Consider the following 57,671-nt stretch of genomic DNA (forward strand, 5'->3'; position numbering starts at 1 on the left):
GCAAGATTCTTTAACGACAGCGCAGCATAATAAAGTGAATCATATTTTGAAAAAGTTGAACCTTCAAAAAGGTGATACGCTATTAGATATCGGTTGCGGGTGGGGTGAACTCATTACAGCTGCCGCTAAACAGTACGGTGTGAAAGCGATGGGAGTAACGTTAAGTGAGGAACAATATGCTAAGACTTCTGAGCGAATTAAACAAGAGGGACTTACGGATTTAGTTGAAGTATCTTTACTTGATTACCGCGATATTAAGAATCATAAATTTGATAAAATTGTTAGTGTAGGTATGATCGAACATGTTGGAAAAGACAACATTACGCAATACTTTGAAACAGTTAACAAACTACTAAATGATGGCGGGATTTCTCTGCTGCATTGCATTACTTCTCCGGCTAATGGTGGTGCTACGAATGGTTGGATTGAAAAATATATATTCCCTGGTGGGTATGTTCCTGCTGTGAACGAATTAATCACGAACATGACAAACGAACAATTTTTCATTGTGGATGTAGAAAGCTTACGTAGACATTACGGAAAAACATTACAACATTGGGCTCGAAATTTTGAAAACGTACTAGAGGAAGTTCGTAAAACGAAAGATGAGCGATTTATCCGCATGTGGCGTTTATATTTAAATGCATGTGCAGCTTCGTTCTTTACAGGCAATATTGATTTACATCAATTTGTATTTACAAAAGGGATTAATGATACAATTCCGATGACACGTTCTTATATGTATGAATAAGAGCATGTAACCAAGTAGCTCTCAAGTCATTGAGTATAAATAAAATGATGATAGGATATAAGTCTATAACGTAAAGTCGAGATGGGAATCAGAAAATGATTTCTATCTCGACTTTTTGATATATAATTTTAAAATTAAAACTATATACTTTTAAAGATAAAAATATATAATAAATGTAGAAACGAAAATTTATGAGCAAGGAAGTTGAAGAACATGACATTAACAATGGGCTTTATTGGATTTGGAAAATCAGCTAACCGCTATCACCTACCTTATCTAAAGACACGTAATAATATAAAAGTAAAAACAATTTTTGTACGTCAAATAAATGAAAAATTAGCGGCTCCATATGAGGAAAAAGGTGTTTACTTCACTACTGATTTAGACGAATTGTTGAATGACAAAGAAATTCAAGTTGTGACGATTTGTACGCCAGCACATACGCATTATGAATTAGCAAAAAAAGTTATATTAGCCGGAAAATCAGTTATCGTTGAGAAACCATTTTGCGATACAGTAGAACATGCGAAAGAATTATTAGCTTTAGGACGAGAGAAAGGTGTAGTCGTTATGCCTTATCAAAACCGTCGTTTTGATGGTGATTTTTTAGCTGTAAAGCAAGTAGTTGAACAAGGATTCCTTGGCGATATTATTGAGATTGAATCACATATTGATTATTTCCGTCCTGGTTCAATCACTCATGAAGCTCCAAAAGAAGAAGGTTCATTTTATAGTTTAGGTATTCATACGATGGACCGCATGATTTCACTATTCGGCCGTCCAGATACGGTGACATACGATATTCGTAATAATGAAATGGACGGTGCGGTTGATAACTATTTCGATGTTGGTTTACATTACGGAAATCAGTTGAAGATTAAGTTGAAAACGAACCATGTCGTAGCGAAAGATTATCCACGCTTTATCGTTCATGGAACAAATGGATCATTTATTAAATATGGTGAAGATCAGCAGGAAAATGATTTGAAAGCGGGTATTATGCCTGAGAGTGCAGGATTTGGTGAAGATTCACCGATGTATTATGGAATTGCTAAATATCGTAATGCAAATGGTGACTGGATTGAAAAACAAATTAAAACGCCGCTTGGTGATTACGGTCGTTTCTATGATGCAGCGTATAACACAATTGTAAATGGTGCACCAAAACTTGTGAAAGATGAAGAAGCAGTAACGAATATTGAAATCTTGGAAAACGGATTTGCTGCCCCATCACCTTCAGTTTACAAACTTGAGGCTTTACATTTGAATGAATAGAAGAGGGTTTGCAGTATAAAGGAGGTATGGAAATGGCAAGCGGATCAACACAAGTAAAATACCTCGGCATTTATCAAAAGATTAAACAGCAAATTTTAGACGGTGAATATAAAATCAACGAAAAAATTCCGAGTAGCTCCGTCCTTGCTGAAGAATTCGATGTTTCAGCACTTACGATTAAAAAAGCGCTGGATCTATTAGTAAGAGACGGCTACATTATCCGCCGGCGCGGAAGTGGAACCGTGGTACAAGATTGGCATCAGCAGGAAAAGGCACGAATGATTCAAACTTTAACAGGTACGAAAGCTGTTTACGGTAGTGAGGTAGAAAGTAAAATTATCGAGTTTGCGATTGTAGGTGCTGATGAAGTAGTTGCTGAGAAATTGGGAGTTTCAATTGGTGATTTCGTCTATAAAATCATTCGCCTTCGCATCATTCACAGCATTCCGACGATTATGGAGCATACATGGATGCCAATTTCGGTTATCCCAGGTGTTGAGGCTTCTGTTTTAGAGGAGTCGATATACTCACATATTCAAAATAAACTTGGTCTTGAAGTAGGGACATCTGTTGTCAGGGTTAAAGGAATTCGCCCAGATGATAGGGAAAAGCAGTTTATGAACTTAACAAATCAGGATTTCCTAATGCGAGTTGAGCAAGTAGCTTACTTAACGGATGGACGAACTTTTGAATATTCTTACGCAGATCATTTACCGGAAACCTTTGAGTTTGAAACAGTCATTACGGCAAAAAATTATAAAGAGACATAAAAAACGGTTGAGGCAAGTATTGTCTCAACCTATTTTATGTCTTCTACAGTTATGATTCATCAGCAGTAATCAGCATGGATGTGTTCCCGGTTTTTTCAAGGTGAACTTCTCCCCAGGAACAGAGGGAATCAAGTATAGCTCCTAAAGACGAACCGTAATCCGTTAAAGAGTACTCTACTTTCGGTGGTACTTGGTCATATACTTTCCTTTGGATTACACCATCTTCTTCTAGTTCCCGTAATTGTTGCGTTAACATTTTTTGCGTAATACCAGGCATTAAACGTTTTAATTCACTCGTTCTTTTTGTTCCTTTTTTTAAATGACAAAGGATAACAACCTTCCACTTCCCACCAATAACTTCTAAAGTCGCTTCTACAGGAATATTATATGTCTTCATAAAAAAACTCCTTTGATGAATTTAGAATACAGTTGTGAGCCTATATCCGTTGTAATACTAAAATTATTTCTTTTTAGTACCTATACCACTTTAAAGTGCGTACTATTTATTGTGCTAAATATCGGTCATAATAACCGATGTAAGAGAGAAATAAGCAGAATGGCACTTGAAAATGCATATGTTACTTTTTAGTACCTATAACACTTTAAAGTACGTACTTTTTATTAGGATGAATATAATCCATAATAGCACTTGTAAGCAAGAAATGCGTGAAATGTGCTTTGAAGGAGCCATCATGCTATGGAGAATTTTACATGAGAATAATTTGTTGTGTTATTAAAATTAATCCAAGACTTAACAGTTGATTAATTGAACTGTAAAGTTTAAAATTACAGTAAGATTTTTAAAAGTGAGATGTTAACGTCTGTAAAATGTAGCATGAATAATAGAGATAAATGAAACATTGCTGAATAACTAACATTATGTGAATTTGATTCTAAACTGTAATTTTTTTTAATACATTTCAATAAGCGATCTTTAAAATGTACGTTTAATAACATTAAAGGAGTGAGTTAAATATGGTAATTCTATATACAACAGCAAGCTGTGCTTCATGCCGAAAAGCGAAAGCATGGCTTGAAGAGCATCAAATTGATTATATTGAAAAAAACATCGTATCAAATTCTATGACAGTTGATGAGCTTAAATCGATTCTTCGTTTAACTGAAGAGGGGGCTACTGAAATTATTTCAACTAGATCCAAAACTTTTCAGGACTTAAATATAAATATTGATGAGCTCTCGCTAAATGAATTTTATACATTAATAATTGAGCATCCACTAATGTTGCGTCGCCCGATTATGCTGGATGAAAAAAGATTGCAAATTGGTTTTAACGAAGAAGAAATTCGCAAATTTTTACCACGTAGCGTCCGAACATTTTTAAACATTGAACTGCAAAAGTTGGCTAATTAATAAGTAATATTTTTTAGGGAAAGTGGTATGAAAGGAGGAAGCAGAAAATGATAGAAGTATGTGTTACAGTCAATTATAACGATAGAAATTATCAAACAAATGTTATTGTAAGTAAAGATACGATATGGACAAAAATTAAACAATTGGCAGAAGAACAAGTCAAAAAACAGTGGGGCTTTTAAATTGGATGATTTAAAAAGTGAAGTTACACTTTAGAGGCTTTAACTAAATCTAAGACTTTTCAGGACTTAAATATAGATAAGAAATTTGTATGAAAGGAGGAAGAAGGAAATGATAGAAGTATGCGTTACAGTTAATTATAACGATAGAAATTATCAAACAAATGTTATTGTGAATAAAGATACGATATGGAAAAAAATTAAACAGTTGGCAGAAGAACAAGTGAAGAAACAGTGGAGTGTTTAAATGTATTTTTAACTTAAAAAGCTAAATGAAGTTATGGAATCTATTTCTTTATGCTAAGAGTGGTTCTTATATATTTTAACGTTCAACTAACCTATCTGTAATGTTTATGGCTACAGTATGTTAATATAGGAGAAACAATATTTTTGATTGTAGGAGGAAAACAATGAACAGCGACTTTACCTTGGCCATACACAGTTTAACTTATTTAGCTTTACAGCCAGACCGGATGTCAACAAGTAATGCTATTTCAGAAAGTGCAGGTGTTCACCCAGTACGCATTCGCAAAGTACTAAGTTTGTTAAAAAAACATAAGTTTATACAATCGAAAGAGGGAACTGGTGGAGGTTTTATTTTCGCTCGCGATTTAGATGAAATTAATCTTTGGCATATTTATCAGATAACCTCTGAAGGTGCTTTGCAGCCGAAGTGTCCAGAATCAAACAATCAGTGTGTTGTAGGTTCGAACATGCGAAAAGTTCTTTTCGCTATTTTCTTAGGTGCTGAAGAGCATCTAGGTGAATACTTAAAGAATTATACAATGAAAGAAGTTGTTGACCTTATCAATCAAGAGCGTTAAGCGGCTTAATTATTATATAGCCGTGAGTTCTTAACACTTAAATGTAATGAAAAATATTACAGTATAATTTGTTTTTATATCTTTTTTATCGTCACAAAAAATATTTATAGGAAGGTGAAACGGTATGATGTCAAATAATAATCATGTTTTAAAAGTAGGAGATTGGGTTCGTGGAATATCAAATGAAGGTGAATTAATAGTTGGTTATATTGTATCACTTGATGATGTAGAGGATATAGTTACAGTTAGTATTGTGAAACGTGACGGCCAGTACACAATAAACGAAGCGATTTTACTCTTTAGTAAACACGTTAACAAACTCCCTGAATCAAAGGTAATAAATAAGGAACAAATCCTTTATCTTATAGATCTTGCATTATTAACGGGGGATGAAGAATGGTTTATCGAGCTTTCTTCAAAATTAAACTCGATAAAAGAGCTAGTTAATGAGGGATTTTAAAATTTAAACTTTTGAGGGTGCACACAATCCGCCTTATGGAGAGGACACAATTACTTTTCGCATAAAAGGAAATGATGTAAAAACGATTCATTACAAACATAGAGATATCCCTGAAGAAGAGCCGAACAAACTACAATTAAGATGATATTGAAGTGATTTGTTTGTGTAGTCCTGATAACGATAATTATGTAAATGAGCTGTCCATATGGGGCAGCTTTTTTGTTTTTTGCTCAGTGTAGCTTTTTAAATTGTATATGAATTCAATATTAATAATATATATCCTAAAATTTGGTTTTTTGTATTTTGGGATTTTTTTCTTTTTACCTACATTAATTATTTATTAGAATATCTTTTATGTTTAAAATAAAATTTTTTGATAAAAGGGGATATAAGTATCTTTATAATAAGTCACCTAGAAAAACAATGTATTATTGTATTTTTTTACTAACTAATTCAGCTTTAAGCGATAAAAACAATGGCTACATGCTAACTGTAAAATATTATCCATATAAAATTATTCCCCTTTAATATTTCTGAAAATATAAAAATATTAATTTTATAAATATACACGTTATAATGAGGGCGTCGAGAGAAATTTTATTATCTCTGGAGTAAATATAAAAAATGCGATTATTAGTAAGAAAGGTGTGTGATTAGAGGCGAAATGTATGTAATGTGCTTCAGTGGCTTGTGTAAGCAATATCATCAGTGCTACCGAAGTTATGAAAGTAATGTATAGAATTGAGAAAGAAACGCCTCGCAAATGAAGAGAGGCCGGTTTAGCTAAAATTACTTTTAAAAGTAAAAAAGAGAAACCATTAAAGTAATACACTGTTATTAGAAATGTTGCAACGTATTTATGAAGTCTATTCTATATTGTTCTCTTAAGGGGTCTTTATATAAAGAGCGGATATTACGAGTAAACTTTTTTGTGAACGCTAACAATTATATTAGGACGCTAATTAGCGAATGTTTCAATTTGGATTCATTATGATGAAGGACATACAATGTGGGGCAACTTGTAAGGAATTCATTTTCCGAAAAGGGAATATTTGTTAGGTGCAAAGAGAGATGCAGGAATAGATACAAGGGGGAGTTATTATATGAACGGGAATACTGCAAAGAAAATAGAAGTTCAAGCTGAAAATACCGCACTAAAAAATGAGCAATATGCAGATCCGAAAAAGTGGCATAAGCAGGATACTACATGGGCACTCAGTCTATTTGGAACTGCAATTGGAGCAGGGGTGCTCTTTTTACCGATTAATGCAGGTTCAGGTGGTTTATTATCTTTACTACTAATTACATTGCTTGCATATCCAGTTATGTACTACTCACATAGGGCACTTGCTAAAATGATATACGCTTCTAATTCTGCTGATGAGGGGATCACAGGTACAATTAGAGAGTATTTCGGAAATAAAGCGAGTATCATTTTTAACATCGTATATTTCGGTTCAATTTATACAATCGTACTAATGTATTCGGTTGCGCTTACAAACACTGCAAGTAGTTTTATCGTGCATCAATTGCACATGCCAGAACCTCCAAGAGCTATTTTATCACTTGTATTAGTTCTTGGTCTTATCGCTATACTGAATTTTGGTCAAGATATTACTGTAAAGGTAATGAGTATGTTAGTGTATCCTTTCATAGTTTCTCTACTGTTTATCGCAATATCTTTAATTCCACAGTGGAATACGTCAATGCTTAGTTTTTCAGCTGTTTCAACTGCTTCAACAGGAACAGGCTATTTTGGGACGATATTGATGATTCTACCAATCATCGTATTCTCATTTAATCATTCACCTATGATTTCATCATTTGTTGTGAAACAGAGAGCTACGTATGGAATCGAAGCCACTGATGCTAAATGTGCGCAAATACAAAAGGTTTGTTATATCATGACATTCGCTGTTGTTATGTTCTTCGTTTGGAGTAGCGCATTGAGCTTGACTCCAGATGATATAAAAATGGCAAAAGAACAAAACTTATCAATTCTTTCATATCTTGCTAATGAGCTTAATTCGCCTGTAATCACTATTGCAGCTCCAATTATTGCTTTTGTGGCTATTACAAAGTCTTTCCTTGGCCATTATATAGGAGCATTTGAAGTAATGCGTGACATGATTATTAAGCTTGGTAAATCACGTGGAAAAGATATTGAAGAAAAAACAATTAAGACAATAATTCTTACTTTTGTTGTATTATCATGCTGGTTTGTTGCTTATACAAATCCAAGTATTCTTGGACTTATTGATTCTCTAAGCGGTCCTTTAGTTGCTGCTATCTTATGTCTATTACCGATGTATGCGATTCAAAAAGTGCCAGTATTAGCTAAATACAAAGGGAAAATGAGCAACGTATTTGTTATTATTGTAGGTGTACTTACTGTCTTAGCAAGTATTAAGTCATTATTCTAATTCACTATTATTCGTATTAGTGTAAAAATAGTTAACATAAAAAACTTTTTGGACAAACTTCTCACATTGGAGAGTTTGTCCTTTTTTAGTCATTCTATCAACTTGCCGACAAACAGCCACCTTCCAGGCAGAAGGTGGCTTGTTTCGGTATTAATTTATTTTAACTATTCACGTCTAAATGGACCTTTTGGAGCAATTAGCTCTAAATTAGTACCATCTGGATCGGGGAAGTAGGCAACTCCTGTACCAAATCCAGATTTCTAGCCGTCTTCTTGAAAGATAATTGGTTCGTCATATGGGTGCTATCCTATGCCCATCAAGCTAACAAAATGGATTGCCTCTGAAACAAAAAAATTTTTATTACTATAAAAAACGTAAAGTATCTGTTTTTAGAAAAAAATAATTTTTATAAATTGATGGAGATATAACTCAATTCTTTTATATATTTAGTTAAATAGGATTGTCAGAATGAACTTAAAGTAATTATGATTTCTAGAAATGCGAACTGATGTTTTGAATTGGTTTAAAGTTGCTGGAACAAAATAAAACCAATTGAGCAAAAAAACTTGCAAAAATAAAAAGAGAGATGTATATTAATTGATGTATCAATAATTGATATATCAATTAATATTTTGACAAGAAAGAAAAGGAACATTTTATGAAGGAAATGTTCGTAAATATCAGTGGAGAAGAACGCAAAATACTTATTCATGTTCTATTACAGATGCAAAAAAATGTAGAGAATATGAAAGAATAGAGAGTGTAGGGGGCAGAATAGTGTGGAAATAATCGCAGCTATTTTAGTCGGGATCGTAGCATTAGAACATTTGTTTATCATGATCCTTGAAATGTTTTTTATTGATTCAAAAGTAGCGAAACGTGCTTTCAAATTACCGAAGCATTTAGAAGGAGATCGAAACGTAGCCATTATGTTTGCAAATCAAGGTTTATATAATGGATTTTTAGCGGCTGGTCTCATTTGGGGACTTGTACTTGGGCTCAATCCAATTGGTTATATGGTGCAATTATTTTTCGTGATTTGTGTGGTGATAGCAGCTATTTTTGGAGGTTTCACATCTAATAAATCAATTATTGTGAAACAAGGTCTTCCAGCTGTTTTAGCACTGGTTGCCCTTTTATGTATGATATAGAATCAAAGTTTCTCAATAAAAGAACTCATTTTTGAAAAGAATACGCTATTCTTTCTTTAGAATTATAGGAAAGGATGGCGTTTTTGTATGTCTATTTCTATAAGTAGTGAATTATAACTATTTCCTCAAGGGACTCAACTGCTTTTCAGCTTTTGGATATATTTTCATCCATCTTTGTTTCCTCCTATTGTTGGATAGTGTAATAATTGATAAAAATTTTGATGAAATTGAATTATAACGACTGATCAAAAAGTTAGTGATTAAAAATATTATTCTTTAGTACATACATTTTTAAGATGTTAAATATATTTCATAATAGTCTCTGTAAGATAGGGATAAATAGAATAGTACTTTAAAGTACCTATAGCACTTTAAAGTGCGTACTTTTTATAACTTTGAATATCATTCATAATAGCACCAGTAAGAAGAAAACAAGCTTTACGGTACTACTAGTTACCAACGATGTTACAGCAGTTTATTTAGAATCAGATTGATTGAAGGGTTGTACTATATGGCCTAATAATTTCGAAAAAAATGCCGGTGTGGCATAAAACAATTATGGAGGTTAAAGATATGAGCACTTCAAATTTGAATGAAATAAGTAAACAAATTTTAACAGAGGAGGAAACACTTCAATTTTCCTCTTTTACAAATGAAGATGCCTTGCAACTAGGTTTATTTATCGTTGAAACAGCAAAGCGAGAGGGGAAATTGATTGCTGTTGATATAACGAAAAATGGTGTGCAATTATTTCATTTCAAGATGACAGGGACAAATGAGGAAAATACGAAATGGATTGAGCGTAAAAAACGAGTCGTTTCCCTGCATGATCGTAGCTCGTATTATATGCAGATACAAAGTGAAATAACTGGAATTTCATATAATGAAAAATATCTTTTAGATACTTCAGAATATGCTGCGTTTGGTGGATGCTTTCCTATCAGAATAAAAAACGTAGGGGTTATTGGAATGATAACAGTTTCAGGATTACCACCAGAAGAAGATCATGAATTGGTAGTAAGAGCAGTTAAAAATCATTTGAACCAATAGTTGTAACGAGTCAATAGATAATTAATTTTAGGGGGCAATACTATGCCATTAATTGAGCTAAATACTTGGCCAACCATGTCAACAGAAGAAAAGAAGGAATTTATTTATCATGTAACGGAACTTACAATAAAACTATTAAAAATTGTCCCTGACAAAATTCAAGTGTTGATAACGGAACTTGAGAAAGAAAATTTTGGGAAAGCTGGGGCTGTAGCAAGTGATGCTACCTTTGCTGTGAAAAGTAGGGTGTCCGATTGGGAGACAAAAGAGTCTTACGATACACCAGGTCGTAACGTTAATGGAATGGCTATTATTAAGATTGATATATGGAATACATTTGATCAAGAGACAAAGGATAAGTGGGTAAACGAACTTACACAAGTAACATCTAAATATACTCATGCCCCTTTGGATAAAGTGCTAATTCTTATTCGTGAAATGATTCCAGGGAACTGGGGACAAAGTGGTGTAACAGGAGCTAATGCAGATTTCCTTTCCAAAAGTCGTACATTTTAATCATTAAATAAAAAAGGCAAAAATGAACACATTTCTGTTCGTTTTTGCCTTTTTATTATTTGTCTGTGGTAATGAACATGATCCTTTATATGTTTAAGTAATATTCTCTAAAGTTGCCTCTACGGGAAAGTGTATTTCTTCATTTGAAAGTCTTTTTCATGGAATGTAGATTTCAATTTTTGAGCAAAATAAGCTAGGTTATATAAATGTTACTTTTTAGTACCTATAGTACTTTAAAGTACGTACTTTTTATTAGGGTGATTATCATTCATAATAGCACATGTAAGAGAGAAATAAGCTTTATGGTACTGGTAACTAACTATGTTACTTTTTAGTACCTACAGCACTTTAAAGTACGTACTATTCATTGTATTGAATATATTTCATAATAGTACATGTAAGAGAGAGACAAGCTTTACGGTACTAAAAAGTACCTATAGTACTTTAAAGTGCGTTCTTTAAAAAAAGAATGAAACCATTCATAATAGCGTTTGTAGAGATTAAATATGTTTTTTAGAAGATAAAAGGGCCTTTTTATCGCACTATTATGATAGGAATTATAGGGAAGAGGGGAAACTCAATTGAATTCATATACAGCATCGTCTTCAGAAGTTCAGACGAATCGAAGAAGTATATTTGCGTTATTAGCGTTAGCAATTAGTGCGTTCGGGATTGGGACAACTGAATTTGTTAGTGTCGGTTTATTACCATCTATTTCGGAAGATTTACATGTGTCGGTTACAACGGCTGGTTTAACAGTTTCTTTATATGCGTTAGGCGTAGCGTTTGGGGCTCCAGTATTAACGTCATTAACAGCTAATATGTCACGAAAAACGTTATTAATGTGGATTATGATTATTTTCATTATTGGTAACGGAATCGCAGCGGTAGCAACAAGCTTCACTGTATTACTTATTGCGCGAATTGTTTCTGCACTTTCGCATGGTGTGTTTATGTCAATTGGTTCAACAATTGCTGCGGCACTTGTCCCAGAAAATAAACGGGCTAGCGCGATTGCGATTATGTTTACTGGTGTAACAGTTGCAACTATTACAGGTGCACCAATTGGAACATTTATTGGTCAACAATTTGGCTGGAGAACATCATTTTTAGCAATTGTAGTAATTGGAATTATCGCCTTAATTGCAAATAGTATTCTCATTCCATCTAATATGAAAAAAGGTGCGTCTGTATCATTCCGCGATCAATTTAAACTGATTACAAACGGAAGACTGTTACTAGTTTTCATTATTACTGCATTAGGATATGGGGGAACATTCGTAACTTTTACGTATTTATCTCCGTTATTACAAGAGGTAACAGGATTTAAAGCAAATACGGTTACTATCATTTTATTAGTGTATGGAATCGCCATTGCGATAGGGAATGTGATTGGCGGAAAATTATCGAATCATAATCCAATTCGAGCGCTATTCTACATGTTCTTTATTCAAGCGATTATACTATTTGTTTTAACATTTACGGCACCATTTAAGGTAGCTGGGTTAATCACAATTATTTTAATGGGGCTATTCGCATTTATGAATGTTCCAGGGTTACAAGTATATGTCGTAATGTTAGCTGAACGATTTGTACCGAGTGCTGTCGATGTTGCATCGGCAATTAATATTGCGGCGTTTAATGCTGGGATTGCTCTTGGTGCTTATTTAGGCGGTATTGTAACGAACTCGTTAGGGTTAATTCATACAGCTTGGGTAGGCGGCATTATGGTAGTAGGTGCTGTTATTTTAACAGCATGGAGCATGACATTAGAAAAAAGAGATCAAGTAAAATAAAAGGAGAGAAAATAAAATGAAAAATTTACAAAGTAAAACAGTATTAAGTAATGGTGTGGAAATGCCTTGGTTTGGTTTAGGTGTATTTAAAGTAGAAGAAGGACCAGAACTTGTAGAAGCGATTAAATCAGCAATTAAAGCAGGATACCGCAGCATCGATACAGCTGCAATTTACGGAAATGAAGCAGCTGTAGGTGAGGGGATTCGTGCCGGTATTGAAGCAACTGGTATTTCAAGAGAAGAATTATTTATTACTTCAAAAGTATGGAACGCAGATCAAGGATATGAAGAAACGATTGCTGCATACGAAGAGAGCTTAAAAAAATTAAAGCTAGATTATTTAGATTTATATCTTGTTCACTGGCCTGTAGAAGGGAAATATAAAGATACATGGAGAGCGTTAGAAACACTTTATAAAGAAAAGCGTGTACGTGCAATTGGCGTAAGTAATTTCCAAATTCACCATCTGCAAGATGTAATAAAAGATGCAGAAATTAAGCCGATGATCAACCAAGTAGAATACCATCCTCGTTTAACACAAAAAGAATTACAAGCTTTCTGTAAAGAACAAGGCATTCAAATGGAAGCATGGTCACCACTTATGCAAGGTCAATTATTAGATAATGAAACATTACAGGCAATTGCTGAGAAACATGGTAAAACAACAGCACAAGTGATTTTACGTTGGGACCTTCAAAATGAAGTGATCACAATTCCAAAATCAACGAAAGAGCACCGCATTATTGCAAATGCAGATGTATTTAACTTTGAATTAACGAAAGAAGATATGGAAAAAATCGATGCATTAAATCAAAATCACCGCGTTGGTCCAGATCCTGATAACTTTGATTTCTAATAGAAATGAGTAAAAAGAGTGCAAAAATCGCACTCTTTTTTATTGAATAGACAATAAAATGTTTCTGTTTATATTATGACTTTTAAATTACTTTAGGCGAGCTAAAGAACTGATTAACAGTATTAAAGTTTGACATAAAATAATGGATTCTATATTATATATGCTATAGCATGTAAATTGCGATTTATTTAGAGGTGGCATATGGACTTATATGAGTTAACAGGACATCTTGTTCATTATACTGATGTGAAGTTAACAAATTATATAATGTAAGTTTTTAATCACATATTGCTTATAAGATTTATATTTTATATGCTATAGCATATAAAATGAACCTCTTAACTTGTAATGTTCAAAATTTAAATAACATAGTAGAAAATTCATGAAGCGAGGAGATTTTAGTAATGGAAAAATTCATATTAGCGTTTGATAGAGAACTTGTAATCGCAGAAAAAAAAGACACAACATGGAGCGTCCAATCGCAGTTTGTAGGTGCGAATCCAGTTGCTTTAGCTTCTGATCCATACGACCAAGAAAGAATGTATTGTGGTACTTTTGATAGAGGATTATGGAGAAGTAAAGATGGAGGAAGTTCATGGGAAGCAATTGGTACGTTGCCTTCATTTGGTGAAGTGTTCCCAGCTAATGCTATTCATATGAGAGCTATTACAGCAGTTTCTGTATCTCTAGCGAAGGGGGATGACGGTAACGGGATTGTATATGTAGGAACTGAACCGAGCGCAATGTTCGTATCAAAAAATGGAGGAGACAGCTTTGAATTGCTAACGGATTATCGCCAAATGCCATCTTATGCATCATGGTTCTTTCCTCAAAGAACATATACACACCATGTAAAACATATTGAAATTGATGCTAATAATCCAGAAACTATTTATACGACTATTGAGGTAGGCGGATTAATTAAAAGTGTAGATGGAGGTAAGACATGGACTGAGGAAAAAGAGGGGAACTATCCTCAAGATATTCACATTCTTACATCACATCGCAATGCCCCAAATCGTTTATACGGGGTGTTAGGTGATTCATTCTTGAAAGAACCAGGTCAAGAGTATGCGGAGAGTAATGATGGAGGTAAGACTTGGAACTATATGTGTAGCGGGCTAAAGCATCATTACGCATATCAAATGGCAGTTAACCCAAATGATCCAGAAAATATTATTATCGCGACATCTTCAAATCCACACGTAGCGCATGATTACAATAATGGAAATTGTGAATCATTTATTTATAAGAAAGAAAAAAATCAGTCTTGGGCAGAAATGAATGTAGGTTTACCAACTCCTAAAGGCACAATCATACCAGTATTAAAGGCAACAAGTGATGGAACGTTTTATCTGTTTAGCAATAAAGGAGTGTATCAGTCAGTAGACGGTGGTTCAAATTGGACATCATTAGAGATTCCTTGGGAGAGTAGATTTATGGAACAACATCCTTATGAGATGTTAATTATTAAATAAGTGACAGGTATAGTTTTTACTACTATTCATTGGTAATGTTTAGTTGAATTTAAATTAAAAATGTAAAAAGCCAGGTAATGTGTTATTCATGCTACCTGGCTTTTTTGACCAGCAATTTAAGGTTATTTTCATATTTGTGTAAATATGAAACAAGCAGGATACATGAATAGAGAATGGGTAAAATAATACCGAATGATCACTAGATTGTATCAATGATGCTATAAGTGTTTTTTTAGGGAAACTGAAGCAAGAAGCAGTGGTTTAGATTCAGAATGACTAGCAATTGGTGTTATGGTGTTCAATGGTTCAAAAATGAACTCATTTCAACTCATATTATCTTCGCAATGTATCATTTTGAAGAATATTAAAACTTAGGAGGAAATGAATTATGACAAAAGATTTCTATACTGCACTGAAAGAAAGACGTACTTACTACGGAATTAACAAAGAGGTACAAGTATCGGATGAAAAAATTAAAGAAATCGTAGAGTTTGCTGTGAAATATACTCCATCCGCTTTCAATTCTCAAACTGCGCGATTAGTTGTATTATTTGGTGAAGCTCATGATAAATTATGGGATATTACAACTGAAACATTAAGAAAAGTAGTTGGAGATGGAGATTTCTCAGGAACGCAACAAAAAATGGATTCTTTTAAAGCTGGTTATGGAACAGTACTATTCTTTGAAGATGAGTCTATCGTTAAATCGCTTCAAGAAAAATTTGCTGCATATGCTGAAAACTTCCCGATTTGGTCACACCAAGCATCAGGTATGCACCAATTAGTCGTGTGGACAGGTTTAGAAGCAGAGGGATTAGGGGCATCTTTACAACATTATAATCCATTAATCGACGATGAGGTAAAACAAGAATGGAATGTTCCTGCTAATTGGAAACTAATTGCACAAATGCCATTTGGTAATCCAACAGCTGCACCAGGTGAAAAAGAATTCCAACCACTTGAAGAGCGTGTGAAATTTCATAAGTAATATTCAAATGCAATAAAATGGAAATTTAATCAGTGGTGGTCTTACTGTCCGCAAATAGCGGGATAAGCTAACTGTATTGCGAAAATAAAACTGTTTAGTTACAAAAATTCTATTTATTATTTCTGTTAATCGAGTATGTATTAATAAAAGTTGTTAAAATCACTATTTTAATCTTTAAAGGAACAAGGTGATCGGTTTGATCATCTTGTTTCATTTCTTAAATTTTATTTTATTTATTAAAAAACGCTAGGTTTTCATAAATGCTTGAAAAACTAGCGTTTTAATAATAGGTATCTGTAATTTGATTACTTAAAACTATATACGAAAAAGCTTTTATGTTATTCCTCAAGTTCTATCCATTCCTGTGACCATTCTTCTATTCCGCGAATAATAGCTTCTAAAGCAAATCCTTTTTGAGTTAAAGAATATTCTATACGAACTGGTGTCTCAGGAAAGACTTTACGTTCGACAATTCCTTCTAGTTCTAATTCTTTCAATCTTTCTGAAAGTAATCTTCCGCTAACAGGAAGAGAAGATTCAAGCGTACAAAAGCGCTGAGGTCCAGAGAAAAGTTGGTAAATAATGAGTGCTGTCCATCGTTGACTAAAAAATTTCATTCCTTTTTCAAAGCGAGGGCATAATGTAGAATCATTCATTTTCCTTCACCTCCTAAAACAAATTATATAACATCTTACTATTAGTAACAAATATTTTTATAATTAATTACTTGACGTAAAGTAATTACGAATGTATACTCACTTACATAAAGTAACTAAGTTGTTTTATGTAACTGAAACGCTTTTCTTTAAATGGCCAAAGTTGTAATGATACATATTGCATATAAGCTGAGAGAAAAAAGAATAGCATCTGTAAAAACACTTACGTTGTGTAAGTTAAACAATAAAAAATATAACAATGGAAGAGAATTTTTAGAGATTCTCAATACTAGGAGGTACCTAATGGTTACAACAGATACAATTCATATGTTAGAAGATAAAATTCAATTTATACATCAAGATGGAAAGGATATTTCTTTAGTAGGCCCTATCAAATTACCACTTAATTTATATGGGGAGACTAAAGTTTTCCAATGGTATTCTTGGTTACAATGTAGTGAGGTTACAAATAGTGTAGAAGGAATTATCGAAAAACTCTCATCTATTAATTTAGCTGATATGCAGCAATCTAGTGTGCTTGTATATGGTGATTTTGAGAATTCTGAAGATGCCCTAATTCGTATGCATAGTATTTGTCACACCGGTGATATCTTTGGTAGTAAACGTTGTGACTGTGGATTTCAATTAAAGCAGTCTTTACAAATGATTACAGAACATGGTTCAGGTGCTTTATTTTACTTAGCGAATCATGAAGGAAGAGGAATTGGTTTGTTTAGTAAAGCTATGACGTACCTCTTGCAAGAAAATGGGTTAGATACAGTAGAAGCTAATCTGAACCTAGGTTTTGAAGATGATGTTCGAAACTATGATGATACAATTGAAGTATTAAAAGCGCTACGCTCAAAACCTGTAAAACTTATTACAAATAATCCAAAAAAATTAGAAGCGTTACAAAAAGCTGGATTAAATGTTACGAGTCGTGAACCGTTATGGGGTGATGTCTCAGAGTTTAATGAGAAATATTTGCAAACGAAGATTCAGCGTTCTGGACATTTTGAAGGGGGACACTTACATGCTTGAGCATGAATTGTATATGAAGCTAGCACTAGAAAATGCCAAGGCTATGAAGGGACAAACGACTCCAAATCCATTGGTTGGATCTGTAATTGTAAATGATAATCGAATTGTAGGGGTCGGAGCACATATGAAGGCCGGAGAACCACATGCCGAAATACATGCGATACGTATGGCTGGAGAACAGGCACGTGGTGGTACAATCTATGTAACTCTTGAACCTTGTTCTCATCATGGTAGAACAGGGCCTTGTGCTGAAGCAATTGTACAAGCAGGAATTAAGAAGGTAGTAGTTGCTACACTTGATCCAAACCCGCTTGTTTCTGGACGTGGAATTAAAATTCTACAAGATGCAGGTATTGAAGTACTTGTAGGAGTGTGTGAAGAAGAATCTAAAAAAATGAATGAAGTCTTTAATAAATATATTTTGATAAAGCGTCCATTTGTAACGATTAAATCAGGAGTTACATTAGATGGGAAAATCGCTACGTCTTCATCGGATAGTAAGTGGATTACATCTACAGAAGCAAGACAAGAAGTACACCAAATACGAAACGAAAATGCGGCTATTTTAGTAGGAGCGAATACTGTTCAAAAGGATAATCCATCATTGACAACGCGTATTCCAAATGGACGAAATCCAATTCGAATAATATTGGACTCGACATTACGCATACCGATGGAAGCTAACGTTGTTACAGATGGAGAAGCTCCTACCTGGATATTTACAACAAGTAATCATGCAGCGAAAAAAAAGAAAGCATTAGAAAATGCAGGAGTTAAAGTATTTGTTACTAGCGGAGAAAAGCATATAAACTTACATGAAATGCTTGATGTTTTAGGGCAAAAAGGAGTTTCCTCCCTGCTTATTGAAGGTGGTGGAGAGGTAAATGCTTCGTTTATTGAAAATAAATTGATGGATAAACTTATATTATATGTCGCACCAAAAATTATTGGGGGCAGATTGGCGCCTAGCTTTGTAGGGGGGACTGGTATTACTAAAATGCAAGATGCAATTGAATTTAAGGATATATCATTTACCCAGGTTGGAAAAGATTATAGATTTATTGGCTATCCAGAATATCGGAAAATATAAAGAGAATAAAAGCTACTTATATTTTCCGATAAATGGATTGCAGAAAGGAGCGATGAAGAGTGAAGTTTGGATTTGATATCGATGATACGTTAATTGATTTAAGGCAGCCTGCTTTTCATTTATATAATAAAAAATTAAACAAAAAAGTAGGATTGGATATATTTCATTCTTTAAAAACAATTGAAATTCATGAAGCATTTGGCATGAATTCGGAGGAAGGCAGTCATATGTGGAATAGTTTGCTGGATGAGATTTATTATACTTCTTGTTCACCGTTTCCATATGCAGTAGAGACATTACAAGAATTAGAAAGACAGGGACATGAAATATACTATATAACAGCTCGGCCTAAAGAGCATGGAGAGCAAACAAAAAAATGGTTAATAGAAAAAGGTTTTCCGGTACATGAAGATCGCTTTTTCTATGGAATGAAAGATGAAGAAAAAATACACTTCATACAAGAAATGAAATTAAACTATTTCTTTGATGATAAGCCAGCTGTCTTAGAAACGTTAATAGGAAAGCCAATAAAAGTGTATGCAAAAACTACTTCTTACAATCAACATCTCAATATCCCGCGTATTACAAGTTGGACAGAGTTAGGAGATATTATAAAGAAAGAAATGTGAGGATTTAACTGGAAAATCAAATAGAGCTAAGAGTATATTGAGTGTTACAATTTTAGAGGAAAGACATAGGTGTTATGTCTTTCCTTATTTTTTAATACTATCGTTTTTATTAGTGCGATGTGCTAGGAGTACTTCTAATAGAGAGGAAATAGAAAAATGAGCAATAAGAAAAATATTTTTAAGCTAGTCTTGTATAGCAGTGTAATTTATATATCAATGATGGGTTCCCCTGGTGCCACAATATTTTTGGATATTTTGGATGAGAAGTTTAAGAATTAATAGGGTGTGTTCATAATCATGAATTTTTGGAAAACCAAAATTACAATGTTAGGTTATTTTGAATCAGTAGTGGATGATATGCAAAATTGCATATCACAAAATAAACATCGTAATTTTTGGATTCTTGGTATAAAATACATTACTTAAACTATATATTAGAATGGAGAAAGTGAATTGGAATTATTAAGAAACAGTAAGGTTGGTACAAAACTAAACATATTAATAACTATATCAAGTATTGCATGTATAGTATTATCCCTAATAGGGTTTTGGGGATTAGAAAGAGGGAAAAGTACTTCCTCTAATATGTATGAGGATAATTTACTACCAATTGAGTGGATTGGTATTGTAGAATCTAATTTTTATCATGTTAATATGAACTTTATGGAAATTATGGTATCAAAAGATGAAAAAAGAATGAATGAATTAATAAGAGAAATGGACGGAATTCGTCAGGAAAATGATCATCTTTTAAAGCAGTTTGAGGCTAAAGTTATTTCTACTAAAGAAAAAGAATTATATAACACGTTTTATGAAACATTTAATGAATTAAGAACTCAAATGAAGAAAGCGCAAGAATTAGGGAAATCTAATAATGAGGAAGCATATGCATATTATCTAAAAGAGATTGAACCTAATATGCAAAAATCAATAAAATCAATTCGGGAATTGATTTTATATAATAGTAATAATGCAGAGCTTTTACAGAAGGAAAATAATAATAGTGCTCAAAATACAATGATAATGTTTATAAGTATTTCGCTTTTAGCAATTTTGATAATTATATTAATTGGATATATTATTAAATTAACTATCCGAAAACCACTTGTGTTACTACAAAATGATATGGAAAAAGTAGCAGCTGGAGATTTAACAACACGTACTCCTTATAAAGCAAATAATGAATTAGGGCATATTGTTCAGTCTTTTAATAGTATGTTAGATAACCTTCAACAATTAATTGCGAATGTTAAGATGACAACACAAGAGGTTATTTCTACTACGGAGGGCGTATTACAAGATACAAATCGAGCGTCTAGTATTTCAAATGAGGTTGTACAGACTGTTTTAGAAGTAAAAACAAAAATAGAAGGACAGGTAACTAGTATTCAGGAGAGCTCATCCTCAATGGAAGAAATTACAACAGGGGTGCAAACTGTAGCTGAATCTTCAGCAGTAGTCGCTGAGGTAGCAGTAACAACTACAGAACGAATAAATATCGGTAGTGAAGTGATAAATCACTCTATTCTTCAAATGAATAGTGTGCATGATGTTGTCGAGGAAACATCAAAAGTAATAAATAAACTTGTTACACGTACACAACAGATTGATACAGCTCTCGCTGCAATTACTAATATTGCCGAACAAACGAATCTTCTTGCCTTAAATGCCGCTATTGAAGCGGCACGTGCTGGAGAGAATGGGAAAGGATTTGCAGTGGTTGCCGCAGAAGTTCGAGACTTGGCTGAGCAATCTAAAGAATCTGCAAAAGAAGTTAATCATTTAATAAAATCCATTCAAAAAGATACCCAAGATACAGTTAATGTCATGCAAAAAGGACAACAAAAGGCAGTAGAAGGAAAAGAAGCTGCTTACAAAGCGAATCAAACCTTCTTGTCTATTATGAGAGATATTGATAAGATTACAAGTCAAATTCAAGAAGTATCCGCAGCGACAGAAGAGATGTCTGCTGGTACAGAAGAAGTAAATGCTTCTCTTTCGCTAGTTTCTGAAACTGCAACGGATGTGAAAAAGGAGACTCTTCAAACAGTAAATTCAATTCAATCACAGGCCGTATCAATTGAACAAATATCAATCCAATCCAACAAAATGAAAGAAAAGGTGGAAGAATTAACGGAACTGGTTTCAAAATTTAATATTACAGAACAAAAAGGATGAGTAAATCATAAAAGTTTACGTATGGCTATCAGCCTAAAAATAATTGATTTTTCGCGATTAAAAAGATTTTAGTAATTAATTCAATCACAAGTATAAAAACATGAAGACTTAAGGGTCTTCGTGTTTTTTTATTGAATAATGTATGAAAAAAATATTGATCATTATACGATATTTTGGAAGTTACCACAAAATATTCATATATGCAAAATTACATACATTAAATGATTGATAATCATGAATTAATGTAACTATAATAATTACACTGATAAATAACTTACTGGCCATAATTATAAGTGAGGAAGGAGGAATTTGTTTTATTGTATTTTGTATATAAAAAAATAGAAAAGGAGATATGCAAATGAAAAGATTACTTGTTATAGGCATCATGTATACAATGTTTTTCCTCATAGGAAATATACATTTACATGCTGATGAACGAACAAATGTAAAAGAAATTACTAGTTTAGAAGAGCCTACTTGGATATTTCAGGCGGGCATAAGTAAGGGTAAATATCACGATCGACAAGATTTAGGATTTATTTTGCAGAGAAATACAACATTAAAGGTAAGACAAACGAATCTTAATTTTAAAGACAAATTAACATTACGTTTATTGTCTAATGACTCTAAAAATGAAAAATCCATACAAGTAGGAAATGAATGGATTACCATTCAAGGTGATACGCCTTTAGTTCCTTTTATAGATACTCCGTATGGTGAAGAGCACGCTGTACTTGAGTACCAAGTAGGGAATGAAAGTGCTACTAAACCTCTTCCCATTTATAAACAACAAGGAAGTGTATCTCAATTTTTTAGCACATGGGATCAATTTGATGGAGAGTATGCATTAATTCAAGGGAAGAGTTTTCAATTATTTGTACCTAAAAAAGATAAAGAGTTAGTAAGATCTTTAAAAGATTTTCAATCGTTAGATGAGTTAATTGCGTATTATGAAGATATTTTTACGATGTATGATTCAATTATTGGTTTAGATGGCTCAACTGTTGAAAATAGAAAAAGTCAAAATCGTTATTTCTTAAAAGCGGATATATCCGGTGCTGGCGGTGCCTATTATGGCACAAATTGGACAGCGAATAGTTCAGATAGTACAAAAATGTGGTTAGATAAACTGAGTTGGGGAACTTTACATGAAATCGCTCACGGATACCAAGTTGGTTTTGATAATCAAGGAATATTTACAGGAGAAGTTTCTAATAATCTATTCGGTGTTCAATATCAATATAGCAAATATGGAAAAAAAGCAGATCAAGTTGGTTGGTTGTTTAATTTCGGGAAAAAGGAACAGGTAGAACGGAATTTATATAATGCTTTAATGAAAGAAAATAAAACTTATGATGATTTAGATTTACGACAAAAACTTATTCTTTTAACGATGGCGAAACAAAAAGCTGGCGATGAAGCTTTTGCAAAAATGTATCAAGGTTATCGAAAACTAGCTAGCAATGCTGCTTTCAAAAAAGGTGACCATTCTTTACCAGATTTAATGAATCAGTATTATAGTGAGAATGGACAAGTTGATTTTACACCTGTTTTTGAAAGATGGGGCTTTAAGCTTAATCATAAACAAATAGAGATGAATAGGGCGAAAGGTTTTCCGGCTGTTACTTCTTTAGCTTTTATAGTGCCTGAATCACAATTAGCGAAAGCAAGAGCTATAGTTGATCCGGATATTCCGATAAACTCCAATTTCGAAATAGTTACGAATCAGCAAATTGCTCCACTTGGACTAAAAGGGAATTTGCATATCCATTTAAAAACAAATGAAATAGATACATTGAAAGGAGGAAAAATTAAATTAAAAGAAGGGAATACAGTTGTTCAAGAGAAAACAATTGAAACAACAGATATCAATTTACAAGACGTACCAAATGGAGTTTATACAGTTGAGATTTCAGGTGGGAAAACGGATAGTATGTACCATTTTAGTTCGTATTATGCCTATGTAAAAGAAAAAGATAATAGTCTAACGATTGATGTTAACGAGATGAAAGTGAGTAAGTTGGTAAATCAAACGATTCAATTCCTAGGATTAGGAGATGAACAGTTTGCCGAATTAAATACAGACTTAGAGCAAAAGCAAGCTGTTTTTACAGTTACTACTAAAACTCCTCATAGCTATTATACAGATGAAAAATACGCATCAATAGAGGTGTTTAATGATAAGGGAGAAAAAATTTATACGAAGGAAATGGAAGGAACAAATGTAACGATAGTAAACGATAGCATTTCACTAAAAGAAGGATATAGAATTAAAATCTATCATGATGAAATAAAAAAACGATTAACTAGTAAAGCTACTATTATTAATCCCATGAATAAAACGAATGAATTTATAATGACAAAATGGGGATTGAAAAATACTTATTTGAAAAATAATCCAGAAGAAAATCTTATGCAAAGAATTGATGAAGAAATGGAAGAAATTATAGGTAATCCAGTTTTAAAAGAGATACCAATGCAAAAATTAGAAATGAAAAAGAATGTGTGGATGGCTATAAATATGTTATCAGAACCACAAAAAATAACGTATATAAATAAATATAAAGATAGCTTATATAATGAGTAATTTTTGAGAAATGAAATGAATCTAAAAGTAAAGACGCAATCTATCTATATTATGAGGAATCACAATTCATAAACAGTAGATAAACATAGATAGTTTGAAATATCTATGTTTCCAATTCTGAAAAACATTTATTTAACTTAATAATAAGATTGTAAAGGAGTAAGAATATGAAGAATTTCGTAAAGGTAGGTTTAACTACAGGAGTGGTGTTATCGGCGATTATGCCCTATGGAGGAGTACATGCGGCAACAGAAGATTTAAAAGTGGAAACAAAGGAGGATACGTTCCGAACAGGTAATTTAACAGCACCTTCTCAAAAATCAGCAGAAAATGTAGCAAAGGATGCACTAAAAGGAAAAACAGAACAAGCATTATCATCAAAGCAAGTTAATACGGAATCCAAAGTTAATTATAATGTTACGCAAAGTCGTAAATCTTATGATGGTACTACATTGGTACGTCTTCAACAAACGTATGAAGGACGTGATGTATACGGATATCAACTAACAGCACATATTAATGATGATGGTGTACTTACGAGCGTTTCGGGGGATAGTGCCCAAGATCTACAACAACAGGAAGATTTGAAACAACCTATTACTTTATCAGAAGAGGATGCAAAGAAACAGCTTTTTAACATCTATGGAAATGATCTTACATTTATTGAAGAACCAGAAATTAAACAAGTGGTATATGTAGATGAAAATACAAATAAAGCTACAAACGCATATCAAATTACTTTTAGTGCATCTACACCTGAATATGTATCTGGTACAGTATTAATTGATGCTTTTGGTGGTAATCTATTAAAAGAACTCGTTCAAAAATTGGGTATACAAGTAGATAGTAGTATTGTCCAATCTGCGACAGCAAATAAATCACAAGATCCTTCAAAATTAACAGGTACAGGAAAAGATGACTTAGGTATTAATCGTACGTTTGGAATTACGCAGCGAAGTGATGGAACGTACATGCTTGCAGATTATTCTCGTGGTAAGGGAATTGAAACATATACTGCTAATTATAAAGATTATAATAATTATAGAAGAAATGTATGGGGGTATCTCGATGATTTAGTAACAAGTAATTCTACAAATTTTACTGATCCTAAAGCAGTTAGTGCCCATTATTTAGCAACGAAAGTATATGATTTTTATCAAGAAAAATATGGCCGTAACAGCTTTGATAATAATGGGCAAAAAGTAATTTCTGTCGTTCATGGTTGGAACACAAATGGTACGAATAAAGGAAATCCTAAGCAGTGGTTTAATGCATTTAGTAATGGAGCTATGTTAGTATACGGAGATCCAATTGTTAGAGCATTTGATGTGGCAGGACATGAATTTACACACGCGGTTACAAGAAATGAGTCTGGACTTGAGTATGCAGGAGAAGCTGGTGCAATTAATGAGGCTCTATCTGATATTTTAGGAGTAGCAGTTGAAAAGTATGCCAATAACGGAAAGTTCAATTGGACAATGGGAGAACAATCAGGTCGTATTTTTAGAGATATGAAAAACCCATCATCCATCTCTTCTAGATATCCAGAGGATTATAGGTATTATAATAACTTACCTATTGATGCTGACCACGATCATGGTGGTGTACACACGAACTCTAGCATTATTAATAAAGTAGCTTACTTGATTGCTAGTGGTGGAAGCCATAATGGAGTAAATGTACATGGCATTGGAGAAGATAAAATGTTTGATATTTTCTATTATGCAAATACGGATGAATTAAATATGACTTCTGATTTTAAAGAATTAAAAGAAGCTTGTATTCGTGTAGCAACGAACTTATATGGTAAAGACTCATTAGAAGTACAAGCTGTCCAACAAGCCTTTAAAGCAGCTTATATTTAATATTATTGTGATGAATTATAAACTCTTTTATTTTAATATAGTGATTAATTTGTATGTATAGACAAAAACCTTGTAGAATTTTTCTGCAAGGTTTTTTTGGATGTTATCCCGCTATTTGCCGGGCAGTAAGACCCTGCCTCAAAATTCAGCGGAAGCAAAGAAGTTAGGTGGGGGTCGGGCTGATTAAAGTTTCACTTTATGTTATATGGTTTTTAGTTAATTAGGATAAAAAATAATCCTATAACTGTATGTAAGAATGTGTAATTTTACACTCTTTTTTATGATAGAAAAGGATACTACGTTAGTAAATATAAAAAGTTAGAAATTATAGTATATAGGGCACTTTTTTGTTCCTATGGAACTTTAAAGTGCGTAATTTTCTTTATCGTTAATATATATCATAATGGTATTTATTAGTTGGTTTTAGCGTTACTTTGCTGTTGATGTAATTTTTTAACATTACAATGATTAGAATCAGAATTATCGAGTAAATCTAAATGATGATAATTTCGATTTTTAATTCAGTACAGAGTGCAATAGCTACATAATTTTCGTTTATCCCGCTATTTGCCGGGTCGGGCTGCCCGTAAAAGCCCGATTGGTGAAGGCTAATAATCAGTGGAGGATGAACCCCCCACTGATTAAAGTTTCACTTTATACTCTTTCGAAAAAAGGGTGGATCTGCTTATTTTTTGTTAAAGATAAGAGAAGTGAACCACAATATAAACGTAATTATTTATTTCAACGTAAGTCAATCATTTAGCACATGAATTTGGAGGGATTTATATGCATATGCAATTAAAAGGAAAAACAGCACTGGTTACTGGATCTACGGCAGGGATTGGAAAAGCAATTGCCACTTCATTAGTAGCGGAAGGAGCTACTGTACTTATTAATGGACGCCGTGAAGAAAATGTTAATCAAACGATAAACGAAATTCGAGCGCAGTATCCGGATGCTATCCTTCAACCCGTAGTAGCTGATTTAGGAACAGAACAAGGGTGCCAAAATGTGATTGAAAAGTACCCTGAAGTAGACATTCTTATTAACAACTTAGGAATTTTTGAACCTGTAGAATATTTTGATATTCCTGATGAAGATTGGTTTAAATTGTTTGAAGTCAATATTATGAGTGGTGTTCGACTTACTCGCTCGTATTTAAAACAAATGATTGAAAGAAAAGAAGGAAGAGTCATCTTTATTGCTAGCGAAGCAGCTATTATGCCATCTCAAGAAATGGCTCATTATAGTGCGACTAAAACGATGCAACTCTCACTTTCTCGCAGTTTAGCTGAGCTGACGACAGGAACGAATGTGACTGTTAATACTATCATGCCTGGTTCGACTTTAACGGAAGGAGTGGAGACTATGTTAAATAGTCTTTATCCTAATGAGCAATTGACAATAGAAGAAGCTGAGAAGCGATTTATGAAAGAGAATCGACCAACCTCTATTATTCAAAGACTTATTCGACCGGAAGAAATTGCTAATCTTGTCACTTTCTTAAGCAGTCCACTTTCTTCAGCAATTAATGGTTCCGCGTTGCGAATAGACGGGGGATTAGTACGTAGTGTATTTTAATAAAAAAGCAAATTGCGATATGAAAACAGCCGAATTTTTCTACTATAAGAAAAATTCGGCTGTTATTTTTTTACTTGTTGTAAAGGAGGAAAAGCGTTTAGCGTTGTGGCATCTCTCATGTTAAATTGGTAATTAAGAAAAAGGTATGCTCCATTTGAAGCATACCTTTTTAGTTTGCAATTTTATTTATTTGTATCTAGCTCGTCTTGATTATCAAATTTCTCTAAAACCTTTAATAAAATAGTTAAGATAATTGTGGATACGATTGCAATAATTAAAATGCCATGAGGTGATAGTTGAACCGAGGTTAATCCAACTTTAGCTATGCCAAAATACCCCACATAAGTAGCTAAGAATGATGTAACCACTGAAATCGTAAATCCTAAAAATCCTAATTCATCTAGTTTCTTTTCAGGTAATCCACATACACTTAAAATCTTAGTAAAAATAGCAGCTATTATGAATAACTCAATGGACAGAATAAATAATGACATGACTCCAGAATATACAATTTCATCTGGCATCCATTTCCCTAATGCTAGCATGAGAAGAGCAGGAAGGAAGAGTGGTAAAAATAGTCCTAAAATCATGACTACGCTTTCCATTTTATTTGGTGCTTCATTATTATTTTGATTGCTCATAAATCCTCCTAAATAGTAATATGAATGATAGTCTCATGAAGAGTTCAACATATACTATCACATTAAATTATTGAATTTAATATTATTTTTTATTCAGAAAATGGGGTGCAATTGAGGTCCTCAAAATATGGGTTATTTTCGTATTTTAACTGTAAGAAATTATACAGTTGGATTCAACTGGGGTTTTCAAGGATTAGATAGTTCAGCAGTAAATTTTAGATATGTATGTAGCATATATGTAGAGGGAATTAAAAACTATAATAAATAAAGTTGCATAAATTGACCTTTATGCAACTTTATTGTTCTTCCTACAATCACTGGCATCATGAAATTTGATAAATGATGTTAGCAATAAAGGAATCTTATTTATTCTGTTACTTTCTAGCAACGAGCAATCATTATTTTTATCGGACTATAATTACCAAACGTTTTTCAACACTATTTTCCCAATTGCTTTATTTGACTCCAAATATTCATGTGCTTGTGCAACTTCATCAAACGTAAAAAGTTTAGAATCTAGCAATGGTCGAAGGTGTCCTTCTTCTACTATTTGCGTTAGTTTAGTTAAAATTTCCCCGCAAGCGTCACGTTTATCTGTATGTAATATTTTTAAAGCCATAAAAGTAACGTGCAGAGAGAGTCCTTTTGCGTGTAAAGGAGAGAGGTCATGGGTTGAACGAGCTGCAATTGTTACGACAGTTCCGTTGACCGCAGCAGCTTCAAAAGAATGATCAAGATTCTTGCCGCCTACTGTATCAAATATAACTTCAAATCCGTTTCCGTTCGTATGTTTTTGTACATATTCTTGAACAGATTCTTCTTTATAATTAATGGCTACGTCAGCTCCCAGACGATGAGCTATTTCAATTTTTTTCTGCTGAGAAGCGGTTGTAAAAACTTTAGCGCCTGCCCATTTAGCTAGTTGAATGGCTACGTGTCCTACGCCACCAGTAGCTCCATGAATGAGTACATTTTGACCAGATTTAATATTTGCACGATCAAATAAAGATTCCCAAGCTGTAATTGCAACTAATGGTAGAGCAGCTGCTTCTTCCATTGTTACATTTTTAGGTTTGTGAGCAATCAATCGCGTATCAGCAAGCATAAATTCTGCAAGTGCACCACCAGTTTCTTTAAAACCTCCGGCACATCCATATACTTCATCACCAGTTTTGAATTTCGAAACACCTTCTCCTACTTCTATAACAATACCAGCGACATCGCCGTGTAATACAGCTGGAAATTCAGGCGCAACTGATGAAACAGCGCCACTGCGCATTTTCGTATCGATTGGATTTACACTTGTTGCTTTTACATGAATTAGAACATGACCTGGTAAAAGTTTCGGTTTTGAAACTTCTTCTAATTGAAATACAGATGAATCACCAAAAGAATGGATAATTTGTGCTTTCATTGTTTATACCTCCTGTTCGTGGTTATAGCATAGCAAAGTACAAAAAATAAGTATAATATTTTGAATTTGGTTAGTAACAATTTTATATAAAAAAAGGGAACGTACATGAAATAATGTAACGTATTTGCAAAAGCAACAGTACAGCTTTTTGAAGAAAGGATAGATGTGATTTTTGCAGCATGATTTATTCATTATGTTTATTACTACTCACTTAGTATAGGTACTTTAAAGTGCCTACATCACTTTAAAGTACGTACTGTTATTCATGTTATGGCCGATTTATAATAACACTCGTAGCACAAAGAAAGTTATAACGATGACAATCGGCAACAATGTGGTGTTGCAGTGTTGCTTATAAATTTTGAGAAGAAATATGAAAAGTATAGGTTTATATGAATGAGGGAAAGTGAGTGAAACACATGGAAAAGTTTGCGAACCATTTTGGATATAATCGTATGTTTGCGAAAGATCAACTTACGTTAGGAGTTCACATTCCGATTGAAAATTATCAGTTTCATGCTCCAACGATGGAAAAACAAGTAGAGTTAGTACAAAAAGCGGAACAATACGGTTTTACAGGTGTATGGCTTCGCGATGTATTGCTGCAAGACCCTGATTTTGGTGATCCTGCAACAGGTCAAATTTACGATATGATGATTTATTTGACGTATTTAGCAAGCAAGACAGAGAAAATCGCATTTGGAACGTCGGCAACAGTGTTGTCACTTCGTCATCCATTGCGTGTAGCAAAAGAAATTGCTACATTAGATCAACTATTTCCAGAAAGAATTATGCTTGGCGTTTCATCCGGTGACAGACGTGCCGATTTCAAAGCATTAGGTGTTAGCCATGAAACACGAGGTGAAAAGTTTAGAGAAGCATTTGCTTACTTGGAAGAAATTTTGTATAAAAACTTCCCGTCTATCCAGTCGACACTAGGAGAAGTTCATGGTGCGAATTTAGTTCCAAAACCGTCTAAACGTGTTCCAACCTTTATTACAGGTTTTAGTCAGCAAAATATGGAATGGTTCGCTGAACATGGAGATGGATGGATGTATTATCCACGTAGTCCGGTGCATCAGGCGGGAGCAATTGGACAATGGAGAGAACGAGTAGAGGATTATCATCCAGATGTATTCAAACCATTTATACAACCGATGCATTTAGATTTATCTGAAGATCCAAATGAACGTCCTACACCGATACGTTTAGGTTACCGTACAGGGCGTAAGGCACTAATTGAATTACTTGATATATATAAAAGTATTGGTGTGAATCATTTATTCCTTGCTCTATTTGATGGTCAACGTCCAGCTGACGAAGTATTGGATGAGCTAGGAGAAGAAGTGCTGCCGCATTTCCCAGCCTTGTAAAGGAGTGAAAAGAATGAAAGCAATAGGACTTATGCAATATGGAGATAAAAGTGTACTACAAGAGATTGAAATGCAGACACCGCTATTGGAAGACAACGATGTACTGATTGAAGTATATGCAGCTGGTGTAAATCCTGTGGATTGGAAAATACGTGAGGGTTTACTTCAAGACGTAATTTCTTATGACTTCCCGCTCGTTTTAGGATGGGATGTTGCAGGTGTAGTTGCTTCTATAGGAAAAAACGTTACCGCATTTAAAGTGGGGGATGAAGTATATAGTCGTCCAGATATTGAACGAAATGGTACTTATGCAGAGTACGTGGCTGTAGATGAGAAGTATGTAGCGAAAAAACCGAGAAATCTATCTTTTGAGGAAGCAGCATCAATCCCTCTAGTAGGTTTGACAAGTTGGCAAAGTTTAGTAAAATTCGCTAATGTTCAAAAGGGTAATAAGGTTTTAATTCATGCTGGATCTGGCGGGATTGGTACGTTTGCTATTCAGCTAGCAAAAAGCTTCGGTGCATATGTTGCAACTACGACTAGTACGAAAAACATGCAATTTGTAAAGGATCTAGGCGCTGATACTGTCGTCGATTACAAAACGGAAGACTTTTCTTTGCTTTTGCATAATTACAATATTGTATTTGATGTGTTAGGTGGGGATGTATTAAAGAATAGTTATAAAGTGCTTGCCCCAAATGGAAAGTTAGCGTCTATTTATGGTCCGAAAGGTATGAAAATTCCGCAAACCGAGATATCAAGAGAGAAAAATATTGAGAGTGACCATATATTTACTGAACCTAACGGATATGAACTTTCTCTTATTACAGAATTAATTGAGAGCGGGAAGATTAAACCTGTTGTCACGCATGTGTTGCCTTTACATGTAGAAGGTGTAAAAAAAGCACACCACATAAGTGAGTCAGAACGTGCTCTTGGGAAAATTGTATTGAAGAAACATTGGTAAAGTATGAGGTTTTAGAGACAGTATTGTGCTAAGTAGCGAATGAACTTATATATTCTATTCTAGCAATTGTTTTAAAAGGGAGAGAACAAATGGATTCAATGACATTTCTTTTACCCCGCATTAACAGGCAGTAAGACCCCCACCTCAAAATTCAGCGATATCATAGAAGTTAGGTGGGGCAACTGCCTGTAAAAGCCCGATTGGTTCAACTAATAATCAGTGGGGATGAACAAAACCCCCACTGATTAAAGTTTCACTTTATCCGGAGCGACAGGGGGATTTAGCGAAATGCAAAATTTATCCTGCTTTATATAAACTATTTAGTAATCAAAATATACCACAATCTATTTCGATTATCGGTATCGGCAGAAGGGTAATGTCAGATGTGGAATTTCAAACAAAGGTAGAACAATCCCTTGCTACATTTTCTAGAAGATCTACTGATGATGAATTAGGAGTAGAAGAATTTATTAGCACATTTCGTTATTGTCAATTAAATACAGCGAATATAGAGGACTATCAAGATTTGTTGCGTCTTGTAAAGAGGCGTGAAACAGAATTAAACATTCCTGAAAACCGCATGTTTTACCTATCTGTTATACCAGAAGTATTTGATGTCATTGCTTTAAATATTAAGGAAAGTGGATTGTGGGCTACAAAAGGATTGAACCGTCTTATTATAGAGAAGCCTTTTGGTTATCATGTAACGTCTGCTCGTGAGTTTAATGGAAAAATGATTGAAGATTTTGATGAAACTGACATTTGTTATATCAATCATTATCTTTGAAAATGAATGGTAATTAGGAATACACTTAGAAAAGCATTACGAAATAAATAGTATGTAATGCAAGACATTTTTATTGACGATAATAATTTATATGGTTAATATACTAGACATAAGATTATTTAATTACTAAAAGTAATCAAATATAAAATGTTTCGTTAAATTCTATAAATAAGTAGGTTGTAGTAGAAATGCTTTGAATTGCCACTATTAATATTGGGGACAATGAGAGAGCGAAAGGTATAAAAAGAATTGGAATTAGATAACTCTTTGTTTTTTATAAAAACAGGAAGTATAAGAGTATGAGCTTCTGTACAATTCATTTTTAGTATATTGAAGAGGATTATACAACAAGAGGGGGACTGAACTTGGAATCAATGACCTTTGTTTTATTTGGAGCGACAGGGGACTTAGCGAAACGCAAAATTTACCCCGCGCTATATAACTTATATAGAGATCAAAAGCTTCCAAAGCAAATATCTGTTATCGGGCTTGGAAGACGTCAAGTATCTCACGAAGATTTTCAAGAAAGAATAAAAGAATCAATAGAGACGTTTTCTCGTCAGAGGGAAGAAGGTACTCCGGAACTGGAAGGTTTTTTAGATAATTTTCGCTATTGTCCATTAGATGTGAGTAAGCCGGAAGACTATGAGAGATTATTACAAGTCGTTCGTGAAAGGGAAGAAGAACTACATATAAAAGGTAATAGAATGTTCTATCTTTCAGTTGCTCCTGAATTTTTCGAGACGATTGCTTTAAATATTAAGGAAAGCGGACTTGATAAAACAGATGGATGGAAACGCCTGATGATTGAGAAACCGTTTGGGCACGACCTTGCATCTGCTCGTGAGCTGAATGATAAGCTTAGTCGCACGTTTGAAGAAGACGAGATATACCGTATTGATCATTATTTAGGTAAACCGATGATTCAAAACCTTGAAGCGCTAGAATTTGCAAATCCTGTTCTCCAGTCGATTTGGAATAAAGAACATATAGCGAATGTACAAATCACAGCTAGTGAAACAGTTGGGGTTGAAGAAAGGGCAGGATATTATGACCAGGCAGGAGCCATTCGAGATATGGTTCAAAATCATATGTTACAAATATTAATGATGACTGCTATGAATCTGCCGGAAAAGGTTAATGCATGTGAAATTCGAGAGGAAAAGCGAAAGGTAATGGAGACGCTTCGTAAAGTGAAAAAAGAAGACGTTCAAAACCATATCATTCGCGGACAATACGCTTCAGGAGAGATAAAAGGCGGGCAAGTTGTAGCATATAAAGAGGAACCAGGAGTAAATCCTTCTTCTAACATAGACACATTTGTTGCTGCTCGCTTGTGGATCGATAATCCATTTTGGACTGGCGTTCCCTTTTATATACGAACAGGTAAACGAATGAAAGAAAAGTCTACTCGTATTGTAATCGAATTTAAAAATACGTTAAAACAGCAATATCAAGATAGTAATCCAAATGCAGCACCTAACTTGTTAATAATTGAAATTAGCCCAGGTGAGAACGTTTCATTACAGTTAAATAGTAAAAATCCATTAAAAAATGGAGAAATTGAACCGATGCGTATTAACTTTACTTGTGAGCAAGCAGATGTGGGAGTACCTGAAGCGTATGAAAGACTCATTCATGATGCTGTGAGTGGAGACGCTACATTCTTTGCACATTGGAAAGAAGTTGAATTGTCATGGGAATGGGTACAACCAATTCTTGAAGCATTCGAGGAAAACTTATTACCACTTCATGAATATGAGTCTGGTTCATATGGTCCAGATGCGTCGAATGAATTATTGCAAGAAAGTGGATTTAAATGGTGGTTAGATCAAGAAACGGAAAAATAAGTACTTTCTTTCATGAAAGCATGTAGGGGGACGATTACTATGACACAAAACATAAATCAATTAGCAGTGAATACAATTCGTACGTTATCAATTGATGCTATTAATGCGGCAAATTCAGGTCATCCAGGTCTTCCGATGGGAGCAGCACCGATGGCTTATGCATTATGGGCGAATCATTTAAATCACAATCCTAATCACCCAGAATGGTTTAACCGTGATCGATTCGTTTTATCAGCGGGACACGGATCGAGCCTACTGTATAGCTTACTTCATTTAGCTGGATATGACGTTTCAATTGATGACTTGAAAAACTTCAGAAAGTTAAATAGTAAAACACCAGGACATCCTGAGTTTGGTCATACTCCTGGAGTTGAAGCGACGACAGGCCCGTTAGGACAAGGGATTGCTAATGCTGTCGGAATGGCAATGGCAGAAGCTCATTTAGCAGCGAAGTTCAATAAGGATGGTCACTCTATTATAGATCACAATACGTACGCATTAGTCGGAGATGGTGACTTAATGGAGGGTGTCGCTTATGAAGCGATGTCAATGGCAGGACATATGAAACTTGGCAAGTTAATTGTACTGTATGATTCAAATGAAATTTCACTTGATGGTGAATTAGGCATTGCTTTCTCTGAAGATATTCAGAAAAGGGCAGAATCTGTACATTGGCAATATGTAAGAGTTGAAGATGGAAACGATGTCGATGCTATTACAAAAGCCATTACATTAGCGAAAGAAAATACGGATCAACCTACTCTTATAGAAATTAGAACCATTATAGGTTATGGAAGTCCAAAAGTTGCTGGAACGAACAAAGCACATGGTAATCCGCTTGGAGTAGAAGAGGCAACAGCGACAAAACAAGTGTATGGTTGGGATTATGAGGAAGACTTCTTTGTGCCTGAAGAAGTAACAGCTCATTTTAATGAACTGAAACAAAAAGGCATTGAAAAAGAGAATGAATGGAATGAGCAGTTCAACGTATACAGAGAGTCAAACCCTGCACTAGCAGATGAATTAGAAAAAGCGATTACAGGTGAGGTTTTAATCGAAGCGAAAGACATTCTATCCTTTGATACTGAAAAAACGATTTCTACTCGTGTTGCAAGTGGGGAAGCTATTAATCATTATGTGAAAACGATTCCTTCTATTTTCGGTGGAAGTGCAGATCTTTCTCATTCTACGATGACAGATATAAAAGGTGAAGCAGTATATGCAGTAGAATCGTATGCTGGCCGCAATATATACTTCGGTGTACGTGAACATGCAATGGGCGCGGCAGCGAATGGACTGGCTCTTCATGGAGGGGTAAAACCATTCGTAAGTACATTCTTTGTATTTAATGACTATCTTCGTCCATCGATTCGACTTGCTGCACTGCAAAAGTTACCTGTTACTTACGTATTTACACATGATTCGATCGCTGTAGGAGAAGATGGTCCAACGCATGAACCTATTGAACATTTAGCAGCGCTTCGAGCAATTCCTGGTCTAACAGTTATCCGTCCGTCAGATGCAAATGAAACAGCAAGTGCTTGGGCGTATGCTTTACAGCAAACGGATGGTCCAGTCGTTTTAGTACTGAGTCGTCAAAATTTACCGGTGTTTAATGAAACGAAAGCGAACATAGAGAATCTCTCTAAAGGAGCTTACGTATTAACGGAAACAAATGAAAATCCGGATGTAATTTTAATTGCGACAGGTTCTGAAGTATCCTTAGCTGCTAGTGCAAAAGCAAAACTAGAAGAAGACAATGTCTCTGTTCGCATCGTTGCAATGCCGAGCTGGGAGTTATTCGATCGTCAATCGAATGAATATAAAGAATCCGTTCTTCCGTCTTCTGTAACGAAACGAGTATCTCTTGAGATGGGTGTATCTCTCGGGTGGGAGCGTTATGTAGGACAAGAAGGAAAAGTACTATCAATTGAAACATTTGGAGCTTCAGGCACTGGAGCTGAAGTCATGAATCTATTTGGATTTACGATAGAAAATGTTGTTCAAATTACAAAAAATGTGTTGAATTCTTAAGCTATGACTGTGAATACCTTTCTAGATTTATCAATACTGAATGGTATTCAAAATCGTAGTGATATGAATTTTTAATAAAAGATAATCTGAGGAGGAATTATATTATGCAAGTAGGATTAATTGGGTTAGGTAAAATGGGATTAAATTTAGGGAAAAATTTAATGGATCATAAACATGAAGTAGCAGCATTTGATTTAAATGCAAGTGCAGTGGAAGAAATGAAAGAGTACGGGGCAACAGGTACATCTAGTTTAAGTGAACTTGTTCAGTCATTACAATCACCAAGAATTCTTTGGGTAATGGTACCACACGCTGTTGTTGATTCTGTTATTGATGAGGTTACACCACTTTTATCAAAAGGAGATATTTTAATTGAAGCAGGTAATTCACATTATAAAGAGTCTATCCGCCGATATGAACAATTAAAGAAAGATGGCATTCACTTTATGGATGCAGGAACTTCTGGCGGAATGGAAGGCGCTCGTAATGGTGCTTGTTACATGATCGGAGGAGATCAAGAAGCTTGGGACATCGTTGAACCTATCTTCCGCGATACTGCTGTAGAAAATGGATTTTTATATGCTGGAAAAGCTGGTAGTGGTCACTTCTTAAAAATGGTTCACAACGGAATTGAATACGGTATGATGGCTGCTATTGGTGAAGGATTTGAGATTCTAGAGAAAAGTGAATTTGACTACGATTATGAAAAAGTATCAAGAGTATGGAACAACGGTTCAGTCATTCGCTCTTGGTTAATGGAATTAACAGAAAATGCATTTTCTAAAGATGCAAAACTGGATGAAATTAAGGGTGTTATGCATTCTTCTGGTGAAGGAAAATGGACAGTAGAAACAGCATTAGACCTTCAAACAGCAACTCCTGTTATCGCAATGTCTCTATTAATGCGCTACCGCTCATTAGACAATGATACATTTACAGGAAAAGTTGTAGCAGCTCTGCGCAATGAATTTGGCGGACATGCAGTAGAAAAGAAATAAACATCTTAAAAATTTAACTCATTGATGTTTAAAAAATGGAGGGAATAGATCATGAAGTTTTTTATTGATACTGCAAATCTTGAGGACATAAAAAAAGCATATAAACTTGGAGTTTTAGCTGGTGTTACAACAAATCCTTCTTTAGTAGCAAAAGAGGGCATTAAGTTTGAAGACCGTATTGCAGAAATTTGTCAGGCAGTGCCGAAAGTTGAATCTGTTTCGGCAGAAGTAACGCCAGATGCTGTTACAGCTGAAGAGATGATCGCTCAAGCAGAGGAACTGATTAAGATTAACGGCGGCGATGAAAAAGTTACAATAAAACTTCCGATGACGCTAGCAGGATTAGAAGCTTGTCGCTATCTTACTGAAAAAGGTGTAAAAACGAACGTTACACTTATTTTCACCGTGAACCAAGCACTTTTAGCAGCTCGAGCAGGTGCAACGTATGTTTCTCCATTTTTAGGGCGCTTAGATGATATTTCTGAAGATGGCGTATTATTAGTTGCTAAAATTGCTGAATTATTCGATCTTCATCAATTAGATACACAAATTATTGCGGCTTCTGTTAGACATCCAGATCACGTAACTCGTGTAGCGATGGCAGGTGCTCACATTGCAACAATCCCTTATAAAGTAATCGAGCAACTTGCTATGCACCCATTAACAGATCAAGGTATTGAGAAGTTTGCTGCGGATTGGGCGAAAGCTCCTAAATTATAATGCATAAAAGTGAAGGGGCTTTCCGAAAATTGCTTTTCATGAGAGGACAAATCCTAAGTAACTTCATCGTTTAAACTGGATCCTGAGTTTGTAGTCTTACTACGTGAAAACAGCAGAGAAGAAAGTGTCATTCACTTTTGAAGAAGGAAAATATGCTCGTATGAAGCATGTATAAAATAACACTATAATTATGAAAGAGAAATCCCCTTATCAGAGAGAGTAGTTAACATGTATCTCTGATAAGGGAGATTCTTTTTGTATAAATTATTATTTTGTGAATATGATTTGTATATCGATATATAAATTCTTACTCATGAAAGAACGATATAGGTTCTCTTAATTGTATAGTAATTTTGAAAGGGTTTACATAAAGGGGTGGAACTGAGTATGAATATGTACCTTTTAATGATTACATTATTATCAATCGTAATTGTTATTTTAGGGGTGTCGTGGTGGAGATGGCATGCGTTTATTAGTTTAACGGTTGCAAGTTTGTTTTTAGCAATTATGTCTGGAATGCCAATGGATAAAATAGTGAGTGCTTATGAAACAGGAGTGGGAAGTGTTCTAGGGCATTTAGTAGGTATTTTAGTATTAGGTACAATTTTAGGGAAAATGATGGCAGAGTCAGGTGCTGGAATGCAAGTGGCAGAGTTCTTTATTAAATCCTTTGGGATAAAAAACTTACCATGGGCTATGTTAATTGCAGGTTTTATTATTGGAATCCCGGTGTTTTTTGAAGTAGGTATTTTAATATTACTGCCGTTAGTAATTTCAATTCATAAAACAACGAAACAAAATATTTTATTAATAGCATTACCAGCAATTGCTGGGCTATCTGTCGTGCACGGTCTTGTTCCTCCGCATCCAGGGGCCATAGTTGCAATTGGTATTTATAAAGCGAATCTTGGGAAGGTACTAATGTATTCACTCATTATTACATTTTTTGCAGCGATTATTGCAGGTCCTATATTTGCGAAATGGATTCACAAACGTGTAATTCCTGAAAATGAGCCAGAATTGATTCGTGTAAATACAAAATCAACGAAATTACCAGGAATAGGAGTTTCATTTTTAGTTATATTGTTACCTGTTATGTTAATGGTTTTAGCTGCAGCAGCTCCTTATGTGCCTCTTTCTAATACTTTGATGAAGATTATCACATTAATCGGTAGTCCTATCATTGCACTATTGATTGCATGTTTTGCGGCGTTCTATTTTCTTGGATTTCGTCAAGGTATCGATAAAAAAGCTATTAAGAAGATAACAGAAGATAGCTTATTACCAATCGGTTCAATTGTTGCGATTATTGGTGCTGGCGGGGGTTTTAAGCAAATTCTTATCGATAGTGGGGTAGGGAATGCTATTGCTCAAATGTCTGAACATTTAGCTCTATCTCCAATTGTATTAGCATTTATAGTAGCTGGTTTAATTCGAATTGCGACAGGGTCAGCGACAGTCGCCTTAACAACAGCAGCGGGTATCGTTTCGCCAATCGTTGAAAATACAACAGGTGTGAACTTAGAATTACTCGTTATTGCAACAGGTGCAGGAGCATTAATGTTTTCACACGTAAACGATGCTGGTTTTTGGATGGTAAAAGAATACCTAGGTTTAACAGTGAAAGAAACATTTAAAACATGGACAGTATTAGAAACGTTACTTTCATTTATCGCTTTTGGAGGCGTTTTACTAATCGATATGTTTGTTTAAGATAAAGATGTTTCTATTTAGATAATTGTGGCATACAACGTTATCAATAGATAAAAGGAATGTATTTTTATGGTGGGATACTGTAACAATTTTTTGTTAGGAGGAAGAAATGGTGAGCTCAAAATATATGATTGGTGTAGACATTGGGACAACTAGTACAAAATCAGTTCTATTTTCTACTGATGGATCTGTTATTGCTAGTCATGGAATTGAATATCCTTTATATTCTCCTACGCCTGAAACAGCAGAACAAGACCCAGAAGAAATTTTTCGTGCAGTAATACATACGATTAAAGAAACTGTACGATCAAGTAGTGTACAGCCAAGTGATATTCTTTGTGTCTCTTTTAGTTCGGCAATGCATAGTATCATTGCTGTAGATGAAAAGGGAAAGCCGTTAACGAGATGTATCACTTGGGCAGATAATAGAAGTGCAAGCTGGGCGGAGAAAATAAAGAATGATATGAATGGTCACGAAATTTACCTTCGTACTGGGACACCAATTCATCCGATGTCACCACTTTCGAAATTAGTTTGGCTACAGAATGAGAAGGCAGAGTTATTCGCAAAAAGTTATAAATTCATTTCTATTAAAGAATATGTTTTTTACAAGTTATATAAAGAGTATGTAATTGATTATTCTATAGCATCAGCAACAGGGATGTTTAATTTAAAATCTTTAAAATGGGATGAAGAGGCTTTATATGTTGCGGGAATTACAGATGAAAAGCTTTCAAAGCTTGTTCCAACAACGCACAGTTTAACAGGATTAGATGAAGAGCTGGCCAAAGAGATGAATGTACCTGTTTCTACGCCTTTTGTAGTAGGAGCGAGTGATGGAGTACTATCTAATTTAGGGGTAAATGCAATAGATCCTGGCGTTGTGGCTGTTACAATTGGTACAAGCGGTGCGATTCGTGCTGTAACAAATCGTCCTGTAACAGATCCAAAAGGGAGAATCTTTTGTTATGCGTTAACTGAAGACCATTGGGTAATCGGTGGTCCAGTTAATAACGGTGGTATGATTTTCAGATGGGCTCGTGACCAATTGGGTACTTCAGAGATTGAACTTGCGAAGCGTTTAGGAAAAGATCCATATGAAGTACTTACTGAAATAGCAGCAAAAGTGAATCCTGGATCTGACGGTTTATTATTTCACCCGTATTTAGCAGGGGAAAGAGCTCCTTTATGGAATGCAAATGCACGAGGATCTTTCTTTGGACTCGGATTGCATCATAAGAAAGAACATCTGATCCGTGCTGTTTTAGAAGGAGTAATTTATAACTTATATACAGTTCTTCTCGCTTTAAAAGAGCTAATTGGTGAACCGAAAAAAATTCAAGCGACAGGTGGTTTTGCAAGATCGGAACTTTGGAGACAGATGATGGCAGATATTTTCCATCAAGACGTATATGTTCCGGAAAGTTTTGAAAGTTCTTGCTTAGGAGCTGCAATCCTCGGTTTATATAGTTTAGGTGAAATAGATACATTATCCGTAGTTTCTGAAATGGTAGGTGCAGATTTTCATCATGAGCCAAACATGGAAAGTGTGGAAAAATATAAAGATTTAACGCCAATCTATATTCGTCTGTCCCGTCAATTGGAAGAAGAATATGAAAGTATAGCAACGTACCAAAAAAAGTGGGTTTAAAAGCTATTTACCAAGAAAATATGGTAACGTATAAAGAGGTACTCCGATTTTTTAGGATACTCTTTCAACATAAAATATGTTAAGAAGTATGATGAATGAAAAATATAGGGAGAGAGGGTTATGAAAATGAAGGATAACAAAGAGTTTATCGGATATGTTGGAACTTACACGAAAGAAAATAGCGAAGGAATATATAAGTTTACTTTAGACACAGAAGCAAAAAAAATTAGTAATGTAACACTTGCCGCTAAGCTGGATAACCCTACATATGTAACGATTAACCGAAATAATGAATATCTCTATTCCGTTGTTAAGGAAGGCGAATCTGGCGGTGTAGCTGCTTATTCCATTGATAGTCATACTGGAGAACTAAAAGCGAAAAATAGACAAGTAGTAGAAGGGGCTTCTCCTTGTCATATTAGTGTTGATAGTGGAAATCATACAGTAGTTACAGCAAATTACCATAAAGGAACGATTGAGTCTTTTAAAGTAAATGAAGAAAATGGAACTGTAAATCCTGCTGCATCTATTATGGCACATGAAGGTTCAGGTCCGAATAAAGAAAGACAAGAAAAACCACATGCACATTACGCGGGATATACTCCTGATGAAAAATATGTGATAGGTGTTGATTTAGGGATAGATAAATTAATTACGTATGAAATAAAAGATAGTACATTAATAGAAGTGAATAGCCTGTCTGTGAATCCGGGAAGTGGACCAAGACACATTGCTTTTCATCCAAATGGAAAATACGCTTATGTAATGACGGAGCTTAGTTCAGAGGTTATTGCGCTAACATATAACTCGGAAGAAGGATCCTTTACAGAATTACAGTATATTTCTACTCTTCCAGAACAATTTGATGAAAATAGTCAAGGCAGTGCTATCCATATTTCTTCTGACGGCCGTTTTGTATATGCAGGAAATCGTGGTCATAATAGTATCGCTGTTTATAGCGTAGATCAAAATTCAGGTCAGCTTACATTTGTTGAACATACATCTACAGAAGGAAATTGGCCGAGGGACTTTGTATTAGACCCTACTGAAAAGTTTCTTGTTGCTACAAATGAAAAGTCACATAATCTTGTGTTATTTTCAAGAGATGAATCTACAGGTAAGTTAACACTTTTACAATCTGATGTTGTTGTGCCAGAGCCTGTTTGTGTGAAGTTTTTAAATATATAATTTCAGATGCCTAAACAAAAGCAAAGCGATATCGCTTTGCTTTTTATTATTTCTTTTTCGGTCTACGTACTAATTCGCCGCCGCAGTTTGGACAAACGTTATGTCTTTCTTCTGTACATGGTGCGCAAAATGTACATTCATATACACAAATGTATGCTTCAGAATCTTGTTCGAGCGATTGATCGCAAATTTGACAGTTTGTTTTCATTTCTAGTGCCATAATAAGTCTCCTTTTTAGTTAGAAAATTTATAATTTAATTATAATTCATTAAATAGAAATAGTCCTTTTCAATTGAAAGGAAATCGAATGATAAAGTTATGAATTGAAACGAAAGATGCTGGTTTATTTTAAAATTGATTATTTATTACAGTTGGAATATTATGAAATAGTCAAAAGACAACAGGGGGTATAGATTTTGACTAATCATAACGATCATTTAAAAGCAAACTGCGAAAAATGCTTCGGTCTATGTTGCGTTGCATTACCGTTCGCAGCATCGGTAGATTTTGCAGTGAATAAAGATGGTGGTAAACCATGTTCCAACTTACAATCAGATTTTAAATGTAGTATACATAAAAATCTTAGAGGAAAAGGGTATAAAGGTTGTACAGTATTTGAGTGTTTCGGTGCTGGACAGAAGATTTCTCAGGGTACGTTTAAAGGGATTGATTGGCGGAAAGATGCAAAGCATGCAAGAAAAATGTACGATGCTTTTCCGGTTATGCATCAACTTCATGAAATGCTTTGGTATTTGAATGAGGCGATTCTTTTAAAGGCAACACAGCCAATTCATAAAGAGCTGGAGAACGCAATTGAGGAGACAGAGCGACTTTCGAATTTAAATCCAGATGAGTTAATGAAAATAAATGTTCCAATGCATAGGGCAGAGGTGAACATTCTCCTTTTAGAAACGAGCGAACTAGTATGGAAGGAAATGAATACTGCGCGTAAGAAACGAATCATTCACCGCGGAGCAGACCTTATGGGAGCGAATCTGAAAAAGAAAAATTTACAAGGTGCAAATTTAAGAGGAGCTTATTTAATTGCGGCTAACTTAAATGGTGCAGATTTAAGAGGAGCAGATCTCATCGGAGCAGATTTGCGAGATGCAGATATTCGCGGGGCTGATTTTACTAATAGTATTTTTCTGACGCAAGTTCAAGTTAATGCTGCGAGAGGGGATAAGCATACGAAATTACCGAAATTATTGTCCCGTCCATCGCATTGGAGTGCGTAAAGAGTGAGGAGTGTTTAGTGTGGATATATTTCAGTATTTAGAAGAGATGCAAGAGGATGTCTTTTCGTTAGCAGTAGAGCAAATAGAAGCGAAGTATTATGATATTTGTTGCATGTTGGCGTCTACAGAATGTGCAGAGCGAATTAAAGTAATTGATTTAGAATCATATAAGGAAAGTATTCGAGTAGGTTTGGATGCAACTGTAGAAAGGGCTACTAATGAAGAAGCAAAAGCGATTTATTTTGAGTATGACCTTGATAACGAATGGGATAGTCAGTTCTATATTTGTGAGGAGTATTTTCCAATGGAAGAAGAGGATGACGATTGGGCATCTGAATGGACATATAATATTGAGGGGCCGGGGTCTGTAGAATTAGCAGATATGTATACTGAAAATGGCTTTGACACAAGTGAAAAAGCAGTCGGTATAACTTTATATTTAATTGCTAAAACGCTGTGTAGTTTTATAAGTGTACGTAGTGAAGTGCAAAGTAATATACCGATTTGTATTGGTTTTCACGACCAAGATCCAATTATGCGAACAGGCAGAGACTAAGAATCTCTGCCTGCTTTTTATTTCTTTTCAAAAGTAGTAATGAAAACGCTACATATAATGAGAATACCACCAATGAAAAAGTTACTATTTAATGTCTCATTTAATAAGAGCCAGCCAAGTAATGATCCAACGATAGGTTGGAAGAAGAAAAATAAGGAACCGATGCTTGCATCCATTAATTCTAATCCTTTATTCCAAAGGAAAAAGGCACCTGCTGTTGAGACGATTCCTAAGTATAATACGCCTAATATGACGTACGTATTTACTGTTCCGATAGAGGCCGCTTGTAGTTCCCATATCATAAAAGGTGTAATAAAAAAGAGTGAAAAGAAAATTGCGTACGTTGTAATAACTAAAGATGAAAATCGAGCTGAAGCGGTTTTTACATAAATAGATAGTAAAGCCCACGTAATAGCGGCTCCAACTAAAATGATTGTTCCGATAAAATAAGAGCCGATTTCAATGTCCCATCCGATTACGATAATGACACCGATTGTCGCTATTATAGTAGATAAAAGTCTACGAGCAGTTAGTTTCTCTTTCAAAATGAGCGCTGCAAATATAACCATAAATGCAGGTGTAGCTGATGTAACTAACGAGCCTGTATGAGCGTCGGATAATTTTGTTCCGATAAATTGGCATGTGATCGAAATGAAATAGCCGATAAATCCAATCCAAGCGAAGAGGAGCCAATCTTTTTTGCGAATGGTTACTTTTTTCTTTTGCTTTTTCTCAGCTAGTTTTAAAATGCCATACAAAACAACAAAAGCGATAATAAAGCGTAGCCAAACGAGTGTTAGTGGTGGGATAAAATCGAGTACGTATTTGCTAACAACATACATACCGCCCCATATACTTGCTGCTAGTGATAAATATATAGCTCCTAAAATTGTTTGTTTCATGTAAAGTACCTCCGTCTATTTTTAGGGTATTATGAGTTCCCTAAGACGAGGCGTAGTGTATGTGTTATATGATTGCCCGTCTTAGTTTATAGACGGCCTACAGGTTGATCGTTTTCGAATGAAGTGTTGTAGTACATGCGTGCATTCCTCCTCTTTAAGTTATAATGATATTATAACTTAATTTTCTGATTATTGGAGGTTGTTATGAAATATATCGTTATAAAATCACATGTTAGCAATTATCCTAATCCAATTCGCTTAGAAGAGGGGGATGTAGTGAAAATGATAGAGAGTTACGCTGGTCCGGAAAACTGGGAAAACTGGATGTTTTGTCACGAAGAGAAGTATAACCGGAAAGGATGGGTTCCGGAGCAAATTATAAGAAAAGATATGAATGGAACAGGAATTATTATAAAACAATATACTGCGAAAGAATTAAATGTGAGTATTGGAGAAAGATTGATCGGATTAGAAGAATTGAATGGATGGGTTTGGTGCGAAGGAAGAGATGGTGAGAAGGGCTGGATACCAAAGGAAAACTTACAAAAATATTAATAATAATATTTGATCAATAATTAGGAAACATATTTTTGCTTATGAGTATATTGGTTGTAGGATAAAAAGTAGATTAATAGAGAAAGAGGAGGAGATTATTATAACTACAACCGTTATTTCACATTTTTACAATGAAGAGTATTTATTGCCATGGTGGCTTATGCATCATACGAAACTTTTTGATCATGGTATTTTAATTAATAAAGGTTCAACAGATCGTTCCGTTGAGATTTGTAAAAAATTCGCACCGCATTGGGAGGTGCGAGATTCTGTAAATCCAGAGTTTGATGCATATGCGACAGATCATGAAGTGATGAGGATAGAACAAGAAGTACAAGGATGGAAAATGATTTTAAATACGACTGAGTTTCTTTGCGTGCAAGATAAAAATCAGTTTTGGAAATCGCTAAATGAATTGGGGGGGAGGATGTATTGGCTGGACGGGCTTATTATGGTTGATGATCCTAACTACAACTATCCGGACCTTAACTTTGGAATACCTTTAATGAAACAGCGATTTCATGGTTATTTACCAGAAGATTGGCCGTTATGGAGAAGAGGTAGATTTATTCATAATCATGAGCATGGAAGTTATACGGTTGGAAGACATTTATCTGCGCATGAATCGATGATTTATCCACCTCTTGCCTGTATATTATGGTTTGGGTTTAGTCCGTGGAACGATGCGATGAGAAAGAGAAAGTTACAAATTGGTCCGACTCTTTCTGAAGCTAGTAAGCATGGGGGAATGGGGACGCACCATATTATTACGTCGGAAAGATTAGGAGAATGGTATAAGGAATTAGCGAGAGGAACGAAGGATTTACGTTTTAATGATGCATATCGTTATGTTTTTGTATAAATGATTTCCACCATAAAATTGTTTCTTCAATTCCTGTATTTAGATCGTATGTTGGTTTCCAGTTTACTTCAGTTTTTAAACGTTCTACATTAACCCCGACAAATAAAGGTTCATCTTTAGAGAAAGGGATTGCACCTAGTTTAATTAAATGTTCTTTTCCTATCTTTTTAGCAATGATAGAAGCTAACTTTTTAATTTGTACAGATTGACCAGAAGCGATATTGATGGTGCCTGTAACGCTGTGTTCTAATATTGTTACGAGAGCGTCAGCGACGTCACTCACATGGAGGAAATCTCTCGATTGTTTTCCATGTGTACATAGTGCTTCCTCGTTTTTTAATAAGGAAGTGATAATGTTAGAAACGAGCCGATTACCTTGTTCGTGAGGTCCATACATATGAAAAATGCGGCCCCAACACATGCTGAGGCCTGTTTGTTGTGCATACGTTTCTAGCCAGGAGTGCAGTGCATTTTTACATAAAGAATACGGGGTTTTATAGGAAAGGAGCGGTGAATCTTCAAATAATACGCCGTTAAACCATTCGTACTCTGCGCCAGTACCTGCAACGACAACACGCTTTCCACCGCATGTTGTGAAGTGTTGAATCAATGAAATACTAGACTTTAGCCAATAGTAATTATTAATAGATACATAGCATGCTGGTGGCACCGCTTCCCAAGCAAGGTGAATGAGATGGCTAGGCTGAACATCCGAAATGAATTGTTTTACTTCGTCATCGCGAAGCAAGTTTACTTTATGCCAATGGCAAGGGAGGTGAGAGGGGTTATTTTTATTATAAGTGGCGTGCACTTCATATCCCTTTTGTATAAGTGAATGTACAACATATTTACCTATCCAGCCACTACCACCTGTTACAACAACTTTCTTCATGGCTCGATCACCTCAATTTCTGGAACCGTCACTAAAAATTTACCGCCCCATTCACGAATGAAAGAGCATTCTTTCATAATTTCGTCTTTCAAATTCCAAGGAAGTATAAGAATGTAATCCGGTTTTGTACGTTTAATTTCTGCTGGAGATTTTATTGGAATACGAGTTCCTGGTAAAAGGAGATTTTGTTTGTGAGGATTTTTATCTACTGTATAAGCTAGAAATTCTTTACCTATCCCGCAATAATTCAAAAGGGTGTTTCCTTTAGCTGGAGCACCGTAACCGATAATTTGTTTGTTTAAAGCTTTCGCTTCAATAAAAAACTTTAAAATATTTATTTTCAATTGTTCGATGCGTTTAGAAAAAAGGAGATAGCAATCTAAAGTATCTAACCCGTGGTCGACTTCTTTTTGAATTAATTTTGTAACATTGGAATGGATAGTTGATTGGGCACTTAGATGGTTTACAAAAATCCGTAAGGAACCACCATGCGTTGAAAGTTCTTCTACATCAACAATTTGTAAATGATGATAACTTAAAACTTTTTGAAGGCTTATAAGTGAGAAGTAGGAAAAGTGCTCATGGTAGATAGTATCGAACTGTTTAAAGGATATGAGGTTTAATAAGTGTGGGAATTCAATTGTTATCGTGCCATCTTGTTTTAATAACGTTTTTAAACCGGCAACAAAATCATGCAAGTTTGGAACATGTGCTAATACGTTATTTGCGACGATTAAATCAGCTTGTGGCAATTTTTTTGCTAAGTCATTACTGAAAAAATTCACATGAGTAGGAATTCCTTTTTTGATAGCAATTTCTGCTACGTTTTTCGCGGGTTCAATTCCCAATGTCTCGATATTTTCTTTTTTAAAGTATTGTAATAAGTACCCATCGTTACTTGCGATTTCAATCACTTTTGAATGTTTCGTTAAGTTGAAACGCTTAATCGCCATTTCTACATATTGTTTAGCGTGTAGTAGCCAACTTGAGGAGTAAGAGCTGAAGTATAAATAGTTATGGAAAATATTTTGTGGGGATTCAAATTCATCTAGCTGTACGAGTAAACAAGAGTTACAAACAAATGTGTGCAGCGGATAAAAAGGTTCCATTTTATATGAGCTTTCAGGAGCTACAAATGAATTAGCAAGAGGGGAAACGCCCAAATCTAAAAAAGTGTTGGTTAGTAATGAGTGGCAAAAACGGCATTTTTTCTGTTCCATTTTATAGCCTCCTTATAAATTTTTGAATGCATCGATTTGTTGTCGTGTGAAAGATTCTATATTTTCACCAGATGCATATTTTTTGTACCAATCAACAGTCCAAGCGATAGCATCATCTGTTGATAACTTAGGAGTCCAGCCGAGTTTGTTTACTGCTTTTGTACTATCGAGTGTTAAAACAGGTGATTCATAAGGAGTATTTGTAGAGGAGGAAATGATTGTTAGTGGGTTATTCCATAATTTTATTACAGATTCAATGACATCATGAACGGTTCTGTTAGGTTCATTCATTGGGCCGAAATTCCACGCTTCTGCATATTTAGCATCATTCCAAAGTTTCTCAGCTAAAAGGATATAGCCATGTAGAGGATCTAAAACATGTTGCCACGGACGGACGGCATATTTGTTTCGAATACACAAAGTATGATTGTGCAAATATGCCCGAATGATATCAGGGAATAATCGGTCTTCTGCCCAATCACCACCGCCGATGACGTTACCAGCTCTGACTGAGGCGAGTTTCTGGGTATTAGTGCGGAAGAATGATTTTTGATAGGATGTTGCCGCTATTTCAGCGCAAGCTTTACTAGCGCTATAAGGATCGAAACCTCCTAGTCGGTCATTTTCCACGAACGCTCGGTCGCCACTACCGTCATTCTCATAACATTTATCGCTTGTCACATTAATAATGGCACGTACGCTTTCGACGGACTTTGCTGCTTCTAGCACGTGGACAGTACCTAAAACATTCGTTTTGAATGTATCGATAGGATTTTTGTATGAAGCGGTTACGATTGGCTGAGCTGCTAAATGAAATATTATGTCAGGTTTATGCTGCTTCATGGCATGAAATAAAGAATGGTAATCTGTAATATCGCCTTTCATTGTCGTGCACTCTTTTGCTACGTTACCTTGTTCAAAAATGTTAGGAATGGATGGGGGATGAGAAGAAAAGCCTACTACTTCTGCACCTAAAGAACTTAAGAAAAGGGTGAGCCAGGAGCCTTTAAATCCAGTATGTCCTGTAATAAATACTTTTTTCTTATTCCAAAAAGATGATGAAGCCATATTACCAAACCTTCCACGGAGCGTTATTACTTTCCCATAGCTCGACTAATTTATTTTTATCGCGCAATGTATCCATCGGATGCCAAAAACCAGAATGTTGATATGCGGCCAATTCATTTTTGTTTACTAACTGAACTAAAGTGTCTGTTTCAAAAACAGACTTATCTCCACTAATGTAATTGAAAACTTCAGGATTTAAAACGAAAAATCCAACGTTAACCCATCCGCCATCACCTAATGGTTTTTCTTGAAAAGATGTTACAGACTGTTTATCTAATATGAGAGAACCAAATCTACCAGGAGGTTGTACGGCAGTAACAGTAGCCATTTTTCCATGTTTTTTATGGAATGTAATAAGTTCTTTTATATTTACATTACTTAATCCATCACCATAAGTGAGGCAGAAAGGTTCGTCTCCGACATAATTTTGAATCTTTTTCACTCGGCCACCCGTTTCGGTATTTACACCAGTATCGATTAGTGTAACTTTCCATGGTTCTACACGATGAGAATGGCTAGTAATTGTATTATCGTTTAACTGTATTGTGAAATCAGACATGTGTAAGTTGTAATTTAGAAAGAACTCTTTAATTGCATATCCTTTATAGCCTAAGCAAATAATAAACTCAGTAATCCCGTAATGACTATACAAACTCATAATGTGCCATAGAATGGGCTTTGTTCCAATTTCAATCATAGGTTTCGGTTTTAAATGTGTTTCTTCCCCAATTCTTGTACCGTACCCACCAGCAAGAATAACAGCTTTCATTTTTTCCTCCTAAAATAAAAATTTATTATTTATACAGTATTCATGTTTTATGCAAATGAGATTGTTTTTGATTAAGTGAATGAAAATGTTTGAGGTGATGACGATGCAGAAAATATTACGGTTTGAATTTTGGAAATAATTCTTGATATTCAGGGTTATGACGGAGGTCTTGTGTTAGGTTACTAAGCTCTAAAAAACGTATGTCCAGTACTTCAGGAGATTGACCGTAATGTGTTTGAAGTCCCATTTGAACACCCCTTTTTGAAAGGGTAGGTGTAATTTGTAATTTTCTTGCCTTTGATTGTTCATTCCAAGGGCTAAAATAAAATTTTAAAATAAATGAAGGATAGTCATAAATTATATATCCGTGCCGCGAATGATGTCTACCAGGTAAATATGCACCGTCTAGATGATTGTGAATAAATCTCCAAGCACATCCGAGATTTGGGTTATAAGGGAAGACACCGTGGTATCGCTGTTCTACTAAGGGGATAGAATATCTAGGCTTTGAATAATTATAATTATGATTATCTATCATTAAAATCATTCTAATCGCATACATGTTTTGGCCTAGTGTATGAAGAGATGAAAAAAATTCTTCAGTATTATTACAACAAAAGAATTCAGTAGTATTTAAAACGATTTTCCAACCTGAAACTTCTCTTTCAATTTCCATCACTTCAATATCAGTATTAGTTGGATCAAACTCAAGAAATCTTGAATTTCGTACTTCCCAGTGGGGTGCTAATAGTTTACAAATCTCTACGGAACGATCTGTAGACCCTCTATTAATTAAAATGCCGTGATCGAATATTTTCGTGTGATGCATAAGCCACCATGGAAGTAGGTATTCTTCATTATAAAAATGAGAAATGATTGTCTTTTTCATATTAATTCCCTCCTATACAAGCAATCATTATTAGTAGGATATGCTTTTAAATAAGAAAGGTTAAAAGTGGCAGACAATGTAGTGATTAGGTAGTAGTTTAGTAATTTTATTGTATAAGTGTAGATTACTCGTATTGAATCATCATAGGAGGAGATTGGAATTTTGTATAAATTGTGAATAATAAACCGTCACGTTTGACTGTACAGTTTATGTGTTGTATGATGTAAGTAATATAAACAAGGGGGGAAGATCGTTGGGAAGGTGTATCGAATCGGACAGTTGGCTCTCATGGCTCACGTGTCGAAACGAACGATTGATTATTATACGAATCTAGGTATCTTAAAAGCGGAGCGATCTCAATCTAATTATCGCTATTACGACGAAACAGCATTTGAGACATTACAATTTATTGAGAAGTGCAAAGAAATGCATATGCCGCTTTGTGAGATTAAAGAGAAAATCGAGGAGAAGAAGAAGCTGCTCGGTATCAATGAACACGTTTCGAAACAAGTGAATGAAGTGACAGACCATATTCATCAATTAGAAGTGGAGCTTACTGAGTTAAAGCCGCTTTTAGATGGATTGACTGATTCACAACGTGAAAAAATATCGAAATCTTTATCTGGTCAAACGACAGCTTTAATACAGACACTTGCTCTATTATTATAGAATAAGTGAAATCCGACCTCTTTAATTTTTGTATCGGGCTATGTTTTCTAACAAACAAATAAGAAAACATTATAGTATACAGGAGGTGGACACCTTAGTTTTTTAACTAAGGGGATTCATTGGAAATATTTAATTTAGTCATGGTTGCGATTTTAATCGCATTTACTGGATTTTTCGTAGCAGCAGAGTTTGCGATTGTAAAGATACGTTCAAGCCGTATCGATCAGCTTGTTGCGGAAGGAAAACGCGGTGCTTTAGCAGCGAAAAAGGTAACAACAAATTTAGATGAATATTTATCTGCTTGTCAATTAGGTATTACAGTTACAGCTATGGGATTAGGTTGGTTAGGTGAACCGACAATTGAAAAGTTATTACACCCGTTATTTGAGAAATGGAACTTAAATCCTTCTATTTCATCAGTATTAACATTTGGTCTTGCTTTTATGATTATGACGTATTTACACGTTGTAGTAGGGGAATTAGCTCCGAAAACGATGGCAATTCAAAAGGCTGAAAGGGTAACGTTATTATTGGCAGGTCCATTAATGATGTTCTATAAAGTAATGTATCCATTTATTTGGGTATTGAACGGTTCAGCTCGTGTGATAACTGGTTTATTCGGTTTAAAGCCAGCTTCAGAACATGAAGTAGCTCATACAGAAGAAGAATTACGTCTTATCCTTTCAGATAGCTATGAAAGTGGCGAAATTAATCAAGCTGAATACAAGTATGTAAATAACATTTTTGAATTTGATAATCGTATTGCAAAAGAGATTATGGTACCGCGAACAGAAATCGTTGGTTTCTACCTGGAAGATTCAGTAGAAGAACACATGAAAGTGATCCAAAATGAGCGATACACCCGTTATCCGATTTTTGGAGAAGATAAAGATGATATTATCGGTATGGTCAACGTAAAAGATTTCTTTATTCGATATATGACCGAGGATCAAAAAGATTTATCATCTATTCGCTCGTATATGCGTCCGATTATTGAAGTGATGGAAACGACTCCAATTCACGATTTATTACTTCAAATGCAGAAGAAGCGAATTCCGATGGCTGTTTTATATGATGAGTACGGAGGAACAGCCGGAATTGTAACGCTTGAAGATATCTTGGAGGAAATCGTCGGCGAAATTCGTGACGAATATGATGAAGATGAAGCACCGCCAATTCAACATGTGAACGAGCAACATATCATTGTTGATGGAAAAGTGCTTATCTCAGAAGTGAAAGATTTATTTGGATTACACATCGAAGAAGATGATGTGGATACAATCGGTGGATGGATTATGATGCAAAATCATGAAATCGAAGAAGGACAACACGTTGAGGCGGAAGGTTATGAATTTAAAGTGTTAGAAAAAGACGCTTACCAAATTAAACGTGTTGAAATTCGTAAGATGGAACAAGAACAAGAAGAAGAGAAAGCAGCAACTGTGTAAGTTGCTGCTTTTCTTCTAAAGTACAAAAAATGAGAACTTAGGAGCGGATATTTTGATTCAAGAAGCCTTACGTGTATATCGATTACAATTGTATGTGATCTTTAGTGGTTTACTACTTATGTGGACGATTACTCCGTTTGGAAAACAAGTGACAGGGTTCGGTATTGGATTAGCAGTAAGCGCCTATTGTCTTTGGTTATTAGCTCGCAGAGTGGAGAAACTCGGAAAAAGTATCGTAATGAAGGAAAAGGCTCCTGGATTAGGAGTTTTAAACCGATTTGCAGCTGCTATTTTAGGAGCTATCATCATGTATGAAATTGAGCATGAAATGGAAATGTGGGCATTCGGTACAGGTATTTTAGGTGGTCACTTTTTAATGATTGCAAATTTAGCGTATGCAAATATGCAGTTAGTGAAAGAAGAAGAGAAGCAAAGAGAACATGCTTCGAAAAACATAGAGCTATGATGAAAGGGACCTAATCAGGTTCCTTTTTTAGTTTAGCGATATGATACAAGTAATCAAATTAATGACAAATATAATACGCTTCTTTTTTGTGTTTTTCAATAGTATGAAAAATAATAAAAAAATTTTAAAAAACCCATCGATTTCTAAAGGTTATGTATGTTATTATGACAAAAGACTTTTTGAAAGAGGTGGATACCAATGTTACAAGCGCTACTTATTTTTGTGCTTCAAATTATTTACGTTCCAATATTAACAATCCGTACGATTTTGCTTGTAAAGAATCAAACAAGATCCGCTGCTGGTGTTGGATTGTTAGAAGGAGCTATTTACATTGTCAGTTTAGGTATTGTGTTTCAAGATTTATCAAATTGGATGAACATCGTTGCCTATGTCATTGGCTTTAGTGCGGGACTGTTATTAGGCGGTTATATAGAGAATAAATTAGCAATTGGTTATATTACGTATCAAGTTAGTTTACTAGACCGTTGTAATGAATTAGTAGATGAATTACGTCACTCTGGATTTGGCGTTACAGTATTTGAGGGCGAAGGTATTAATTCTATACGTTATCGCTTAGATATCGTCGCAAAGCGTTCTAGGGAGAAAGAGCTTTTAGAAATCATTAATGAAATCGCACCGAAAGCGTTTATGTCTTCGTATGAAATTCGCTCGTTTAAGGGTGGATATTTAACGAAGGCGATGAAGAAAAGAGCGTTAATGAAAAAGAAAGATGAACATGCATCGTAAAAAAGAGGAGTAGTGCTGCATTAAAAGCGCAGTATAAGTCCAAATGTAAAAGGGAGGAATCTATTTTGATGTAGATTCCTCTCTTTTTTATTGTTAATTGAAAAACTAAATCGTATAATTATTTTTTCTACTCATCCTCAAATTAATGATTAGCCATATAACTTGAAAAAATACCGGTATGATAAACGCGATTAATATAACGATAAGTGATATGGATTTAATTTCAGGTGTTTGAATAACACCAGCACCATCAACCTCTCGTAACCAAATAATAGCGGCCCATATTCCAAAAATGATAATCCAAAATAGGTTACCAATCCACCAAGAAATCCATCGTTTTTTCATGTCAGCACCCCTTACATTTATCTACTGTTAAAAGTATATTTTCGTTCGTTACATTTATAATGAAACAACTTTAAAATTAGTTTTTAACTGTATATCTAACTTGTTTGAAGGTTACTATTTCTCCATCATCATTATCATCTTTCGTTTGCAAAAGTTGAACTTTTGGTTTGTAGTCTGTCCGATGAGCGTGTTCGATATCTTTAATGTTAAGCTTGTAGGATTCACCATTCTTTAGCTTTTGTTCTAACACTTTTTTATTAGCAACATAAATAAAAGTTACTTTATTTTCATCAATTCCCTCGGTCTTAATTTCTAACTCATTATCTTTTGCTGTGATCGTTGGTGTTAATAATTCCATACTGCCTTTCCCGCTTTCTAAAGAATTCTCTGCTATAGTTGAACATCCTGATAGTATGATTCCGGTGAATAGAAGAACAAGTAATTTCCTTTTCATAACATCCCCTCCGATTCTATGTGATTTTTGATTTTGGCATTGTTAGACTGCTAGTGTGGAGCGTAAATGTTTAGCTAGTACTCTTTTTATTGTACCATAATATGTAAATTAAAAAAGGCTGTATATCCAATGTAAGAGAGACTGAAAAATTTACTTATTGTTGTAAATTCGTGTGTTTTAGCTTCTATTTCAATCGAAATGTAGACGAGAAAAAGAAATTTTTTTATAGAAATTATAATTTTTACATTTTACTATAATGATAGGGAATAGATGAATTCATTTACTTCGGAGGTAGTTATTTGAACATTAATGAGAAGGCAATTGAAATGTTTGAACAAAATAAATATGAGGAAGCAATGGAACTGTTTCAACAAGCAGTACATGAATCTAGAGACGTACAATCTCGCCTGGATGTATTTTTATGAGGAAGAGAATGATGATAAAGCTCTTGAATTAATAAGAGAAGTTGTTAAGTTGAATCCATCTTCATACTTTCCTTATAACATCTTAGGGGACATTTACATGAAACAAGAAAAATGGACAGAAGCGAAAGAAGCATTACAAAAGTCTATTTCGATTCAACCATCAGATGAAGCATATCATAATGTAGCTGTAGCGCATTATAACCTTGGAGAGCTGGAAAAAGCTTCAGAATTTTTCTTGCGAGTTGCAGGGGATTCGGACTATATCATGTATAGCTATGTAAAATGTTTAATTGATTTAGAACGAACGACAGAAGCAAAAGAGAAGTTAGATACTTTTAACAGGGAGTCTGATAATTTTTTAGGGGAAATTCATGTAGCAGATTTATATGTTGAGTTGAATTGCTATAAAGAAGCAATTGAATGGTTCGAAAAGGGATACAAAAATGCTGGAAAAGTCCTAATTGGATTAGTAGATTTGTTTATGCTCTATATAAAGTGAATCATTTCTCGCGTATAAATGAAGTGATACGGGAATCTATCGAAGCGAAAACAGCAGAAATAAAAGATGTCGAGAATGAAGAAGTAGAAGACAACTGGACAGAGAAAGATAAGAAAGAGTTAATTGAGGAATATACAGAAGCGAATAATGATTATAAAACAATGATAGAGCGTATTAAATCAGGATATGTTCCAGGGTTAGAATTTGAAACGGATTTTATAGGTGGGTGCTATTTGTTTGGTTGTAAAAGGCATAATCATCTTGAATATGAAGAATAAAAAAATCGACTGTCACATATGATGGTCGATTTTTTTTATTATAGGACGCTTGTATTACATAGGTATATATCTATCCTCTTTAGAGGCCACTTTTTTTATATTCAAAATATGTAGTGAAATAAAACCAGTAAGCCCTATTCCGCCAAAAATAAGCCATGGTGTATACACTCCGCTTAAGTTGGATGTAAAAGATGTACCGGTATAATTACCAATGATAAAACCAAATGCGAGTGATAGTTGATAAAATCCAAAGAAAGTGGCTGTATATGATTCATTACTGTAATTTGCAATAGCGATATCAGCGTTTGGTAATACAAGTGTTTCACCGATTGTAAATAAAATTACACAAATAAAGAGCCAATATGGGTGTTGAAATAAAGGAATGAGTAAAAAGGAAATACTCATTAGTAAAACACCGTATTTAATAAAGGAAAGGGTGTTGTATTTGAGAAAGAGTTTTCGGAATAACACCATAAATAGGACGCCTGTTATTGCATTTAACGTAATGACTAATGTAGCAAGTTGATTGCTATTACTA

55 protein-coding genes and 3 pseudogenes (2 of these 58 running past the window's edge) are annotated in these 57,671 nt (G+C 34.6%); 43 read left to right on the forward strand and 15 right to left on the reverse strand.

The features are described from left to right. The 3 genes from DN404_RS07120 to DN404_RS07130 form a co-directional block, all read left to right on the forward strand. On the forward strand, positions 1–751 hold the 3' portion of the coding sequence (locus DN404_RS07120) for a cyclopropane-fatty-acyl-phospholipid synthase (RefSeq protein WP_149214892.1). Its footprint begins 422 nt before the window's first position; 751 of the gene's 1,173 nt are visible here — the last part of the coding sequence; the start codon falls outside the window, past its left edge; its stop codon occupies positions 749–751. Positions 752–964: 213 nt separating this feature from the next. Then, entirely contained in the window at positions 965–2,026 is a 1,062-nt protein-coding gene (locus DN404_RS07125; RefSeq protein ID WP_016123067.1) for an oxidoreductase, read from the forward strand. A 32-nt stretch (positions 2,027–2,058) separates the two neighbouring features. Beyond that, positions 2,059–2,796 carry a GntR family transcriptional regulator gene (locus DN404_RS07130; protein ID WP_016123066.1) on the forward strand — a complete coding sequence of 246 codons (738 nt, stop codon included), beginning with the start codon at positions 2,059–2,061 and terminating at the stop codon, positions 2,794–2,796. Positions 2,797–2,845: 49 nt separating this feature from the next. On the opposite strand, the gene DN404_RS07135 is transcribed toward DN404_RS07130, so the two are convergent. Further along, a complete protein-coding gene (locus tag DN404_RS07135; protein ID WP_000860832.1) occupies positions 2,846–3,193 on the reverse strand; it encodes a winged helix-turn-helix transcriptional regulator in 348 nt (115 codons plus the stop codon). 578 nt (positions 3,194–3,771) lie between these two features. On the opposite strand from DN404_RS07135, the gene spxA reads away from it, so the two are divergent. The 7 genes and pseudogenes from spxA (at position 3,772) to DN404_RS07170 (ending at position 8,053) form a co-directional block, all read left to right on the forward strand. Beyond that, a complete protein-coding gene (spxA, locus tag DN404_RS07140; protein WP_000236189.1) occupies positions 3,772–4,167 on the forward strand; it encodes a transcriptional regulator SpxA in 396 nt (131 codons plus the stop codon). Positions 4,168–4,214: 47 nt separating this feature from the next. Then, a complete protein-coding gene (locus DN404_RS07145) occupies positions 4,215–4,349 on the forward strand; it encodes a BA3454 family stress response protein (protein ID WP_029440937.1) in 135 nt (44 codons plus the stop codon). Positions 4,350–4,458: 109 nt separating this feature from the next. Further along, entirely contained in the window at positions 4,459–4,593 is a 135-nt protein-coding gene (locus tag DN404_RS07150; RefSeq protein WP_023522572.1) for a BA3454 family stress response protein, read from the forward strand. 163 nt (positions 4,594–4,756) lie between these two features. Next, positions 4,757–5,170: an Rrf2-family transcriptional regulator SaiR gene (gene saiR / locus DN404_RS07155; protein WP_001083465.1), complete on the forward strand. Its 414-nt coding sequence runs from the start codon at positions 4,757–4,759 to the stop codon at positions 5,168–5,170. A 124-nt stretch (positions 5,171–5,294) separates the two neighbouring features. Next, positions 5,295–5,630: an IDEAL domain-containing protein gene (locus DN404_RS07160; protein ID WP_000987462.1), complete on the forward strand. Its 336-nt coding sequence runs from the start codon at positions 5,295–5,297 to the stop codon at positions 5,628–5,630. Between the two features lie 7 nt (positions 5,631–5,637). Then, a pseudogene (locus DN404_RS07165) lies at positions 5,638–5,775 on the forward strand (DUF3888 domain-containing protein); the annotation flags it as partial. A 958-nt stretch (positions 5,776–6,733) separates the two neighbouring features. Beyond that, positions 6,734–8,053 (forward strand): aromatic amino acid transport family protein, encoded by a 1,320-nt coding sequence (locus DN404_RS07170; protein WP_149214893.1) that lies wholly within the window; start codon positions 6,734–6,736, stop codon positions 8,051–8,053. A 164-nt stretch (positions 8,054–8,217) separates the two neighbouring features. Here DN404_RS07170 and DN404_RS07175 read toward each other — a convergent pair. Continuing rightward, positions 8,218–8,352, reverse strand: a pseudogene (locus DN404_RS07175) (VOC family protein); the annotation flags it as partial. A gap of 480 nt (positions 8,353–8,832) precedes the next feature. Between DN404_RS07175 and DN404_RS07180 the strand changes: the two are divergent. From DN404_RS07180 to DN404_RS07210, 7 genes are all read left to right on the forward strand, one after another. Further along, positions 8,833–9,204 (forward strand): DUF1304 domain-containing protein, encoded by a 372-nt coding sequence (locus DN404_RS07180; RefSeq protein ID WP_000402472.1) that lies wholly within the window; start codon positions 8,833–8,835, stop codon positions 9,202–9,204. Positions 9,205–9,738: 534 nt separating this feature from the next. After that, positions 9,739–10,254, forward strand: coding sequence for a heme-degrading domain-containing protein (locus DN404_RS07185; protein WP_149214894.1), 516 nt, complete (start codon positions 9,739–9,741; stop codon positions 10,252–10,254). Positions 10,255–10,296: 42 nt separating this feature from the next. Next, complete coding sequence (locus tag DN404_RS07190; protein WP_149214895.1) at positions 10,297–10,770, forward strand: tautomerase family protein; 474 nt, start codon at positions 10,297–10,299, stop codon at positions 10,768–10,770. Positions 10,771–11,351: 581 nt separating this feature from the next. Beyond that, the gene (locus DN404_RS07195) at positions 11,352–12,566 is read left to right on the forward strand and encodes an MFS transporter (RefSeq protein ID WP_001089896.1); all 1,215 of its coding nucleotides are present in this window, start codon (positions 11,352–11,354) and stop codon (positions 12,564–12,566) included. A gap of 16 nt (positions 12,567–12,582) precedes the next feature. Next, positions 12,583–13,422, forward strand: coding sequence for an aldo/keto reductase (locus DN404_RS07200; RefSeq protein WP_016123061.1), 840 nt, complete (start codon positions 12,583–12,585; stop codon positions 13,420–13,422). A gap of 404 nt (positions 13,423–13,826) precedes the next feature. Continuing rightward, entirely contained in the window at positions 13,827–14,900 is a 1,074-nt protein-coding gene (locus DN404_RS07205; protein WP_016123060.1) for a WD40/YVTN/BNR-like repeat-containing protein, read from the forward strand. A 388-nt stretch (positions 14,901–15,288) separates the two neighbouring features. Next, complete coding sequence (locus tag DN404_RS07210) at positions 15,289–15,888, forward strand: nitroreductase family protein (RefSeq protein WP_016123059.1); 600 nt, start codon at positions 15,289–15,291, stop codon at positions 15,886–15,888. A gap of 338 nt (positions 15,889–16,226) precedes the next feature. Here DN404_RS07210 and DN404_RS07215 read toward each other — a convergent pair whose 3' ends face one another. Next, positions 16,227–16,544, reverse strand: coding sequence for a winged helix-turn-helix transcriptional regulator (locus DN404_RS07215; RefSeq protein WP_001000102.1), 318 nt, complete (start codon positions 16,542–16,544; stop codon positions 16,227–16,229). A gap of 303 nt (positions 16,545–16,847) precedes the next feature. Between DN404_RS07215 and DN404_RS07220 the strand changes: the two genes are divergently transcribed. The 7 genes from DN404_RS07220 to DN404_RS07255 all read left to right on the forward strand — a co-directional run bounded on the left by DN404_RS07220 (position 16,848) and on the right by DN404_RS07255 (position 27,515). After that, positions 16,848–17,585, forward strand: a complete 738-nt coding sequence (locus DN404_RS07220; RefSeq protein WP_149214896.1) for a GTP cyclohydrolase II — start codon at positions 16,848–16,850, stop codon at positions 17,583–17,585. Continuing rightward, complete coding sequence (gene ribD, locus DN404_RS07225) at positions 17,578–18,675, forward strand: bifunctional diaminohydroxyphosphoribosylaminopyrimidine deaminase/5-amino-6-(5-phosphoribosylamino)uracil reductase RibD (RefSeq protein ID WP_149214897.1); 1,098 nt, start codon at positions 17,578–17,580, stop codon at positions 18,673–18,675. The genes DN404_RS07220 and ribD overlap by 8 nt, the downstream gene beginning before the upstream one ends. Before the next feature lie 59 nt (positions 18,676–18,734). Continuing rightward, the gene (locus DN404_RS07230; protein ID WP_149214898.1) at positions 18,735–19,304 is read left to right on the forward strand and encodes a 5' nucleotidase, NT5C type; all 570 of its coding nucleotides are present in this window, start codon (positions 18,735–18,737) and stop codon (positions 19,302–19,304) included. Positions 19,305–19,757: 453 nt separating this feature from the next. Beyond that, positions 19,758–21,482, forward strand: a complete 1,725-nt coding sequence (locus DN404_RS07235; RefSeq protein WP_000422012.1) for a methyl-accepting chemotaxis protein — start codon at positions 19,758–19,760, stop codon at positions 21,480–21,482. 358 nt (positions 21,483–21,840) lie between these two features. Beyond that, positions 21,841–24,069 (forward strand): putative mucin/carbohydrate-binding domain-containing protein, encoded by a 2,229-nt coding sequence (locus tag DN404_RS07240; protein ID WP_149214899.1) that lies wholly within the window; start codon positions 21,841–21,843, stop codon positions 24,067–24,069. A gap of 167 nt (positions 24,070–24,236) precedes the next feature. Then, on the forward strand, positions 24,237–25,934 hold the full coding sequence (locus tag DN404_RS07245) for a M4 family metallopeptidase (protein WP_078994362.1): 1,698 nt from the start codon (positions 24,237–24,239) through the stop codon (positions 25,932–25,934). A gap of 786 nt (positions 25,935–26,720) precedes the next feature. Then, positions 26,721–27,515, forward strand: coding sequence for an SDR family NAD(P)-dependent oxidoreductase (locus DN404_RS07255; RefSeq protein WP_098818537.1), 795 nt, complete (start codon positions 26,721–26,723; stop codon positions 27,513–27,515). Between the two features lie 182 nt (positions 27,516–27,697). Here DN404_RS07255 and DN404_RS07260 read toward each other — a convergent pair whose 3' ends face one another. Next, entirely contained in the window at positions 27,698–28,156 is a 459-nt protein-coding gene (locus DN404_RS07260) for an epimerase (RefSeq protein ID WP_098276738.1), read from the reverse strand. Between the two features lie 418 nt (positions 28,157–28,574). Beyond that, positions 28,575–29,570 carry a zinc-dependent alcohol dehydrogenase family protein gene (locus DN404_RS07265; protein WP_149214900.1) on the reverse strand — a complete coding sequence of 332 codons (996 nt, stop codon included), beginning with the start codon at positions 29,568–29,570 and terminating at the stop codon, positions 28,575–28,577. Between the two features lie 419 nt (positions 29,571–29,989). On the opposite strand from DN404_RS07265, the gene DN404_RS07275 reads away from it, so the two are divergent. From DN404_RS07275 to DN404_RS07325, 10 genes are all read left to right on the forward strand, one after another. Then, positions 29,990–30,943 carry an LLM class oxidoreductase gene (locus DN404_RS07275; RefSeq protein WP_042867147.1) on the forward strand — a complete coding sequence of 318 codons (954 nt, stop codon included), beginning with the start codon at positions 29,990–29,992 and terminating at the stop codon, positions 30,941–30,943. Between the two features lie 13 nt (positions 30,944–30,956). After that, positions 30,957–31,910 carry an NADP-dependent oxidoreductase gene (locus DN404_RS07280; protein ID WP_016122894.1) on the forward strand — a complete coding sequence of 318 codons (954 nt, stop codon included), beginning with the start codon at positions 30,957–30,959 and terminating at the stop codon, positions 31,908–31,910. Between the two features lie 295 nt (positions 31,911–32,205). Beyond that, positions 32,206–32,697: a glucose-6-phosphate dehydrogenase gene (locus DN404_RS07290; RefSeq protein WP_071739363.1), complete on the forward strand. Its 492-nt coding sequence runs from the start codon at positions 32,206–32,208 to the stop codon at positions 32,695–32,697. A 365-nt stretch (positions 32,698–33,062) separates the two neighbouring features. Further along, complete coding sequence (gene zwf, locus DN404_RS07295; RefSeq protein WP_016122892.1) at positions 33,063–34,547, forward strand: glucose-6-phosphate dehydrogenase; 1,485 nt, start codon at positions 33,063–33,065, stop codon at positions 34,545–34,547. 39 nt (positions 34,548–34,586) lie between these two features. After that, positions 34,587–36,581, forward strand: coding sequence for a transketolase (tkt, locus tag DN404_RS07300; RefSeq protein WP_149214902.1), 1,995 nt, complete (start codon positions 34,587–34,589; stop codon positions 36,579–36,581). A gap of 104 nt (positions 36,582–36,685) precedes the next feature. After that, complete coding sequence (gene gnd, locus DN404_RS07305) at positions 36,686–37,579, forward strand: phosphogluconate dehydrogenase (NAD(+)-dependent, decarboxylating) (RefSeq protein ID WP_001195911.1); 894 nt, start codon at positions 36,686–36,688, stop codon at positions 37,577–37,579. Positions 37,580–37,630: 51 nt separating this feature from the next. Then, positions 37,631–38,299: a fructose-6-phosphate aldolase gene (fsa, locus tag DN404_RS07310; RefSeq protein ID WP_149214903.1), complete on the forward strand. Its 669-nt coding sequence runs from the start codon at positions 37,631–37,633 to the stop codon at positions 38,297–38,299. 387 nt (positions 38,300–38,686) lie between these two features. Then, positions 38,687–40,012, forward strand: coding sequence for a gluconate permease GntP (gene gntP / locus DN404_RS07315; protein ID WP_006922503.1), 1,326 nt, complete (start codon positions 38,687–38,689; stop codon positions 40,010–40,012). Positions 40,013–40,121: 109 nt separating this feature from the next. Next, entirely contained in the window at positions 40,122–41,663 is a 1,542-nt protein-coding gene (gene gntK / locus DN404_RS07320; RefSeq protein WP_149214904.1) for a gluconokinase, read from the forward strand. 120 nt (positions 41,664–41,783) lie between these two features. Then, positions 41,784–42,851 (forward strand): lactonase family protein, encoded by a 1,068-nt coding sequence (locus tag DN404_RS07325; protein WP_149214905.1) that lies wholly within the window; start codon positions 41,784–41,786, stop codon positions 42,849–42,851. Positions 42,852–42,897: 46 nt separating this feature from the next. Here the strand turns inward: DN404_RS07325 and DN404_RS07330 are convergent, their stop codons facing one another. After that, positions 42,898–43,071, reverse strand: coding sequence for a DUF1272 domain-containing protein (locus DN404_RS07330; protein WP_001162788.1), 174 nt, complete (start codon positions 43,069–43,071; stop codon positions 42,898–42,900). Positions 43,072–43,267: 196 nt separating this feature from the next. Between DN404_RS07330 and DN404_RS07335 the strand changes: the two genes are divergently transcribed. Both DN404_RS07335 and DN404_RS07340 read left to right on the forward strand, forming a co-directional pair. After that, positions 43,268–44,089, forward strand: coding sequence for a pentapeptide repeat-containing protein (locus tag DN404_RS07335; protein WP_000181428.1), 822 nt, complete (start codon positions 43,268–43,270; stop codon positions 44,087–44,089). A gap of 19 nt (positions 44,090–44,108) precedes the next feature. Next, the gene (locus DN404_RS07340) at positions 44,109–44,645 is read left to right on the forward strand and encodes a hypothetical protein (RefSeq protein ID WP_000350936.1); all 537 of its coding nucleotides are present in this window, start codon (positions 44,109–44,111) and stop codon (positions 44,643–44,645) included. Between the two features lie 17 nt (positions 44,646–44,662). Here the strand turns inward: DN404_RS07340 and DN404_RS07345 are convergent, their stop codons facing one another. Continuing rightward, complete coding sequence (locus DN404_RS07345) at positions 44,663–45,547, reverse strand: DMT family transporter (RefSeq protein WP_149214906.1); 885 nt, start codon at positions 45,545–45,547, stop codon at positions 44,663–44,665. 204 nt (positions 45,548–45,751) lie between these two features. Here DN404_RS07345 and DN404_RS07350 point away from each other — a divergent pair, with 204 nt between their 5' ends. Beyond that, a complete protein-coding gene (locus DN404_RS07350) occupies positions 45,752–46,102 on the forward strand; it encodes an SH3 domain-containing protein (protein WP_000875288.1) in 351 nt (116 codons plus the stop codon). Between the two features lie 61 nt (positions 46,103–46,163). After that, positions 46,164–46,964, forward strand: coding sequence for a glycosyltransferase family 2 protein (locus tag DN404_RS07355; RefSeq protein ID WP_076774856.1), 801 nt, complete (start codon positions 46,164–46,166; stop codon positions 46,962–46,964). Here the strand turns inward: DN404_RS07355 and DN404_RS07360 are convergent. The 5 genes from DN404_RS07360 to DN404_RS07380 form a co-directional block, all read right to left on the reverse strand. Further along, positions 46,933–47,856, reverse strand: a complete 924-nt coding sequence (locus DN404_RS07360; protein WP_000758375.1) for an NAD-dependent epimerase/dehydratase family protein — start codon at positions 47,854–47,856, stop codon at positions 46,933–46,935. The two genes, DN404_RS07355 and DN404_RS07360, sit on opposite strands and share 32 nt — an antisense overlap. Further along, positions 47,853–49,076, reverse strand: a complete 1,224-nt coding sequence (locus DN404_RS07365) for a class I SAM-dependent methyltransferase (protein WP_000435776.1) — start codon at positions 49,074–49,076, stop codon at positions 47,853–47,855. The genes DN404_RS07360 and DN404_RS07365 overlap by 4 nt, the downstream gene beginning before the upstream one ends. Before the next feature lie 12 nt (positions 49,077–49,088). Beyond that, positions 49,089–50,144, reverse strand: coding sequence for a CDP-glucose 4,6-dehydratase (gene rfbG / locus DN404_RS07370; protein ID WP_000168654.1), 1,056 nt, complete (start codon positions 50,142–50,144; stop codon positions 49,089–49,091). Between the two features lies 1 nt (position 50,145). Beyond that, positions 50,146–50,913 (reverse strand): glucose-1-phosphate cytidylyltransferase, encoded by a 768-nt coding sequence (gene rfbF, locus DN404_RS07375; protein ID WP_149214907.1) that lies wholly within the window; start codon positions 50,911–50,913, stop codon positions 50,146–50,148. A gap of 115 nt (positions 50,914–51,028) precedes the next feature. Next, positions 51,029–51,802, reverse strand: coding sequence for a glycosyltransferase family 2 protein (locus DN404_RS07380; RefSeq protein ID WP_000750973.1), 774 nt, complete (start codon positions 51,800–51,802; stop codon positions 51,029–51,031). Between the two features lie 261 nt (positions 51,803–52,063). Here DN404_RS07380 and DN404_RS07385 point away from each other — a divergent pair, with 261 nt between their 5' ends. The 4 genes from DN404_RS07385 (at position 52,064) to DN404_RS07400 (ending at position 55,132) form a co-directional block, all read left to right on the forward strand. After that, positions 52,064–52,471, forward strand: a complete 408-nt coding sequence (locus tag DN404_RS07385) for a MerR family transcriptional regulator (RefSeq protein ID WP_000285635.1) — start codon at positions 52,064–52,066, stop codon at positions 52,469–52,471. Between the two features lie 119 nt (positions 52,472–52,590). Beyond that, positions 52,591–53,919, forward strand: a complete 1,329-nt coding sequence (locus tag DN404_RS07390; protein WP_000402258.1) for a hemolysin family protein — start codon at positions 52,591–52,593, stop codon at positions 53,917–53,919. Positions 53,920–53,971: 52 nt separating this feature from the next. Further along, the gene (locus tag DN404_RS07395; RefSeq protein WP_000613876.1) at positions 53,972–54,385 is read left to right on the forward strand and encodes an ATP synthase subunit I; all 414 of its coding nucleotides are present in this window, start codon (positions 53,972–53,974) and stop codon (positions 54,383–54,385) included. 198 nt (positions 54,386–54,583) lie between these two features. Next, entirely contained in the window at positions 54,584–55,132 is a 549-nt protein-coding gene (locus DN404_RS07400) for a DUF2179 domain-containing protein (RefSeq protein ID WP_000938438.1), read from the forward strand. 105 nt (positions 55,133–55,237) lie between these two features. On the opposite strand, the gene DN404_RS07405 is transcribed toward DN404_RS07400, so the two are convergent. Next, the gene (locus DN404_RS07405; protein WP_000747688.1) at positions 55,238–55,477 is read right to left on the reverse strand and encodes a DUF3923 family protein; all 240 of its coding nucleotides are present in this window, start codon (positions 55,475–55,477) and stop codon (positions 55,238–55,240) included. 76 nt (positions 55,478–55,553) lie between these two features. Beyond that, on the reverse strand, positions 55,554–55,931 hold the full coding sequence (locus tag DN404_RS07410) for a hypothetical protein (protein ID WP_000823781.1): 378 nt from the start codon (positions 55,929–55,931) through the stop codon (positions 55,554–55,556). Between the two features lie 299 nt (positions 55,932–56,230). Here DN404_RS07410 and DN404_RS07415 point away from each other — a divergent pair. Continuing rightward, a pseudogene (locus DN404_RS07415) lies at positions 56,231–57,133 on the forward strand (tetratricopeptide repeat protein). A gap of 54 nt (positions 57,134–57,187) precedes the next feature. Here DN404_RS07415 and DN404_RS07420 read toward each other — a convergent pair. Further along, positions 57,188–57,671, reverse strand: the final stretch of a protein-coding gene (locus tag DN404_RS07420; RefSeq protein WP_149214908.1) for an MDR family MFS transporter. Its footprint extends 698 nt past the window's final position; the window shows 484 of its 1,182 coding nt (coding positions 699–1,182); its start codon lies off the right edge, out of view; it ends in the stop codon at positions 57,188–57,190.

The sequence above is a fragment of the Bacillus sp. TE8-1 genome (assembly GCF_008368855.1).
Lineage (GTDB): Bacteria > Bacillota > Bacilli > Bacillales > Bacillaceae_G > Bacillus_A > Bacillus_A cereus.

Excerpts from the sequence above, each read along its gene's own strand:
- saiR (WP_001083465.1), top strand. The coding sequence starts at position 4,757 with ATGAACAGCGACTTTACCTTGGCCATACACAGTTTAACTTATTTAGCT.
- DN404_RS07200 (WP_016123061.1), top strand. The coding sequence starts at position 12,583 with ATGAAAAATTTACAAAGTAAAACAGTATTAAGTAATGGTGTGGAAATG.
- DN404_RS07130 (WP_016123066.1), top strand. The coding sequence starts at position 2,059 with ATGGCAAGCGGATCAACACAAGTAAAATACCTCGGCATTTATCAAAAG.
- gntP (WP_006922503.1), top strand. The coding sequence starts at position 38,687 with ATGAATATGTACCTTTTAATGATTACATTATTATCAATCGTAATTGTT.
- DN404_RS07325 (WP_149214905.1), top strand. The coding sequence starts at position 41,784 with ATGAAAATGAAGGATAACAAAGAGTTTATCGGATATGTTGGAACTTAC.
- rfbG (WP_000168654.1), bottom strand. The coding sequence starts at position 50,144 with ATGGCTTCATCATCTTTTTGGAATAAGAAAAAAGTATTTATTACAGGA.
- DN404_RS07380 (WP_000750973.1), bottom strand. The coding sequence starts at position 51,802 with ATGAAAAAGACAATCATTTCTCATTTTTATAATGAAGAATACCTACTT.
- DN404_RS07345 (WP_149214906.1), bottom strand. The coding sequence starts at position 45,547 with ATGAAACAAACAATTTTAGGAGCTATATATTTATCACTAGCAGCAAGT.
- DN404_RS07220 (WP_149214896.1), top strand. The coding sequence starts at position 16,848 with ATGGTTACAACAGATACAATTCATATGTTAGAAGATAAAATTCAATTT.
- DN404_RS07205 (WP_016123060.1), top strand. The coding sequence starts at position 13,827 with ATGGAAAAATTCATATTAGCGTTTGATAGAGAACTTGTAATCGCAGAA.
- DN404_RS07240 (WP_149214899.1), top strand. The coding sequence starts at position 21,841 with ATGAAAAGATTACTTGTTATAGGCATCATGTATACAATGTTTTTCCTC.
- DN404_RS07365 (WP_000435776.1), bottom strand. The coding sequence starts at position 49,076 with ATGGAACAGAAAAAATGCCGTTTTTGCCACTCATTACTAACCAACACT.
- DN404_RS07350 (WP_000875288.1), top strand. The coding sequence starts at position 45,752 with ATGAAATATATCGTTATAAAATCACATGTTAGCAATTATCCTAATCCA.
- gntK (WP_149214904.1), top strand. The coding sequence starts at position 40,122 with ATGGTGAGCTCAAAATATATGATTGGTGTAGACATTGGGACAACTAGT.
- DN404_RS07185 (WP_149214894.1), top strand. The coding sequence starts at position 9,739 with ATGCCGGTGTGGCATAAAACAATTATGGAGGTTAAAGATATGAGCACT.
- DN404_RS07410 (WP_000823781.1), bottom strand. The coding sequence starts at position 55,931 with ATGAAAAGGAAATTACTTGTTCTTCTATTCACCGGAATCATACTATCA.
- DN404_RS07170 (WP_149214893.1), top strand. The coding sequence starts at position 6,734 with ATGAACGGGAATACTGCAAAGAAAATAGAAGTTCAAGCTGAAAATACC.
- DN404_RS07150 (WP_023522572.1), top strand. The coding sequence starts at position 4,459 with ATGATAGAAGTATGCGTTACAGTTAATTATAACGATAGAAATTATCAA.
- DN404_RS07360 (WP_000758375.1), bottom strand. The coding sequence starts at position 47,856 with ATGAAGAAAGTTGTTGTAACAGGTGGTAGTGGCTGGATAGGTAAATAT.
- DN404_RS07260 (WP_098276738.1), bottom strand. The coding sequence starts at position 28,156 with ATGAGCAATCAAAATAATAATGAAGCACCAAATAAAATGGAAAGCGTA.
- DN404_RS07215 (WP_001000102.1), bottom strand. The coding sequence starts at position 16,544 with ATGAATGATTCTACATTATGCCCTCGCTTTGAAAAAGGAATGAAATTT.
- DN404_RS07135 (WP_000860832.1), bottom strand. The coding sequence starts at position 3,193 with ATGAAGACATATAATATTCCTGTAGAAGCGACTTTAGAAGTTATTGGT.
- DN404_RS07125 (WP_016123067.1), top strand. The coding sequence starts at position 965 with ATGACATTAACAATGGGCTTTATTGGATTTGGAAAATCAGCTAACCGC.
- fsa (WP_149214903.1), top strand. The coding sequence starts at position 37,631 with ATGAAGTTTTTTATTGATACTGCAAATCTTGAGGACATAAAAAAAGCA.
- DN404_RS07275 (WP_042867147.1), top strand. The coding sequence starts at position 29,990 with ATGGAAAAGTTTGCGAACCATTTTGGATATAATCGTATGTTTGCGAAA.
- DN404_RS07400 (WP_000938438.1), top strand. The coding sequence starts at position 54,584 with ATGTTACAAGCGCTACTTATTTTTGTGCTTCAAATTATTTACGTTCCA.
- tkt (WP_149214902.1), top strand. The coding sequence starts at position 34,587 with ATGACACAAAACATAAATCAATTAGCAGTGAATACAATTCGTACGTTA.
- spxA (WP_000236189.1), top strand. The coding sequence starts at position 3,772 with ATGGTAATTCTATATACAACAGCAAGCTGTGCTTCATGCCGAAAAGCG.
- DN404_RS07280 (WP_016122894.1), top strand. The coding sequence starts at position 30,957 with ATGAAAGCAATAGGACTTATGCAATATGGAGATAAAAGTGTACTACAA.
- DN404_RS07160 (WP_000987462.1), top strand. The coding sequence starts at position 5,295 with ATGATGTCAAATAATAATCATGTTTTAAAAGTAGGAGATTGGGTTCGT.
- DN404_RS07245 (WP_078994362.1), top strand. The coding sequence starts at position 24,237 with ATGAAGAATTTCGTAAAGGTAGGTTTAACTACAGGAGTGGTGTTATCG.
- DN404_RS07255 (WP_098818537.1), top strand. The coding sequence starts at position 26,721 with ATGCATATGCAATTAAAAGGAAAAACAGCACTGGTTACTGGATCTACG.
- DN404_RS07265 (WP_149214900.1), bottom strand. The coding sequence starts at position 29,570 with ATGAAAGCACAAATTATCCATTCTTTTGGTGATTCATCTGTATTTCAA.
- DN404_RS07210 (WP_016123059.1), top strand. The coding sequence starts at position 15,289 with ATGACAAAAGATTTCTATACTGCACTGAAAGAAAGACGTACTTACTAC.
- ribD (WP_149214897.1), top strand. The coding sequence starts at position 17,578 with ATGCTTGAGCATGAATTGTATATGAAGCTAGCACTAGAAAATGCCAAG.
- DN404_RS07190 (WP_149214895.1), top strand. The coding sequence starts at position 10,297 with ATGCCATTAATTGAGCTAAATACTTGGCCAACCATGTCAACAGAAGAA.
- DN404_RS07330 (WP_001162788.1), bottom strand. The coding sequence starts at position 43,071 with ATGGCACTAGAAATGAAAACAAACTGTCAAATTTGCGATCAATCGCTC.
- rfbF (WP_149214907.1), bottom strand. The coding sequence starts at position 50,913 with ATGAAAGCTGTTATTCTTGCTGGTGGGTACGGTACAAGAATTGGGGAA.
- DN404_RS07405 (WP_000747688.1), bottom strand. The coding sequence starts at position 55,477 with ATGAAAAAACGATGGATTTCTTGGTGGATTGGTAACCTATTTTGGATT.
- DN404_RS07145 (WP_029440937.1), top strand. The coding sequence starts at position 4,215 with ATGATAGAAGTATGTGTTACAGTCAATTATAACGATAGAAATTATCAA.
- gnd (WP_001195911.1), top strand. The coding sequence starts at position 36,686 with ATGCAAGTAGGATTAATTGGGTTAGGTAAAATGGGATTAAATTTAGGG.